This is a genomic window from Allobosea sp. 05T433, assembly GCF_056396065.1.
Genome location: NZ_JBFTKS010000006.1, coordinates 169,868 through 225,784, shown reverse-complemented (window position 1 = coordinate 225,784; position 55,917 = coordinate 169,868). Strand labels below are relative to the sequence as shown.

Below are 55,917 nucleotides of genomic sequence, written 5' to 3'. Positions count from 1 at the left end.
GTCGGGCGCGAACATGGTGCCTTGCTGGAGACAGTCGCAGAGATCGCGATAGACCGCGGCCAATCGCTCACGTGACGGGCTGGCACCCACTGCATCCTCGATCCGGCGGGCAAGGCTGCCATGCTTCAGGATGGTTGCCCAGATTGGTGTCCAGCGCGCTGGATCAATGCCCGAGCTGTCATCCATGTTCTCCAGAATGTGCCGCCAGAGATCGCCGGCGCGACAGGACTGACCGGAATAGTCGAACAGCCTGAGATAGGCCCCATCATCGATCATGGCGTCCTCGGCGGATATCACGCAGCTGTCGAATATCCGGGCCAGCTCCTCGGTGGCCATGTCGCCGCTGAGGCGCTGGAGATCGCCGTAGAGGCGATGGACTGCTCCAACGACAGCCGCGGCAACTGCGAGATCGGCTTCGGGGCACTCCTGGGTATCGATGACCCGAATTTCGATTGTGTTTCGGTCGAAGCGGGGGATGCAGCCCCTGGCATTGAGCCAGGGGTGCCTGAGGATTCCGCCGGGATCTGCAGACGCCATGACGGCATAGATCGGCTCGAGAATCGTGTCTTCGTACGCGCGTTGACTGGAGACGGTGTCGGGAATGATCAGGCCGTTGATCAGGGGATAGGCCTTCGCATTGGCTCCGTAGGCCCTCATGCGGAAATCGCGGTAGGCGGTGCGCTGGCCGTCGGCAATGGGCGAGCTTGCAGCCAATGCTGGAATGATCGGCAGGACGCGACGGATCGCTTCGTGGAGCCGCGCAAATTGATCGTCGTCGGCAAAGGGGAGATTGAGATGGACGCTCTGCAGATTGGTCCACCCATGCGATCTGGTTTCGAAGATGCGCTGATAGGTGCGGTAGATTCCGTGGGGATCAATCGGCCACGGCTGAGCATCATATCGGGGATCCAGCCACGGATGCATTGCCGTCGGCATCAGGCGCGCTCCGTGGCCCAGAAGGGTCTTGTTCAATGCGATGACCTCGCGTTGCAGGGGCTGGGCGAGGTCTTCCAATCTGGCCGCCGGAGCGAGATTCTTCGCTTCCAGGACATGAAGCACGAACTCGTTGGACCAGCCGATCAAGCCTCGCTCCATAGCTACGGCGCCCGTGCCGGCGGCATGCGCCAGGACGATATCTGCAATGGAGCGGCATTCCAGATCGGCGGTTCCGACGATCGCGTATTCAATCTCGATTCCGAACCCTTCGAACGCATTGAGCGGCCTCATCCCAGGGACTCCGAAGAGCGAGGCGTCATCTGACATGTGCGCGGGGCTTGAACGGGATCGAGTGTGGCAGACAGCATGGGAGGGCCTTCCTGGGAGCGACTCCCGGAGACCCTAGGCTGGCAATCACCAGCAATTGCTTTCGCTGAAGCAGAAAGAGGCGCAGGATCAGGCAGTGGCATTCCGTCCACGGGAGATCAAAGGACGAGCCGGGATTTCGAGAACGGCTGCTGCCGCTCGCACGAAGGAACTGGCGAACGCGATCGCAACAACGAGACGCCGGCGCCCCTGCGGTCCTTGAAGGCCAGCTCTCCAGACGATGAACCCAGCGCAGGCGAGCCGCTCGCTCAAAGTCTATGAGAGTAGACGCTGAGTCCACCATTGCCAATCTACAGGTCGGGCGTCCACATCCGCATATCCAGCGCATCGACGTTGGAGAAACGACATGAACCCGATATCTGAACCGATCCTCACCTCCGGCTTTCCGCTCGGCAGTTCCGCAGGGCTGGTGACCGCCTTCGAATGGCTCGGCCAGCCCTATCGCCTCACCAGGGTGGATATGCTGGGAGAAATGCGCACCGACGCCTACAAGCGCCTGAACGGCCGCGTGGAGACGCCCGTGCTGATCACCGGCGAAGGCCGTGTCCTCACCGAGACGATGGCGATCGCCCTGTGGCTGGAGGCGCGCGACCTTGACCGCCGCATCAGCTTCGAACCCGGCACGCCGGAGGCCGACCGGCTGCATCAATACGTCGCCTTCCTCAATACCGGCTTCACCGGTGCGTTCGTCCCGATGTGGGTGGCGCTGGAAGCGGAAGGTGTACCGGAGGAGTATCGCGAAACGCTGCGCAAGTTCGGCCGCAGCTTTGTCGCCGAGCGCCATGAACAACTCGAGGCGATGATCGGCGCCAGCGACTACCTGCTCGGCGACAGACCGACGCTGGCCGATGCGGTGTTTGCCGGCGTTGCGCGCTGGGTGGACTTCCACAAGGCCGTCGACCCACGCGACTATCCCCGCATCCTGGCGCTGCGCAAGCGCATCGAAGCCGATCCCGCGTTTCGCTTCGCGGTAGCCATCGAGGACGGCAAACAGGCGGCAGGCAGTGGCGCGATGAAGGGTCTCGTTCCGCTCGCCGATGTCCTGCGCAACGCAGACGGCGTACTCGCGGCCTGAGACGCATGAGAACTGACTGCGCGCCATGGGTGGTGGCGCGCAATCCCCCTCTCCGCTCAGGGCGTGCGGGGGCTTTCGTTGAAGGCCCGGACTGCTGCAGCGGCGAGGTCGCCGACCGATCTGGAAGGATCTGACATCAAACGAGCCACGATCCCTCCAAGCCTCGCCTTCGCAGCTTCGGCCTCATCTCCGGCAAGATCTGGGTCGCTTCTTACAGTTTCCCATGCTCGGGCGTGGATGGCCTCTGCGATAAGCATCTCTTTTGAATTCAAGACGCCGGGAACACGGAAATCGAGGGGCAGCATAGAAAGGGTCTCGGTGAACCCGCGCTAGATAGTCCTCGCATTCCGAACGGCAAGGGCTCCGCCCTCCGTCGCCGGGGCAGGGCTCGACTGGATTCCGGCTGTCTGCCGCGACGAGCGCGGTGAGAGTGCGAGAAGCACGTCAATCGCACACAAGGGCGAGCCTGACCGGCCCCGAATGTGCATGATGCGGACTAATGCTTTGACAGCACCGGGCGCGACGCGCTCAATCCCGCGGCAACCGGAAACCCTGCCATGCCTCGCCTTGCCTTGACGTCGACTGCTCTCGCCACAGCGCTGCTGCTCGCGCTACCGGCGTCAGCCAAGACGCTGAAGCCCGTCCGCAATGTCGAAGCGACCGAGGATTTTGCTGGCAAGAAGCCCGACAAGGCAGCCAAGGATGTCAGCGGCCTGGCCTGCCTGCCGGCGAATGGCGAGGAGCGGCGCTGCCTCCTGGCGAATGACGAGAACCGCTCGGCCCAGTTCGCTATCCTGACCAAGGGGCGCATCAAGCCTGCCGGCGTGGTCGAGCTGATCGGGGACAGCCCCTCCCCGACCGCGCTCGGCGCGATCCCCGCGTCTCCTTGTCCGACGATCGGCGGTTATGGCGAGTTCGACGGCGAGGCGGTCGCCTACGCCGCGCCCTATTTCTACATCGCCGGTTCGCATGGCTGCTCGCGCAGCAGCAGCGAGTTTCGCCTCTCGTCGTTCCAGCTCGCGCGGGTCAAGGTCGATACGGCCGGCACCCCCATCGGCCAGGTTGAACTGACCTACCGCCTGAGTGATCTGTTGCGTCGTGCCGGCGAGGTTGCGCCCTCTTTCGGCAAGCCCCTGACGGATGGCAACGGCCTAAACATCGAAGGCATAGCGACCGCTCATGACAGGCTCTGGATCGGGCTGCGGGCGCCGTCGCAGAACGGTCGCGCCTTCCTGCTAGAAACAAATCCGGACGAGCTCTTCGCGCCCGGCAATGAACCCGCCCAGGGCACTCCGACTGTGATCGCTTTCCCGGCTGGCCCGAATCGCGGCGTGCGCGACCTTGCTGCACTGCGGGACGGACGCCTGCTGGTCCTGGTCGGCCCTGCGCAGGAACAGGACGTTCCCTATGGCCTGCTGCTGCTTGACCCTGCCGCGCCCCAGTCACCGAGGGATCTCGGCACACTTGCACCGCCCAAGGATGCCAAGGCGGAGGTCGTGACCATTCTCGAGGAAAGGCCTGGTCGCCTGCGCTTCCTGATCGGTTATGACGGCATCAAGAATGGTCGATTCCAGGAATACGAGCTGCAACTGCCATGACTATTTCCTTCCGGTCTCGCCTTGAGGGCGTAGTGACGCGCTATCGCGCCGAGGTCGCCTCGCGGCGTGAGCATCTGTCGCTGTTGCGCTGGCAGATTGCCGCAGGCCATGCGCTCGACGAGCGCGACACCTTTCCGGGCCATGTCACGACCAGTGCGATCGTCCTGTCGCCGGATCACGCCCAGGTACTGCTGATCGACCATGTCGTCATCGGTCGCTGGCTGCAGCCTGGCGGCCATTACGAAGAGGCCGAAGCATTCAACCTTTCCGCTGCGCGCGAGGCCATCGAAGAGACCGGCGTCAGCAGGCTTGCCCTGCATCCCTGGCATCGCGGCGACGATCTGCCCTTCGTCATCGACAGCCATGACGTCCCCGGAAAACCCTCGCGCGGAGAGCCGGACCATATCCATCACGATCTGCAATATCTCTTCGTCGCCGATCCCGCGGTGCCGCTCGTCGCGCAGCTCGAGGAAGTTCACGCCGCAGCCTGGAAGCCTGCCGCCGAACTCGCCGGCATTGCGCCGCTCGTTGCGGCCCGCCTCGCTTCGGTTGCGGTGCGATAGCAGTGTCGCTGCAAAGATGTAACTTTATTATATTTTGGGAAGCCGGCGCGGTCTCGCCATTCCCGACCAATTTCGCGAGGATTCTCCCCGCAACGATTCTGGCGGCCAGTTAACGCTCTTGCAAATCATTTGCATCTGATCGATCTTGGGGCATCGATACCCGAGGACTGACCGATGCTGCCGAAGATTGCCGCCGCTGCCCTTGCCCTGAGCGCTCTTTCCGCCAACGCCTTGGCAACCGACCTGCCTACCCGCAAGAGCGTGCCTGCCGCCCAGCCGACGCTCTCAGCCTGCGCCGAGAGCGAAGGCATCCCGACCGACGCTTTCGGCTTCACAACCGGTTCGGACGTGGCGGAGCTCGGTTCGTTCGGGCCGAGCCTGACCTATGGCGGCGCCTTCGGCGCGCGCAGTGGCCGGTCGAACGCCCACGGCGCGCAGCTCCAGGGCTCCTATGGGCTCTTCTCCTGCTTCGAGATCGGCCCCTATCTGCTCGGTGGCTACACCAATGCTTCGGCCGGGGGGATCAGTGCTAATTCAAGCAATAATGGTGCCGGCGTCGAGATGAAATACCGCCTGCTCGGCCGTGACTTGCACGGCATCGGCCTGACGGTGGTGCTCGATCCGAGCGTCAATCGCACTGATCCCGACGGCGCCGGCCGCTTCACCACTTTCAATACCGGCATCCGTCTCTTCGCCGACACGGCGCTGGTGCCAGGCAAGCTCTATGCCGCGCTCAATCTCTCCCAGGACATGACCTGGACCGGCCCCGACCCCTATGGGCGCTCCTCGACCTTTACGGCCTCAGGATCACTGGCCTGGCAGGTCGTCGACGGCCTCTATGTCAGCGGCGAGGTCCGCCATCTGCGGCGCTACAACGATCTCGGCTTCGGCAACGAAGCGGGCTACGCCACATTCGCCGGCCCCGGCATCTACTGGCAGGCGACGAAACAGCTCGCGCTCTCGGCCGCCTACAACATGCAGGTCGCCGGCAAGGCCAAGGGTGAACCCCGTAATCTGGACCTCACCAATTTCAGCCAGCATCCCGTCAAGGTGAAAGCCGCCTACAGCTTCTGATCAGCCTGCATTGGTCAGCGCAGCAGCGAGCGGCCGGTCATCTCGTCCGGCTGTTTTAGCCCCATCAATGCCAGCAGCGTCGGCGCGACATCAGCGAGCCTGCCATCGGCCAACGCCTTCGCATCGCCACCGATCAGCATCACGGGCACCGGAAACGTCGTGTGGGCGGTATGCGGCTTGCCGGTCACCGGATCGACCATCAGCTCGCTGTTGCCGTGATCGGCCGTGACGAGCAGGGCACCCCCCATCTGCTCGATTGCCTTGGCAATCCGGCCCAGGCCCGCATCGACGGTTTCGACCGCCTTGATCGCCGCCGAAAGCACTCCGGTATGCCCAACCATGTCGGGATTGGCAAAGTTCAGCACGACAAGATCATATCGCCCCGAAGTGATCKCCGCGACGGCGCGGTCCGTCAGCTCCGGCGCCGACATTTCGGGCTGCAGATCGTAGGTCGCGACCTTGGGAGACGGCACCATCACCCGGTCCTCGCCGGGATAGAGGCGCTCTTCGCCACCATTGAAGAAATAGGTCACATGCGGATATTTCTCGGTCTCTGCCATGCGGACCTGCATCCGCCCTGCCTTGGCGACGGTCTCTCCGAGACCGTTCGAGAGCGTCTGCGGCGGAAACAGCGCCGGCATGATCTTGTCGAGTTCGGCGCTGTAGGAGGTCATGCTGACCGCCCTGGAAAGCTTCGGCACGCGAGCCCGAGTAAAGCCCGTGAAATCCGGGTCGAGTACCGCGGCCAGAATCTCGCGAATCCGGTCCGAGCGAAAATTGAAGCTGAGCAACCCGTCGCCGTCCCGCATGCCGGCATATCCAGCGATCACGGTTGGAACGATGAACTCGTCATTGACGCCCTCCGCATAGGCGCCGGCGACCGCCTCCCCGGCCGTCGCGAAGGCCTTGCCCTCGCCCAGCACCATGGCGCGCCAGGCCTGCTCGACGCGCTCCCAGCGATTGTCGCGATCCATCGCGAAATAACGGCCCGACAGGCTGCCGATCACAGCCTCCTTCGGCAGGGCCGCGGCGAAATCGCGTACATACTCTGCCGCCGATTGCGGTGGGGTGTCTCGTCCATCCGTGAAGACATGGATGCAGACCGGGATACCCTGCCCGGTCAGAATCCGGGCCAGCGCCACGGCGTGATCCTGATGGGCGTGCACCCCCCCGGGCGAGACGAGGCCTAGCAGGTGGCAGGTGCCCCCTGTATCCCTGAGTTTCGCGACAAGCCCGGTCGCGTCCAGCGCCTGCGCGATCGACTTGTCCTGGATCGCCTGGTTGATCCGCGGCAGGTCCTGCATGACGACGCGCCCGGCGCCGAGATTGAGATGGCCGACCTCGGAATTACCCATCTGGCCTTCCGGCAAGCCGACATCGAGCCCCGAAGTCTTCAGGAAAGCGCGCGGCGCACTGGCCCAATAGCGATCGAAATTCGGCGTGTTCGCCAGCTTCACCGCATTACTGGTTTCATCCTCGCGCCAGCCCCAGCCATCGAGGACCATCAGCATCACGGGGCGGTTCGACATGCGGCAACCTGTGGGCATCAAGGAAAAACTGCTTGTGCGGATATCACGCACCGCGCCGCCAACGCGAGTGCTAAGAAGAAGCACCGATCCCCGATCCCGCGGCAAGGGAACCGCCCATGGCGCTCAAAGCCCTCGTTTTCGACGCCTATGGCACCTTGTTCGACGTCCAATCCGTTGCCGGCGTCACTGACGAGGCGTTTCCCGGCCATGGCGAAACGATCACCCAGATCTGGCGGCTGAAGCAGCTCGAGTACACCTGGCTCAGGGCGCTGATGGGCCGCTATGAGGATTTCTGGACGGTCACGCGCGACTCGCTCGACTTCACGTTGGCGACACTCGGGCTGGTGGCGACGCCCGATCTGATCGCCAGAATTGCGGCAGCCTATGACGCGCTCGCGCTCTACCCGGAGGCAAGGCAGGCACTCGAGGAGCTTGCGGGCTTCCGCCTCGCCATTTTCTCGAATGGCAGCCCGGCCATGTTGAAGCGCCTCGTCGCCCAGGCCGGAATCGACAAGTTGCTGGAAACCGTGATCAGCGTCGACGAGATCGGCGTCTACAAGCCGGACCCCCGCGGCTATGAGCTGGTAGAGAAGCGACTGGGCCTTGCTCGCGAGGAGATCCTCTTCGTTTCCTCCAACGGTTTCGATATCGCCGGCGCCAAAGCCTACGGCTTCACCGTCGCGCGCATCGAGCGCATTCCCGCATCGGCCTTGCGCGCCGAGCTGGCGGCCCCCGGCGGGATCGGCCCCACGGCACTGTTCAAGGCTCTGCGCATGCAACCGGAACGGCTCGGGGCGGGCGCCGACCTTACTATCGCCAGGCTGACGGATCTTGCAGCTTACGCGACGAAACAGCGGTAAGACCCGCTCGATCACCCTGCGCCAGGAGACCCAATCGATGATCAAGTTCTACTATCATCCGTCGCCGAACCCCGCGAAGATCGCGCTCTTCCTTGAGGAAGCCGGGCTGCCCTACGAGATGGTGCCGGTCGATACCCGGCGTGGCGACCAGTTCAAGCCCGAGTTCCTGGCGATCAATCCCAATGCCAAGACGCCAGCCCTGACTGATGGCGACGTCACGATCTTCGATAGCAACGCGATCCTGCTTTATCTCGCGGAGAAGACCGGCAAGTTCCTCCCCGAGAGCACACCGGCGGCACGAGGCCAGATGCTCTCCTGGTTGATGTTCGTCGCCACCGGCATCGGCCCCTATTGTGGACAGGCCGTGCATTTCACCCGTTTTGCGCCTGAGAAGATCCCCTACGCAATCAACCGCTACTCGCGCGAGGCCGAACGACATTGGGGCATCATCAACGACCAGCTCGGCAAGCATCGTTACATGCTGGGAGACAGCTACACGCTGATCGACATGTCGGTCTGGGGCTGGTCGACGCGCGCGGCCTTCGCGCTCGGTGAAGAGGCCTTCGGCAAGCTGACCAACGTCAAGCGCCATCTCGATGAGATTTCCGCTCGCCCCGCCGCTCAGCGCGCGGTGGCATTGAAGGATCAGTTCGCCTTCAAGACGGAATTCGACGAGGAAGCGCGCAAGTTCCTGTTCCCGCAGAACGCCCATCTCGTCGCGTGAGCCAAAGCCCGAGCGGGCCGGCTCACGCCGGTTCGCTCAGGCCGCGATCACGAAATCGAACCGGCCGAGACGCCCACCTTCGGCAGCGCGGATATCCATCAGCAGCGCGCGATCGAAGATACCGTCGCGCGCATTGCCGGGCTCGCTCGGGAAATAGAGCTGGGTCGTCAGGACCGGCCCCTGTCCCGCCCGAACCTTCACATGAAAATGTCGTGTCCGGCCGGGATAGAGGCCGGGCATGCGGGTGATGAACTGGTACCGGCCCTGCGCGTCGGTGAACTGGTGGCCTCGGAAGAGAAAGCCCGCATTGTCATAGTCGCCGCTCGCATTGGCATGCCAGAGATCGACCAGGGCTCCGCCGACCGGGCGGCATTGCGGCGTCAGCACGAAACCGGACAGCACCAGCATCTCGCCTGGCCCATCTCCGCGCAGATCCCGCTTGAGCGGGGAGGACGCCGTGAAATACGGCCCCTCGGTCTGGCGCCTGGTAACCGCCGCCCTACCCTCACAGGCAGGCGTCATCGGAAGTTCCGCTCCTTGGGCCCGGGCAGGTTCGGGACGAGACAGCGCCGCGAGCCCGGCCGCAGCGAGCGCGGAAGCGACGAGATCACGGCGGTTGAACCCAATTTGCGGCATCGCGCACTCCCATCCCGGATCCCAGTTTGGTGCCCCTCCCCTTGGGGTGAAGACCGGAGCCGTGCCAAAATATGGACGCAGCGTTCCGGGAAAGCAGTGGCAGAATGGCCCGTTTCACGGCACTGTGACCGCCGATTCCGCGTGCTCCGGTCTGGGTCGCGACGCGGCGAAGGAAACCGTATGCCGACCGATATCGAAATTGCCCGCGCAACCGAACTCACGCCCATCGCCAGCATCGCCGAAAGGGTCGGGATTCCCGAAGAGGCCCTTCATCCCTACGGCAAGTACATCGCAAAGATCGATGGCGCCGCGATCCCGGATTTCGAGCAGCGTCCAAATGGAAAGCTGATCCTCGTCACGGCGATCAGCCCGACGCCCGCCGGCGAGGGCAAGACCACCACGACGGTTGGCCTCGGCGACGGCCTGTCTCGCCTCGGCAAGCGTACCATGATCGCGCTGCGCGAACCGTCGCTCGGTCCCTGCTTTGGCATGAAGGGCGGGGCCGCCGGCGGCGGCTATGCGCAGGTCGTGCCGATGGAACAGATCAATCTGCATTTCACCGGCGACTTCCACGCCATCACCAGCGCCCACAACCTGCTCGCTGCGCTGGTCGACAATCATATCTATTGGGGCAATGCGCTCGACTTCGATGCCCGCAATGTTGCGCTGCGCCGCGTCATGGACATGAATGATCGCGCCTTGCGGCAGATCGTGTCGTCGCTGGGCGGCAATGGCAACGGCTATCCACGCGAGGACGGCTTCGACATCACTGTCGCCTCGGAAGTCATGGCGATCTTCTGCCTCGCTCGCGACCATGCCGATCTCGAGGACCGGCTCGGCCGCATCGTGGTCGGCCGCAGCCGCGACAAGCGCGCGATCACTGCCGCCGAGCTGAAGGCGACCGGCGCGATGAGCGTCCTCCTCAAGGATGCGCTCATGCCGAACCTCGTGCAGAGCCTGGAAGGAACGCCCGCCTTCGTCCATGGCGGCCCCTTCGCCAATATCGCCCATGGCTGCAACTCGGTGATCGCCACGCGCGCCGCACTGAAGCTCGCCGATTATGTCGTGACCGAAGCCGGCTTCGGAGCCGATCTCGGCGCGGAAAAGTTCTTCGACATCAAATGCCGCAAGGCCGGCCTCAAGCCGGCCGCGGCTGTCGTGGTCGCGACCGTCCGCGCGCTGAAGATGCATGGCGGCGCAGCCAAGGATGCGCTCGGCCAGGAGAACCTGAAGGCGCTCGAAGCCGGGCTCTCCAATCTGACGCGCCATGTCGTCAACATCCGGAAATTCGGCGTTCCGCCGATCGTCGCGATCAACAATTTCGACAGCGACACCCATGCCGAGCATGAGCTGATCCGCCATTATTGCCGCAACCATCTTGGCGTCGAAGCCGTGATCTGCCGGCACTGGGCCGAAGGCGGCGCGGGCGCAGAGGAGCTGGCGCGCAAGGTCGCCGCACTGGCCGACGATGACGAGGCGGATTTCGCGCCGCTCTATCCAGATGCCATGCCGTTGCGCGACAAGCTGCAGACCATTGCCGAAGAGATCTATGGCGCGGCTGGCATCTCCCACGACGCCAAGGTGGGCGCGCGCTTCGCGGAACTCGAAGCTGCCGGGCATGGACACCTTCCCGTCTGCGTGGCCAAGACCCAATACTCCTTCTCGGCCGATCCCACGTTGCGCGGCGCTCCCTCGGGCCACATCGTTCCGGTCCGTGAACTTCGCCTCTCGGCCGGGGCCGGATTCGTCGTCGCGATCTGCGGGGACATCATGACCATGCCCGGTCTGCCCCGGGAGCCCGCCGCAGAACGCATCCATATCGATGCGGAAGGACAGATCGAAGGCCTCTTCTAAGCTTTTGCGGCTGGATTGGACACTGGCACGGGTGATTTCTAGCTTCACCCGTGCAAGCATCGTGACAGAAACAGGCCGAATCAAACGCGTCGAATCACGACATCCAGTTAGGTTCGGCGGACGCTGTCGGGGCACTGCTCGGGATGAGGGCGAATATCGCGCGGCCGGCCTTCACCTCGGAGTTGAGGGGCCGGGTTCTCGTCTTGACCCTGGCCGCCCTGCTTGCGGTCGCCATCCCCTCGACCGCAGCTCTTCTCTGGATCGTCAACGCGACGGTCGAGAAACTCGGGACGCTCTTCGCCGAGAAGCAGATCCTGTTCGATCGCTATCGCGGGCTGGAATCCCTGATGCGGGAGGTCTCGCTGGCCGAAACGGTGGCGCGCTCCCCAGCCATTCTTGCCTGGGCGGCAGATGAGAACGATCCCGAGAAATCCGAGCGCGGGCTCGCTGAACTTGAGCATTACCGGCTCTCGTTCAAGGATCGCAGCTATTTCGTCGTGCTCGACGGCTCCGGAAACTACTACTTCAACGACAAGCAGAACACTTACGAGACCGCCCGCAGGCGCTACACCCTCTCACGCGAGAACCCGCGCGACGGCTGGTACTACAAGACGGCGGCGCTCGGCTCCGGCTGCCACCTCAATGTCGACCACGACGACAATCTCAAAGTCACCAAGGTCTGGATCAACTGCATCATCAGCAAGGGTGACAAGCAGCTCGGCATCATCGGGACCGGCGTCGATCTCAGCCAGTTCATTCGCGAAGTCGTCGATATCCCGCAGGTCGGCGTGCAGAGCATCTTCGTCGACCGCAACGGCGCGGTGCAGGCGCATCGCGATCCGCGCCTTGTCGACTTTCATAGTCTGACAAAGGACCTCAAGGCCAAGAAGACGATCTTTGCCCTTGTCGACGAAGAAGCCGACCGTGCGGCGCTGACCGGCATGATGGCTGAGGTCGCGCGGGGTGAAGCCCCCGTCCGCTCACGCTTCATGACCGTCAGCGGCCGCGAAACGCTCGTCGGAGTGGGCTATCTCGACCGCCTGGGCTGGTTCAACATCAGCCTGATGGATGTCGACCAGATCATCGATCGAAGGCTGTTTCTTCCGATCGCATTGCTGCTGGCCACCATCCTGATGACTGCCGCCACACTGATGACCTTGCTGTTCAAACGCAGCGTTCTCGACAGGCTGGCGCGGATGGAAGCCTCCGTGATGCGCGTCCGCGCCGGCTCGTTCACACCTTCCGACACTGACGCCGGCCATGATGAGATCGGCCGCCTGTCGCGCGCCCTCGAGGAGATGGCACGCGCGGTTAGCGACAATACCGACCGACTCGAGGCAATGGTACGGGAGCGCACCGAGACGCTCGAGCATCTCGCCCATCACGACCCGCTTACCTCGGTGCTGAATCGACGTGGCTTTGAAGGGGCCTTTGCCCAGGAGCAGAACCGGGCCCTTCGCACCGGGCGCCCGACGGCGCTCGCCCTGGTCGATCTCGATGACTTCAAGACGATCAACGATACCTATGGCCACCAGGCCGGTGACCGGGTGATCATCGAGGTCGTACACCGCATGTCCGCCGTGCTGCGCAACTATGATATTTGCGCCCGCTGGGGCGGCGACGAGTTCATCCTGCTGATCGCCGACAGTTCGCTCGCCTCGCTTTCGGCGATTGCCGCCAAGATCGTCAGCGAGATCAGGGCAGCCCCGATCGAGCTTAATGGGGCGCAGGCGATCACCGCGACCGTGAGCATCGGCGCCTGCATCGTCGGCCCGCTGGAAACCCTGTCGAGCGCGGCCGCCCATGCCGATGCCGCGCTCTATGCCGCCAAGCATGGCGGCCGCGACACCTTCGTCGTCTACGACCCCGCGCTGCACGGCCAGACGGGCCATCCGACGCTGCGGCTCGGCTGATCAGGCGAAGGCGAGCTGCACCTTCATCGCCCGCGACTTGTCGCCAGCCAGCTCGAAGGCCTCGACGGCCCGCTCGACCGGGATCGACGCCGTCAGCAGCGGAGAGAGATCGACGCTGCCCGAGCCGATCATCGCCACGGCCCAGTCGAACTCCTCATGGAAGCGGAATGAGCCCCGCAGATCGAACTCCTTGGCGACCAGCACGTTCATCGGCAGGGTGAAATTGCCGCCGACGCCGATCTGCACAATGACCCCGCCGGGCCGCACCACGTCGAACGCACCCGTCAGCGCATGCTGGTTACCCGAGGCCTCGAACATCACGTCGAAGGTTCCCTTCTCCGCGCCGTACTCCGCCTTGAGCCGCTCCGGCTCCACCATGACGTTGATCGCGCCCGTCGCGCCCATCTTCAATGCCGTCGGCAGCGGACCGTCGACAACGTCGGTCGCGACGATCTCGGAGGCTCCCGCCGCCCTGGCAGCGACCACGGTGAGCACGCCGATCGGCCCGGAGCCGGTCACCAGGACCCGCTTGCCGAGGAGGGGGCCAGCGCGCTTGGCGGCATGGAGGCAAACCGAAAGCGGCTCGGCGAAGGCGGCCTGCGCCGCCGGCACATGCGCAGGCAGCTTCACCGCCTGCCGCTCCTCGACGACGAGCACATCGCGAAACCCGCCCTGGACATGGGGGAAGCGCATGGCGCTGCCATAGAACAGCATGTCGGTGCAGTGTTGCTGCTGGCCTGCCTGGCAGTAGCGGCAACGCCCGCAAGCCCGGCTCGGATTGACGGCGACACGGTCCCCCGACCTGACCCGCGAGACCTCGCCGCCGACCGCCTCGACCGTCCCGGCGATCTCGTGGCCGAGGATCATCGGCTCGCGCACGCGGATCGTACCGAAGCCACCATGCTGGTAGTAGTGCAGGTCCGAGCCGCAGATCCCGCCCGCCTCGATCCGCACACGCACATCCAGCGGTCCGAGTTCCGGCACGGGCCTTTCCTCGACCCGCAGGTCCTTCGCGGCGTGGATGACGACTGCGCGCATGGCGGTTCTCCCAGGGAAGGCCTTGCCGGATTCGGCCGATCTGCAATTGTCTAATCGATTGAAAGATGCTTACCCAAGCTATGCGGGCCCGCGCAAATCGAATTTCTTCGGCCATACCTGCGCCATCGAGGATCCGCCATGTCGCTTTCGCTGTTCAGCCTTGAAGGCAAGATCGCACTCATCACCGGTTCGGGCCAGGGCATCGGCCTCGCCATGGCCGAAGGTCTGAGCGAAGCTGGGGCACATGTCGTGCTCAACGGCCGCGACAAGGGCAAGCTCGAGACCGCACGCGCCGCGATCGCCAATTCCGGCCGCAAGGTCTCGATCTCTGCCTTCGACGTCACCGAGCAGCAGGCCGTCGAGGCGGCCATTGCCACGATCGAGGCCGAGGTCGGGCCGATCGACATCCTGATCAACAATGCCGGCACGCAGAAGCGGGCGCCCTTCACCGAGTTCCCCGCCGAGGACTGGCATTACCTGATCAATACCAATCTCCATTCGGTCTTCTATGTCACGCAGGCCGTGACGAAGCGGATGGTGCCGCGCGGCCGGGGCAAGATCGTCAATATCGGCTCGGTGATGAGTGAGCTCGGCCGGCCCACCATCGTGCCCTACACCGCCACCAAAGGCGCCGTGAAGATGATGACACGCGGTCTCGCCGCCGAGCTCGGCAAACATAACATCCAGACCAACGCGATCGGCCCCGGCTACATCGTCACCGAGCTCAACAAGGCGCTGATCGCCGACGAAACTTTCTCAGGCTGGGTCAAGAGCCGGACGCCCGCCGGGCGCTGGGGCGAGACTAAGGAACTGGTCGGCGCCGCGATCTTCCTCTCATCGGCAGCATCCGACTATGTCAACGGCCATCTGCTGATGGTCGATGGCGGCCTGACATCGGTGGTCTGACCTCCGGTTCAGCCCGCAGCATTAGCCTCGCTCTGCCGCATCCGGCTCGGCGGCAGACTATGGAAGCGCCCCCAGGCCCGCCGCAATTGCCGAGGTGAAGCAAAGCCGGCGCGTTCAGCGACCGCCTCGATGTCGAGGCGGGAACCGGTCAGCAACTCTCGCGCAACGGCAACCCGCATCCGATTGACATATTCGGTGACGCTCATGCCCGCATGTTCGTTGAACAGGCGCGAGAGATTGCGCGGGCTCGTTGCGGCGGCATCGGCAAGCGTACTCACCGACCAGTCGCGCACCGGGTCGGCCGCCACCGCATCCTGTGCCCGGTGCACGGAAGGGTGGATGTGGTTGCGGCCTTCGAGCCAGGGCGAAAGCTGCGGATCGGCGCCGGCACGCCTGAGATAGACGACGAGATAGCGTGCAACTGCAAGCGCGCAGGCATGCCCCGCCATCCCCGCCACGACATGCAGCATCAGATCGATACCGGCTGTAATCCCGGCACTGGTCAGGCGCTCGCCATCCTCGACATAGAGCCGGTTCTCAAGGATTCGGGCCGCCGGCGCAGCCTCGGCGAGTTCGCTGAGGCAGTCATAATGCGTGGTGCAATCATACCCGTCGAGAAGCCCGGCGCGGCCCGCGAGCAGGGCTCCGGAGCAGATCGAGATGAAGCGGATGCCCGGACGAACCGCCCGCCGCAGCCACTCGACGATCTGCCCCTCCTGGACCGCATCCTCCTCCCGGCTCGAGCCCTGATGGCCAAGAGGCGCATCGGCACTGCCGGGCAGGACAAGCAGCGAGCCGTCTGGCAGGGAGGCTGGTAAGGGACCGATGGCTGTCATGCCAAGGCCGATCGAACTCCAGACATCAGGCAGCGGCCCGGCATAGGTCACGGTGAAGCGCAAGGCGTCCTGTTCCAGATTGGCCCGGCGCAGCACCTCGATCGGTCCGGCGACATCGAGCAGCAGCACGCGCGGTGGTACGAGCACATAGACCGGCACCTCGACGGGCTGCTGCTCGCGCGTCATGCTGCCAGCTTCTTGCTGCGCTGAGTGAGAGCGTCCTCGACGGTGGCGATGCGCGCAAAGCGATCGGCCAGAACAAGCTCCGTCCGCGCCCGTATTTCGGCTGCGCTCCACTGACGGCCGGCGGCATCGGTCATCGGGAAGGTCAGGGTCGCCTCGCCGACATAATCGACCTCATAGCCGAGGTCCGACGCGTGGCGCGTCGTGGTCTCGCAGCACTGCTCGGTGCGGATGCCGGAGACGATCACGCGGCGAATGCCATTCTCGGTCAGCCAGACATCAAGCCCACTGCCAACGAGCGCGCTGTGCCGCCCCTTGCGAAAGACGGCATCTGGTTCGAGCGTGAGCGGCGCGAGGGTCTTCACGTAGCCGGAACTCTCGGCGAAGGGACCGGTCGGGTCGACGTGGAAAATCTGGACGACAGGGATGCCAGCTTCCTTGGCTCCGTCGACGAGCGCCTGAAGCCGCGTGATGAAGGGCGACACATAGGTCTCTTCAAAATAGGCACGCTGCCGGAAGGATTCCTGGACATCGATCACGAGCAAGGCGGTATCAGAGGACATTTTGCATCTCCCACTTGAGGTATGGGCTTATGCTAAAGCTCTGAGTAATTGGCGAAATACCAGATCGAGACGAATGGCGGACAAATCACGCCATGACGATAGACGATGCCTCGCTCTCCCGGCAAGCCGGAGCTAGTCACCGTTTTTCTCCCTCGCCTTCCTCGCCAGCCTCTCGAACTCCGCGCGCATCGCCTCGAGCTTCTCCTCGTCGAGTTCCTCAAGGTCGAGCAGCTCCTCCCGAGCCCCCTCAAGCCGAAGAATAAGCTCGTCGAGCTTGATCTGCATCGCTGCGGTGTCGCGGTTCTGGCTGTTCTGGATGATGAAGACCATCAGGAAGGTGACAATCGTGGTCGAGGTGTTGATCACGAGTTGCCAGGTGTCATTGAAGCCGAAGAAGGGCCCCGACGCTGCCCAGACGATGATGATCGCTAGCGCCAGGAAGAAGGTCTGGGGCTTGCCGGCCAAATGGGCCGTGCTCTGGGAAAGGCGCGTGAAGAAGGAGCGTTCCGCGATCGCAGAGCGGCTCGATGGCATGATTGCTTCCCCCGCATGCGGAACGGTTACGTTCATCAACACGGGGCGGGCCAGTCCGTTCCCGGCGCCTGGGAACGGCTGCGATCCACGTCAGGGGGTCAGGCGCTGGGCGTGCCAGGAGATGTGCTGCGCCATGAAAGTGGAGACGAAATTGTAGGAATGGTCGTAGCCATCCCGCATGTGGAGCTCGAGCGGAATACCTGCGCTGACGCAGGCCACTTCGAGCAGCCACGGCCGCAACCCCTCCTGCAGGAAGCCGTCGGCCGTGCCCTGGTCAACCAGGAGGTCCTTGACCCGGTGGCCGTCCGCGATCAGCGCAGTACTATCGTAACGCCGCCAGCCCGCCTCATCGGAGCCGAGATATTTTTCAAAGGCCGGCCGCGACCAACCCGCCGTCGAAGGCTGCGTGATCGGTGCGAAGGCCGAGACCGAATGAAAGCGATCGGGATTTTTCAGCGCGAGGGTGATCGCGCCGTGCCCCCCCATGGAATGGCCAAAGATGCCCTGCCTGCTCATGTCGACGGGAAAGTTGTGAGCGACGATCTCGCTCAGCTCTGTGAGGAGATAGCTCTCCATCCGGTAGTTTCGGGCATAGGGCTCCTGGGTCGCATCGAGATAGAAGCCCGCACCGGAGCCGAACTGCCAGTTGTCGGGCTCGTCCGGCACGCCGTCGCCGCGTGGCGACGTGTCCGGGCATATGATCGCGATGCCGTTCGCGGCCGCGGCAGCGCGGTACTCGCCCTTGTCCATGACGTTCTGGTGCGAACAGGTCAGCCCCGACAGATACCAGAGCACCGGAACCGGGCCATCTTCGATCTGTGGCGGCAGGAAGATCGCGAAGGTCATCGGACAGGCGCAGACCGCGCTCTCGTGTCGGAAAACGCGCTGCGAGCCGCCGAAAGCCTTGGAGTTCGAGAGGAGTTCCATGATGTCCCTTTCGGTCGTTCGCGACGCGCAGTCCAAGCCTGATCCACATCATCATCCCTGCCGCGGTGAAGCGGAGATCAGGGATGATGACGGGTTTCCATGGAGGGTCGATGCGGCGGAAGAGCGGCCGGCTCAGTACACGACGACCGAGCGAATCGACTTGCCCTCATGCATCAGGTCGAATCCGTGATTGATCTCGTCGAGGCTGAGCTTGTGGGTGATCAGATCATCGATGTTGATCTTGCCCTCCATGTACCAGTCGACGATCTTCGGCACATCGGTGCGCCCACGGGCGCCACCGAAGGCTGTGCCTTTCCAGACCCGCCCGGTGACGAGCTGGAACGGCCGGGTCGCGATTTCCTTGCCGGCTTCGGCAACCCCGATGACGATCGATTCACCCCAGCCGCGATGGCAGCATTCCAGCGCCTGGCGCATCACGTTGGTATTGCCGGTCGCGTCGAAGGAAAAGTCGGCGCCGCCGCCGGTCAGATCGACGATCGCCTGCACCACCTTGTCGTTGCCGATCTCGGCCGGATTGATGAAGTCGGTCATGCCGAATTTCTCGGCCATGGCGCGCTTGCCGGGATTGATGTCGACACCGATGATCTTGTCGGCACCGACCATGCGGGCACCCTGGATGACGTTGAGGCCGATGCCGCCGAGCCCGAAGACCACGACATTGGCGCCGGGCCAGACCTTGGCGGTGTAGATCACCGCGCCGATCCCCGTCGTCACGCCGCAGCCGATATAGCAGATCTTGTCGAAGGGCGCGTCCTCACGAACCTTCGCCAGCGCGATCTCGGGCAGCACCGTGAAATTCGCGAAGGTCGAGCAGCCCATATAGTGGAAGACCTCGCCGCCATCGCAGGAGAAGCGCGATGTGCCGTCCGGCATCACGCCCTGGCCTTGTGTCGAGCGGATCGCGGTGCAGAGATTGGTGCGGCGCGACAGGCAGCTTTTGCAGCTGCGGCATTCCGGCGTGTAGAGCGGAATGACGTGGTCGCCTGGCTTCAGCGTCGTGACCCCGGCGCCGACCTCGCGCACGATGCCGGCGCCCTCATGGCCGAGGATCGCCGGGAACTTGCCCTCTGAATCGAGCCCGGAAAGCGTGTAGGCGTCGGTGTGGCAGATGCCGGTCGCCATCACCTCGACCAGGACCTCGCCCGCCTTCGGGCCGCCGATCTCGATGGTTTCGATGGTCAGCGGTTTTCCGGCCTCCCAGGCAACGGCGGCGCGTGTCTTCATGATCATATCCTTGCAGAGGGCCAGCGCGAACGGCGATGGCGCGTGGGCTGGAAGCCTGGTCAGTGGAGGCGTGTCCCGACTGCGAACGCCTCGGCCAAGCACAAATAGGGCGAAGGGATGGAGGCTTTGTCAACGCGGCCCGACTTGGAGCCTCACAGTCTTGCGGAGTTGCGAAATGCAAACGGCGCGGATCGATGATCCGCGCCGTTCCTTACGAAACTGGAAAGCCAGCTGGTCAGTACTTGCGCACGACGGGCGCCTGGTAGGCGACCGGAGCCGGAGCCGCGCAGCAATCGGGATCGCCGAAATTCCAGCGCATGCCGATGCGGATGTCGTGGCTCTGGATGTCCTTGGCCTTCAGCGGCCCATAGGATTCCGTCAGGAATGCATTTTGAATGCGCCCAGACTGGGCATCGCCCAGATTGAGGTAGCGATACCCAACTTCAAGGGTCAGGTTCTTGTTCACCTCATAGCCGAGCCCCGCCATGAGCGCCCAGGCGACGCCGGAACGGGTGCCGTTGCTCGCGGTGCCCAGCGTCGGGGAAACCGGACCGAAAGGCTCATTGGCAAACACGATGCCCTGTTCGGTCAACCCGGAGATGCGGTTCTGCGCATAACCGATACCGGCGCCGATATAGGGCGTCAGGCAGTTCCAGGTGCCGAGATCGACATAGGCGTTGAACAGGGCCACCATCGAGGAGAGGTTGCCCTTGTAGGTATTTGTCTGGGTGCCATTGGCGAAGGAGTTGAAGAGCTTATCATTGACCCCAATCGTCCCTCCGCCGCGATACTCCCATGTACCATCGATGCGGAACCAATTGTTGAAGCGGTAGCCCACGCCGACGCCACCGAAAAAGGCCGTTTGATCGGTTTTATTGAAAAGCACGCCGCCGACAGCCGCAAGGTCGTCCTGCTGGTACTTGCMGACGGTCTGCAAACCGACACCTACATCACCGCGCAAATACCAACCGGACCCAATCGTCCCGCGCAGGGCAACAGGCTCAGGCGGTGGAGGCAGCAGAGGGGCGAGGTCGGCAGCAGAGGCCACTGCGGAGCCTCCGAAGGCCATGGCGCCCGCCAGCGCGAGAATTTTCAGGCTGCCCATGGCAGAGTCCCTCGAGTTTGCGCGACGCGATACTCAGCTCGCGCGTGTTACCGACGGGAAGGACCCTGGCACGAATTCCTTAAACGACGCTTAACCTTACCGCTTAACCACGAAATCTCGTGCAAACGAGCAAACTCTGTGCATTCTCAAGGTGGAATGCACAGGGACCTGCCCTAGCTTCAGGATGATCCTTGACCGAAAACGCAGCCCGCCGGCTACGTCAGGCTGCGGCCTTGGTCACCGCATCGACGATGTCATCGACAGCGCGCATCACCAGGTCGCGGTCATCGCCTTCGGCCATCACCCTGATCACCGGCTCAGTGCCTGACGGACGAATGACGAGACGCCCGCTATCCCCGAGCATTTGCCTGGCGGCCTCGATCGCGTTGACGACCGGCTTCTCCGTCAGGGGCTGGCCCTGCTTGTAGCGCACGTTCTTGAGGATCTGCGGCAGCGGCTCGAAGCAGTGGCAGACTTCCGAGACCGGCTTGTCCATCCGCTTCACCACCGCGAGCAGCTGCAGCGCCGCCACGAGCCCGTCTCCGGTCGTCGCATAGTCGGAGAGGATGATATGGCCGGATTGCTCGCCGCCAAGGTTGAAGCCGTTCGCCCGCATATGCTCGAGCACATAACGGTCGCCCACAGCGGTGCGCTCAAGACTCAGGCCGAGTCCTGCGAGATAACGCTCCAGCCCGAGATTCGACATCACGGTCGCGACGATGCCAGGCGCCGAGAGACGACCGTCCTCCTGCCAGCTGCGCGCAATTACGGCCATCAGCTGGTCGCCATCGACGGCATGTCCCTGCTCGTCGATGATCAGCACGCGATCAGCGTCGCCATCAAGGGCGATGCCGATATCGGCGCGCAGCTCGCGCACCTTCTGAGCCAAGGCATCCGGCTTGGTCGAACCGACATCCTTGTTGATGTTAAAGCCGTCCGGCTCGACCCCGATGGCGATGACCTCGGCCCCGAGCTCCCAGAGCGCCTCGGGCGCAACCTTGTAGGCGGCGCCGTTGGCGCAATCGACGACGATGCGCAGCCCGTCGAGATTCATGTTGCGCGGCAAGGTGCGTTTGGCGAATTCGATATAGCGCGCATGGGCGCTGTCGATGCGCTTGGCACGGCCAAGCATCGCAGCCTCCGAAAGCTGCGCTCCGAGATCGGAATCGATCAGGGCGGCGATCTCGCTCTCGACCTCGTCATTGAGCTTGTAGCCGTCGGGACCGAACAGCTTGATGCCGTTATCCTCATAGGGATTGTGCGACGCCGAGATCATCACGCCGAGATCCGCGCGCATCGAGCGCGTCAGCATCGCGACCGCCGGCGTCGGCATCGGACCGAGCTGCAGCACATCCATGCCGACCGAGGTGAAGCCGGCGATCAGCGCCGTCTCGATCATGTAGCCCGAGAGCCGCGTATCCTTGCCGATCACCACGCGGTGGCGGTACTCGCCGCGCCGAAACGCGATACCGGTTGCCTGGCCGACCCTGAGCGCCAGATCGGGCGTGATCACGCCATTGGCGCGGCCGCGGATGCCGTCGGTTCCAAAATATTTGCGCGTCATATCCAGTCGATCCAGATGGCGGCCATGATGGGAGCTTCGCGGACAACCGGGGCGCGGTTGCAACCAGCCCGCTCCCGGCCCTGTTGAGTTCTTCTATAGCGGGACATGCGTTCCGCCTTGTCACGTTTTATGACGAATTTTATCATGGGCAACGCCGCCGGAACGAAGACGGGAACGACCGCGCGGGTCTCGTCCCCAACTCGGTCACACGCAACAGCCCCACCTAACCATTGATCGAAGGCAAAGAAAAAGGCGGCCAATATGGCCGCCTTCATGTGTCAGGTCCGACCGAGGCCGTTCAGACCAGCGGCTGCGGCTCCAGACCAGCGTCAGGCTCGTCGCGCTTACGGCCGCGGCCGGCACTCGGCACCGCCGAGCCGCGCGGCGCCGACGGCGTATCGTCAGCATCGCGGGTCGGGCGCTTGCCGGCGATCAGATCGCGGATCTCGTCGCCGGTCAGCGTCTCGAACTCGAGCAGCGCCTCGGCCACGTGGACGAATTCCTCATGGTGTTCGTTGAGGATCTTCTTGGCGTCCAGATAGCCCTGGTGGACGAGCTTGCGCACTTCGCTATCGATCTTCTGCGCGGTCGCTTCCGACACGCTCTGGGTCCGGCCCATCGACATGCCCAAGAAAACCTCTTCCTGGTTGTCGCCATAGGCGACCAGGCCGAGTTCATCGGAATAGCCCATCTGCGTTACCATGGCCTTGGCCATCTTGGTCGCCTGCTGGATGTCGCCGGTGGCGCCCGAGGTGATGTTCTCCTTGCCGAAGGTGATCTCCTCCGCAACGCGACCGCCCATGGCCACCGCGAGCTGCGAGGTGAACTCCTTGAACTTCATCGAATAGCGATCACCCTCCGGCAGGAACTTCACCATGCCGAGCGCGCGACCGCGCGGGATGATCGTCGCCTTGTGGACCGGGATGCCGGCGGGGACATACAAGCCCACGATGGCGTGGCCGGCCTCATGATAGGCGGTCAGCTTCTTCTCTTCCTCGGACATCGCCATGGATTTGCGCTCGGCGCCCATCATGACCTTGTCCTTGGCATCCTCGAACTCGGCATGGGTGACCATGCGCTTGCCGCGGCGAGCCGCCAGCAGCGCCGCCTCGTTGACGAGGTTCATCAGATCGGCGCCCGAGAAGCCAGGTGTTCCGCGCGCCAGGATCTTGAGATCGACATCGGGAGCCATCGGCACCTTGCGGACGTGCACGCGCAGGATCTTCTCGCGGCCGGCGACGTCGGGATTCGGCACGACGATCTGGCGATCGAAGCGACCGGGGCGCAACAGCGCCGGATCGAGCACGTCCGGGCGGTTCGTGGCGGCGATGATGATCACACCCTCATTCGCCTCGAAGCCGTCCATCTCGACGAGCAGCTGGTTCAGGGTCTGCTCGCGCTCGTCATTGCCGCCGCCGAGACCGGCGCCGCGGTGACGACCGACCGCATCGATTTCGTCGATGAAGATGATGCAGGGCGCGTTCTTCTTGGCCTGCTCGAACATGTCGCGCACGCGGCTCGCGCCGACGCCGACGAACATCTCGACGAAATCAGAACCCGAGATCGTGAAGAACGGCACATTGGCTTCGCCGGCGACGGCACGCGCCGTCAGCGTCTTGCCGGTGCCGGGAGGACCGACGAGCAGCACGCCGCGCGGGATGCGCCCACCGAGCCGCTGGAACTTCTGGGGATCGCGCAGGAATTCGACGATCTCCTGCAGATCCTCCTTAGCCTCGTCGATGCCCGCGACATCCTCGAAGGTGACGCGACCATGCGCCTCGGTCAGCAGCTTGGCCTTGGACTTGCCGAAGCCCATGGCGCGACCAGCACCATTCTGCATCTGCCGGGACATGAAGATCCACAGGCCGATGAAGATGACGAAGGGCAATGAATTGACGAGCAGCGCCATGAACCAGGGCGTGCCCTCCGACGGAGCACGCGCCGAGACCTGGACCCCCTTCTGCGCCAGCGTCTTCAGCAGAGCCGGGTCGCCATAGGGAGCGTAGGTGACGAAGCTGCGGCCGTCCGAAAACGTGCCCGAAATCTCCTGGCCTGCGACCACGACATTGGAAATCCGCCCGGCTTCGCTCTCGTTGATGAGCTGGCTATAGGGGATTTCATTGGTGCTGGTGCGTTGGCTCGGGCTCTGGAACAGCGTCACGAGCGCCAGAACCAGCAGGAAAATCACCACCCAGAGGGCAAAATTACGGAAGTTCGGATTCATTCTCTGTCCGATCGGGCCGCCCGGTCCAACCGGAAAGGGCCAAGGGTTTCAGGCGTTAATCTAGGAGCGGCAAAGCCCCTTGCCAAGGGAAACAGCAGATTTGAACCAGGCTCATCGCGACGCAGGGTGAACGCCCCGTCTGCGCGCCGGTTCCGGCGCCAGCGTCAGGACACCGTCCCGATCGAGCGCGAGTACACACCCCGATAGTGTCCGCGTCATGGCCGTGCCCCGCCGTGCCGCCTCCAGAAGCGTGAACACGCAGCCTTCCAGCCGCTCGAGCCGCGATAGTTCTGCATTCGATCCAGGCACCAGGGCGAGCGCCGCGGCCATAACCCGCAGGGCAATTTCCTCGGGAAGATCGACCAACGCGCCGAAGCGCAGCCGCGTCACCCCGGTCCCCTCCCCTGCGAATATGAGCGACGGCAGCAGAAGGGCGACGTGGTGCTCTATCGCCGCATCCATGCGCGCCAGCCTCGCAGCCAGGACCGCCAGACGTTCGGCTGTGAGCCCCTCGTCGGCCAGCATCGGCATCAGGATCCGCCAACGCGCGCGCTCGAACCGCGGATCGGCATTGCTCGGGTCACGAATGTAGGAAAGCCCCCTCGCCTCAGCGGTCGCGATGAGACGCGCTTTCGGTACGGCAAGCAGCGGACGTGCCAGCACCGTGCCACCCTTGCGCACCCTGGCCCGCATACCGGCGAGCCCGCTCGGCCCGGAACCGCGCGCCATCCGCATCAGCAGCGTCTCGGCCTGGTCGTCGAGCGTGTGCGCCGTGACCAGCACTGCACCACCGAGAGCCTCCGCATGTGCCGCCAGCAGGGCATAGCGCGCCTCTCGTGCCCGCTGCTGGATGCCCGTCGCAGGTTTCGGCCCTGCCCAACGCAGGATCACATGGGGAACCCTCAGCCCGGAGCAGAGCGCGCCGACGGCTTCAGCTTCGCTCGAGGACGTCTCGCGCAGGCCGTGATCGACCGTCGCGGCATGAAGCGCGGGCCTAGCGGGCTGCTGCGACCAATCGTGCAACAGGGAAAGCAGGGCAACGGAATCTGGGCCGCCCGAGACCGCAATCAGCAGGCGCGTTTCACCCGCGAGCCCGGCGAAGAGCGCAGCCGCCTCGCCGGCTGAAACCGGAAGATGCTCAGGATCGCTGGAAGCCAGCGCGCTCAAGCGCAGCGAGCGCGGCGCCGTTCGCGCTCGACACCCTGCCGCACGGCATTGGAAGCGGAAGGATAGTCGACGCCGACCTTGGCATAGGTTGCGCAGGCCTGGTCGCGCGCGCCAAGCCCATTCAGCGACATGCCGAGCTTGAGCAGGCTGTCGGCGCCCTTGCCGGCGCGCGGATAGTCACGCGAGATCTTGAGGAATTGCTCGGCAGCCTCGCGATAGCGCTGGCGCTGGAAATAGCTCTCGCCGAGCCAGAAGGTGGCGTCGGCGGCGAGCCGATCGCGCGGATAGCTCTGCAGGAACTGACGAAAGCCCATTTCGGCCTGCTCGTATTCCTTGCGCAGGACATAGGCATAGGCCGTGTCATAGCTGTCCTTGGGGCTCGGCGCCGCGCCCGTCGCCGCGACGCTCGGTCCGCCACGCGGTCCGCCCTGCGGCAGCGCACCCTGCGGGACCTGTCGGCCGACGCCCTGAAGGTCGAGCGGTCCCTGGCCACCACCGCCCGCCCCGGCGAATTCGTCCTCGATAATGCCTTCCATGCTGCCGAGCTGACGCGGCGCCCCCGAGCCACCCGGGTGCGTTGAGGGGTCGAAGGCATCATTCCGACGCGGACGACCCGGCTGCGTCGCCGGCGGCTGGGCAACCGGCCCTGGCGCGGCGCCACTCGGGCGAGCGCCACCGCTGCCGCCGCGCTCGTTCAGGCGGAAATCGACATCCTCCTGGAACTTGCGGAGCTGCTCGGTGAGCCGGCGGTTCTCGAACTGCAACTGCTCGATCTGGCCAGACAGCGCTCGGACCTGGTTTTCCAGTCGCCCGGTGCGCACGGTCAGCTCGGCTGCATCCTGCGCTGCAGCCGGCAACGCAGCCCATGCAATGGCCCCGAAGGCGACAGCAGCCAGCAGTCGCGCCCGGCTGGGTAGAAAGGCAAATTCTCGAACCATCATGAAGACCGGACTGTTTCTCTCAAGTGACGGGTTATCACACGCTGTCACCGCGGCCAAAATATGAAAAGGCCGGCACTTCCGCAGGGAAAGTGCCGGCCTCGATAGATTTCAGAAAGCCGGATGCTCAGACGCCGCCGGCGCCATCGAGCACGGTCACGGAACGGCGATTCTGCGACCAGCAGGAAATGTCGTTGCAGACTGCCACCGGGCGCTCCTTGCCGTAGGAGATCGTACGCATCCGATTGGCCTGGATGCCGCGCGAGGTCAGATAGTCGCGCACCGTCTGGGCGCGGCGAGCGCCAAGCGAATAGTTGTATTCGCGGGTGCCGCGCTCGTCGGCATGGCCCTCGACGGTGAATGTGTAGCGCGGGTAGCGCTGCAGCCAGGAGGACTGCTTGTCGAGGGTCGAAACGGCCGTCGGCGTCAGGTCGGTCGAGTCGGTCTCGAAGAAGACGCGGTCACCGACATTCACGACGAAGTCCTGGGCGCTGCCCGGGGTGGCCGCGCCGCCGGCTCCAAAGCCGGCTTCGGCGTTCTGGTCCTTGGCGCAGGCGCCCAGTGCGAGCGTGGCGGCGATGGCAGCGGCGAAACGGGCAGTGCGCGGGCTGGCGAGCGAGGCAAGCAGCATGTTGATTCTCCAGGCGGGTCTAGGTTCCGCAATCAGAAAGTCTGAAACTCAGACACATCAATGATGTGTCAACCTAAACGAGACCTTGCCAAATCAAGGCGAAGTGGCGGCATTGCGGCGTATGGTTAACCAATTGCAGCGAAATGCAGCATTCTCCGAGCTGTTGCGCGACAGCAACAGATTGCCGCCTCAGCGCGCCGTCGTCAGCAGCGGAGACCAGCTCGGATCCGAGGCGAAAGCCGGTGTCGGCACCGGCACTTCGACCCGGCCCGTGATATCGACCATGTAGAGCTTGCCGCCGGATTGCCCGCCTGGATCACGGAAGAACATGATGTACTGACCGTTCGGCGCCCAGTTCGGTGCTTCGTTGTGGAAGCCTTCGGTCAGGATACGCTCGCCCGAGCCGTCCGGCCGCATCACGCCGATGGCGAAGCCGCCACCACCCTGGCGCGTGAAGGCGATCAGGTCGCCGCGCGGCGACCATGACGGCTGCGAATAGGAGCCCTGGCCGAAGGAGATGCGTTTGCCCTCCCCGCCGCCGAGCGCCATCACATAAAGCTGCTGCGAACCGCCGCGGTCGCTCTCGAACACCATCTGGGTGCCGTCAGGCGAGAAGGAGGGCGAGGTGTCGATTGCGCCCGTCGAAGTCAGCCGCGTCGTCGTGCGCGAGCCGATATCGATCATGTAGAGATTTGCGTTGCCGCCCTGCTGCAGGCTGAGCGCGATCTTCGCGCCATTCGGCGAGAAGCGCGGGCTCGAGGTCATGTCGGGGAAATTCCCGACGACCTGACGCTGTCCGGTTTCGATATTCAGCACATGCACGCGCGGCTGCTCGCCGGTGCGCTGTGCCATATAGGCGACTTCCTGCGCCACAGGCGAGTAGCGCGGGGTCACGACCGAGACCTCGCCATTGGTCAGGTAGCGGACATTGGCGCCGTCCTGATCCATGATGGCGAGCCGCTTGCGCCGGTTTTCCTTCGTCCCGGATTCGTCGACGAAGACGACGCGGGTATCGAAGAAGCCGCCGACGCCCGTGACCTTCGTGAAGATCGCGTCCGAGATGATATGGCCGACCCGCCGGCTGTTGTTCGGGTCGGTGAAATATTGCTGCCCGTCGATCTGCTCACCGGTGACGACGTCCCAGAGCCGGAATTCCGCACGAAGCCGGCCACCGTCGCGCGAGACGCGGCCCGTCACCAGCCCCTGCACGCCGGCGGCCTTCCAGGCCTCGAACTGCGGTACCGCATCGAAGGCCGGGTTCTTGTCGGGGTGGCGCGACTTGTCGATCGGCTGGAAATAGCCGGAACGCTTGAGATTGTTGGTGATCACGCCGGACACCATCACGCCGGCCTCGCCGCCGAAATCGGCGATCGCGATCGGCATGGGCTGGAAAGTACCCTTGCGCAGGTCGATCACCAGTTCCGCGCGCGCAGCCGCCGGCACCAGCAGCGGCAAGGACATGGCCGATCCGGCAAGGGTCAGCGCGTGGCGGCGCGTCAGCCCGGAACGGGTCTGACCGGCGCCCTTGATCATGGAGTTGCGAAACATGGGGGTCACAGCACGTCCCTAGCGTCGAAATTGACGACGACATCACGCCAGTCGTCATAGTAAGCGGCAAATTGAGCAGGAATGCGCAGGGGCGCGCAACGGCGTGTCGCCGTCAGGGCCGAATCGGCCGCGACCCGGAACAGCGGATCGGACGAGGTGTTGATCACGCCCGGCTGGCCCGCGAGCGAGCCGTCGGTATTCAGCTTCATCCGCACCGAAGGCACGACTGCGCCCTTCGCATTCGCGAGCCCGATCGGCACGTTCCAGCATTTCAGGAGCTGGTCCTGAATGATCCCGACAAGCTGCGCGCGCAACGAAGGGCTGAGCTTTTGCGACGAGCCGCGCTCGGTGCCGAGCGACGCGGTGCGGTTCACCTGCGGCGCGGACGAGCCTGAGGACTGAGCCGGCTCCTTCGATTGCAGAAGCTTGGAGATATCGGTCGGGTTGAAGTTCTTGGCGATCTCCGCCTCACGCTTGGCCTTGGCCTCGGCTTCGGCCTTTGCCTTGGCGGCGGCGGCGATCTTGGCCTTGGCCTCCGCTTCGGCCTTCGCCCTGGCTTCCGCCTCAGCCTTTTCCTTGGCCGCCTCGGCAGCGGCCGCCTTGACCTGCGCTTCCGCCTTGGCCTTGGCAGCAGCGTCGGCCCTGGCCTGCGCCTCGGCTTCGGCCTTCGCCTTGGCAGCGGCCTTGGCATCCTCCTCGGCCTGCTTCGCCTTGGAGGCCAGTTCAGCTTCCTCGGCGAGCTTGGCGAGCTCCTCGCGGCGCAGATCCGGCTTTGGCTCAGCCGCAGCCTCTGCCTTCTGCGGCGGCTGCTTCGCCGGCTCCGGCGGCTTGGGCTCCGGCTTCGGGGGCAGCAGCGCAGGGCGGGCTGGCGGCATTGGCGCCGAAGCGTTGTCGTCCGCGGTCTTCAATTCAGCGGGCCGCGTCGGTGGCGCAGGGGTGTCCTGCTTGGCCTCACCGGCTTCCTTGCGCTCGACCGTCTCCGACTGGCGCTCGGCGCGCTGGACCGGCTGTTCCTGCACCTTCTCAGCCTTGCGTTCGCCACGCGTGACCTGATTCAGTGCACTCGGATCGACCATCTCGACGGCGATCGCCTCTTCGTTCTCCGGCAGGGGATTCGGCGACGAGAACGCCAGCAGCCCCGCGACGAGAAACGTCACGTGGCCGAGAGCGGAGAGCGCGATTCCCGGTTCGGAGGTGGAGAGCTTCACGGCTGGAAATACCTCGCCTTCACGTCGTCAGCGCGTTGCGGGCTCGGTGACGAGTGCCACACGCTTGAACCCGGCCGACGTGATCGTCGACATCACCGATGCGACGCGCCCGTAATCGACCTGACGGTCGCCGCGCACATAGATGCGCTCGTCGAAGCCCTGCTTGGCGAGGCCATGCAGCTTCGTCACCAGGTCGGGCTCCAGCGTCGGCTGGTCCTGGAGGAAGATCTGGCCCTTGCTGTCGATGGCAATGGTGATCGGCTTCTGGTCGACATTGATCGGCTTCGCCCCGGTCTGCGGCAGATCGAGCGGAACGCCGGTCGCGATCAGGGGCGCGGCCACCATGAAGATGATCAGCAACACCAGCATGACGTCGATGAACGGCGTCATGTTGATCTCGGCGATCGCGCTGTGGCGGCGGCCACGCCGGCCCCGCCTGCCTCCGGCCTTGGCGCCGGTCGCTGCTGACATGCCCATCGTGCAGCCCCCTACGCCGCCAGCCGCTCGTCGATCTGCCGCGACAGGATCGCGGAGAACTCGTCGGCAAAGGCTTCGAGGCGGTTCTGGGCCTTGGCCACTTCGGCCTGCAGCTTGTTATAGGCCATCAGCGCCGGAATCGCGGCAAACAGGCCGATCGCGGTGGCGAAGAGCGCCTCGGCGATACCGGGCGCCACCACGGCAAGGGAGGAATTCTTGGAGACCGCAATGGCGGTGAAGGAATTCATGATGCCCCAGACCGTGCCGAACAGGCCGATGAAGGGAGCGGCCGAGGCAATGGTCGAGAGCACGAGCAGCTTCGATTCCAGCCGCTCGGTTTCGCGCTGAATGGTAACGTCGAGAACCTTGTCGATACGTGCCGAAAGGCTGGCGACGGAGCGGCCGCCATTCTCGAAGGAGCGCTTCCACTCCCGCATCGCCGCGACGAAGACCGCCGCCATATCATTGACCGGCTTGCTCGCCAGATCGCGATACAACTCTTCCAGCGACCGACCGGACCAGAACACCTCCTCGAAGGCATCCATATCGCGGCGGGTGCGGCGATAGAGCAGCGTCTTGTCGATGATGATCGACCAGCACCACACAGAGGCGCCGAGCAGGCCCATCATGACCAGCTTGACGACGATATGGGCGTGCCAGAACAACGTCCAGAACGACATGTCGATCTGTGGCGCAGCCTGCGCAACCTCGGCGGGGTTCATTCTGTCATCCTTTCAGACGGTCAGCGCGATCGAGCGCTGCTGATCCAATCTCCCGCCGACCAAATCGATGACCGAGGCCACGAATACCTCGCGCCACCACCGAATTTGCGAACTGGGGAACATGCCGTTCCTGTCAATTGCCTTTGAATCCGGCGAAAGATGGGCGCATCCGGGGTTTTCTTCATCAGCGACTCGTGCTGGTCGAGTTAAGCACCCAGCAAGGTTAATGCCGGGTTGACAGCGAAACGAATCGAACGGCGCGCCGCTGCTGCAGGCTCTGGGGCGGCGCGAGCGGATGCGCTGAGCCCCCCTGCGCGCGGAGTCTCCTCAAAGCAAAATGGCCCGCCTCGTTGCCGAGGCGGGCCATCTCTGGCGTCAGGTTTCAGGCGGACGCGTCAGGCCGCGTCCTGGTCCGGTTGGCTGCCGGGCCGACGATCGGCCATGAACTGGTCGAACTCGGCCTTGTCCTTGGCCATGCGCAGACGCCCCAGGAAGTCCTGGAACTCGCGCTGCTCGTCCTCGAGCCTGCGCAGGGTTTCTGCGCGGTACTCGTCGAAGGCATGGTTGCCGCTGGACGGCGGACCGCCCCATCGACCCCAGCCGCCGCCAGGGCCGCCGCGTTCACCCATGCGTTCCCGCATGCGATCCATCTTCTCCTGAAGACGGCTCATCCGGTGCTCGAACCGGTTTCCACCGGCATATCCGCAAGACATGCGTCCACTCCCCCACATGAAGGCCAGGGTCGCAAGACCAAGCGGCCACCACACGATGAAGCCCAGTACCGCAAAGGCGAACCAGGCCCCTCTTCCATATTCATCAAGCCTCGCAACGATCGGCATCGATCCCTCGCGATATCAGTGAGTGTGTATGTTAGTCACATACACATTATGGGAACGCCCCCGATCCCTGTCAAGCGGCGGAGGCCGGTTTCAATTCGCTGGCGCCGAGAGGCCGAGCCCTTGCAGATAGATCAGCATATTGGCTTCCAGCAGTTCGGCCGCCGACATCGGCAACGAGCGACGGCCCGCATCGGCCCGCCCGAACAAGGCTGCCACGCCATGCGACATCGCCCAGACATGCAGCGCCATCATCAGCGCCGGCGGCCGGCGCCCCGCCGGAAGGGTCGCGATCAGGGCCTCACAGGCCGCGCGCAGCATCTGGAAGGAACGATCCGCCGCGAGACGCAATTCCGGGCTGGCATCGAGCGGTACGCCAGCCTCGAACATTGCGGAATAATAGGCCGGCTGCTCATGAGCAAAGGCGATATAGGTCTGTCCCAACTGCTGGAAGGCAGTCCATGCATTGGGTCTGCCCTCGTTCCAGGCGCGCGACTGTGCCGCCTCGAAGGCCTGGAAGCCCCGCGTGGCGACATCGGCCATCAGTTCGACCTTGTCGCGATAATGCCGATAGGGCGCCGTCGGGCTGACCCCCGCCAGCCGTGCGGCTTCGGCAACGGTGAAGCCGTTCGCCCCCTTCTCTGTGATCAACTCGAGCGCCGCCTTCACCAGCTCCTCCTTGAGGTTGCCGTGGTGATAGCCGCGTCGCTCCGAATCCGGCCGCCGTCCGATCATGTAAGGAGCGCTAACATAGCAGGCGAATGGCGTCGACGGTGTTCGCCGCCCATCATGCCTCGAGCCCCAGCCGGTGGCGCAGTGTGTCGGGAATACGCCGAGCCCGACCGCCGCCGACGCAGGCGACCTTGACCTCGGCGGTGATCAGCACCTCCTCGCCACGCAGCACGCGCTGGGCAATATCCATCGTCGCGCCGCGTGCAGCCGTCGCAACGGTCTCAACGGTCAGCATGTCGTCCATCACGGCGGGCTTGAGGAAATCGATCGTCATGCGGCGCACCGCGAACCCCAACGCCGCGCCCCCGTCGAACAGCTCGCGCTGTTCAACGCCGAGCGCGCGGATCAACTCGGTCCGGCCGCGCTCCATGAAACGCAGATAGGAGGCGTGATAGACGACGCCGGAGAAATCGGTGTCTTCATAATAGACCCGGACGGGAAGCTGGTGGACGGCGCTCATGTCGCTGCGGGATTTCCGTGATGACGTTTCCCGACCTTTAGACCGGGCATGGCAGCCGGAACAACCGCGCACGTGCATGATCGACGCGACGCTACCCGGAACCTCGCGCCCTCGCTAAGGTTGCTTCACCGACAGCCTAGCAAGGAGAAACGGCATGGCCCAATCGACCAAGGCAATCCAGCGTCTTCTCGACAAGTCGGAATACGAGCTCTTTACCCGGACCCAGCGCCGAACCATCGGCGGCGCGACCGATGCCGAGTTGAAGGAGCTTTCGGTCCAGTTGCGCGAACGCCGCGACCGGGCTCGCTCGATCGCCCGCCAGCAGCGGCGCGAGATGCGCCGCAAATCCGAGCCGCAGGGCGCGCGCCCTGCCTCCGACAACAGCGGCACCAAGGCGAAGGCCGACATGCTGACCTCGGCGCTGAAGCGGGTCGGTGCCGAGCGGACGCGCCGCACGGAGAAGCTGCACACTCCGAGCCAGCGCAGCCTTGCCCGCAAGGCGCTGGCGCTGAAGCAGCGCCAGGAGGCCGCCAAGACGCAGCCTGCGAGCCGGCACGCCGGTAAAGGCATGAAGTCCGTCCCAAGCAGCAAGGCAGGGAAATCCGGCGCGCTCGACCATGCGGGCCAACGCTCGGCGATGCACCGGTCGAAATTCGCGCGATAGCAGCGGGCCTCAGCGCGTGCAGGGCTTCTTCATGAAGGAGCCGCACTCATACGGTTGCGACAGCGCCTCCCGGATGCCGTCGCTCCCATCGCCGATATCGTCGATACGCCAGGCGCCGGCTTCCCAGATCATCCGGAACGGCACCGTCACCGTCTTTCCGAGGTTCTGGAAGCTGGCTGTGACAAGCGCCTGCCCGGCCGCCGGCTTCCCTGTCACCGCAACACGCAGATTCTTCACCTCGCCGTCCTGACCGTTGAGGAAGGGATCTGCACCGATATTGCCCATCTCGCCGCTCTCATCCTGATAGAGATCGTCGCGGGCGAAGAGCGCGGCGAGGCCTTTGCTCAAGAGCCTGTCGCGATGCGGCGGTCGCCATGCCGGTGGCGGGGCTTTGGGGCCGGAGCCGGCAAGGCTACGGATTGTCGCGGCATAAGCCTGTTTGACCGTCGCTTCGGGCGTGGACTCGGCCGGCGCAGCCCATTGCGCGGCGAGCCCCGCAGTCAACGTGACGAAGACGGCGATCAAAAGGTTCCGGAGTATTTTCAGCATCACTCGTCCTCGGCCTCGTCCCCGAACAACCCGAATTGCGCGGCCTCGCGGTTCGGCTCCGGCATGCCGAGATGCCGGAAGGCATGCGGCGTCAGCAGGCGCCCGCGCGGCGTGCGCTGGATGAAGCCCTGCTGCAGCAGGAACGGCTCGATGATTTCCTCGATCGCATCGCGCGGCTCGGAGAGCGAGGCGGCGATGGTCTCGATCCCGACCGGGCCGCCGCCGAAATTGATCGCGACGGTGGTGAGATAGCGCCGGTCCATCTGATCGAGGCCGATGCCGTCCACATCGAGCAGGTGCAGCGCCTTGTCGGCGACCGAGCGCGTGATCACCGGATCGCCGTCGACGATGGCGAAGTCCCGCACGCGCCGGAGCAGCCGGCCGGCGATGCGCGGTGTCCCGCGGGACCGGCGGGCGACCTCGTTGGCACCGTCATCCGACATGCCGATGCCGAGCACGCGAGCGCCGCGCGAGACGATGCCCTGCAATTCCTCGACCGTGTAGAATTGCAGGCGGATCGGAATGCCGAAACGGTCGCGCAGCGGCGTCGTGAGCAAGCCGGCGCGCGTGGTCGCGCCGACCAGCGTGAACTTGGGCAGGTCGATCTTGACCGAGCGCGCCGCCGGGCCCTCCCCGATGATCAGGTCGAGTTGGTAATCCTCCATCGCCGGATAAAGGATTTCCTCGACCGCCGGGTTGAGCCGGTGAATCTCGTCGATGAAGAGCACGTCGCGCTCTTCGAGATTGGTCAGTTGCGCCGCGAGGTCGCCGGCCTTGGCAATGACCGGCCCCGAGGTCGAGCGGAAATTGACGCCGAGTTCACGCGCCACGATCTGCGCCAGCGTCGTCTTGCCGAGGCCCGGCGGGCCGACGAAGAGCACATGGTCGAGCGCATCACCGCGCGCGCGCGCCGCATTGATGAAGACCTGGAGATTGGCGCGCGCCGCCGCCTGGCCGGTGAAATCGGACAGCGACAGCGGCCGCAGCGAGGTTTCGCTGTCGTCGTCGCGACGGTCGGCCGTCACGAGGCGGCGGGGTTCACTCACAGTTCAATCTCCAGCTCCAGCGCGTCATGCACCGGGATGTCCCTGTAGCCGGTCTTGATAATCGTCGGAATCACGGAGCGATAATGATCGATCGCCTCGGGATAGAGGCCGGACAGGCGAAAGCCCTGGCGCTGATAGAAGGTCAGCCCGGGCATGTTGTCATTGGTCAGCATCGCCTTGAGCTTCTTGGCACCTGCGGCCCGGGCAGCGGCCTTGACCGCAGCGAGCATCTGGACCGCCACGCCCTCTCCCGGCCGCAGCGAATGCAGGGCGCAGAGATAGGCGGTCTCGTCGTGTCGCGTCCAGCTTGCCAGCGCCGCCGTCTGCCCCGTAGCCGTGAACAGGCCGAGCGCATCGATCTCGGCGACGTCGTAGGTGTGCAGGTCGATCATCATCTTATGCGAGCCCCAGACCGCCAGCATCAGTTGCAGCAGCTCGCTCTTATCCTCGACGGCGCGGACGATCAGGGCGTCGGCATTGCTCACTTCGCCAGTTCCTTGAGACCCAGCTTGATCAGCTGTGCCGTCCCGGCCCCCTCGCCGGCCGCTTTCGAGGCCGCGGCCACCGCCGCCACGGCCTGGGCCTGCGGATAGCCGAGATTGGACAGGGCAGAGATCGCGTCCGCCACCGCTTGCGGTAGTTTCCTGTCCTCCAGTGCGCCCGCGAGCTGCACCACGCCGGGATCGATATGGCCGAAGGCGGGCGCCTTGTCCTTGAGCTCGGCGCAGAGCCGCTGCGCCAGCTTTGGACCGACCCCGGGGGAACGCGCCACGGCCGCCTTGTCGTTGGTCGCGATCGCCGTCGCCAGCGCGCCGGGCTCCAGCGTCGAGAGAATGGCGAGCGCCACCTTGGCGCCGACGCCCTGTACCACCTGCATCAGCCGGAACCAGTCGCGTTCGACGTCGGACAGGAAGCCATAGAGACGGATCGCGTCCTCGCGGACATGGGTCTCGATCGCCAGCGCCGCTGCCTCGCCGGGTTTTGGCAAACGCTGCAAGGTGCGCGACGAGCATTGCACGACATAGCCGACACCCTGCACGTCGAGGATCACGAAATCCTCGCCATAGGAATCGATCAGCCCCTTGAGCTTGCCGATCATCAGAGGCTCCGTCGCATGTGCATGTCCAAGCTGTAGCGCCTCACGAGGCCGCGCGCATCTGCGCAACCAGCGCCCTCATGCCGCGATGCTGCGAATGGCAGATCGCCACCGCGAGCGCGTCCGCAGCATCCGCCGATTTTGTCTCGGCCTTCGGAAGCAGCACCCGGATCATCGCCTGGACCTGCTTCTTGTCGGCATGGCCGACGCCGACCACCGTCTTCTTGACGAGATTGGCCGCGTATTCGGCAACGCTGAGACCGGCGATCGCCGGCACCACCAGCGCGATGCCGCGCGCCTGGCCGAGCTTCAGCGCCGATTGCGGATCGCGGTTCACGAACGTCTCCTCGACCGCGACCTCGTCGGGGTCGAACGAGCCGATCACCCGCGCGATACCGTCATGAAGTTGTCTCAACCGCTCCGAAAGCGGGCTCGCTCCGTCGCTTTCGACGCAGCCGCAGGCAACGAAGGAGAGCTTGGTGCCCTCGCTGGTGATGATGCCCCAGCCGGTCTTCCTGAGACCGGGATCAAGGCCGAGAATCCGAATCGCTTGTGCCATGTCCGCACACTAGTCTGGACACGGTTTGTACTCCATTACCGAGGCTCCACTGAGGAGCGCTGCCGGAATGCCAGGGCATGCGGCACAGCATGGCGTGGCCTCTATACGCTGCGCGCGGCTTGCCCCTATGCTTCGTCGATCGCGGTCATTCCGCGAGAAATCCGGACGTTTTTCGTCATCGAGACGATGTCAGCGCAGGAATCCAGGGGAATACGTCATGAGAACGTCGCTCTTCGTCTCTCTCGCGGCCTCGCTCGCCCTGTTGCTGCCACCTCTGGCGCTGACGGCACGCGCACAATCTCCTACCCCTGCCGAAGCCCGCGCCATCGCCAAGGAAGCCACGATCTATGGCTTCCCGCTCGTCGACAATTACCGCATCCAGCATTCCTATTTCGTCGATCGCAACAGCCCGGAGTTCAAGGCTCCCTGGAACACGCTCGTCAACAACGCACGTGTCTATACGCCTGACGACAAGGCGATCCAGACGCCCAACTCGGACACGCCCTATTCCTATGTCGGTGCCGACCTGCGCGCCGAGCCGCTCGTCTTCACGGTGCCCGCGGTCGAGAAGGGCCGCTATTACTCCCTTCAGTTCATCGACCAGTACACCTTCGATTTCGCCTATGTCGGCAGCCGCGCCACCGGGAACGGCGCTGGTAGCTATCTGCTGGCGGGTCCGAAATGGAGGGGCGAGAAGCCGGCCGGCATCAAGCAGGTGATCCGCTCCGAGACCGATTTCGCCTTCGTGCTGTACCGAACCCAGCTCCTCGACCCCGGGGACATCGACAAGGTCAAGGCGGTCCAGGCCGGCTACAAGGTCCAGCCCCTCTCGCAGTTTCTGGGAAGGCCAGCACCAGCACCGGCGCCGACGGTCGATTTCATCAAGCCGCTGACGCCCGAGCAGGAGCGCAGCTCGCTCGAGACCTTCAACGTCCTGAATTTCGTTCTGCAATTTGCCCCGACGCATCCGTCCGAAAGGGCGCTGATGGCGCGTTTCTCGAAGATCGGCGTCGGCGGCGGAAAGAGCTTCGACGCGAATGCGCTCTCGCCTGAACTACGCCAGGCCCTGCAGGACGGCATGGCCGATGGCTGGGCCGCATTCAAACTGTACAAGGAAACAGAGGTCGATACCGGCAAGAGTTCGAGTGCGGACGGGTTTGGTACGCGAGCCTTCCTGAAGAACAATTACATGCTGCGAATGGCAAGCGCTGTCCTCGGCATCTACGGCAATGCGAAGCAGGAGGCGCTCTATCCCGCCTATTTCATCGACTCCGCCAAGCAGACGCTGAACGGGGCGAAGCGCTACACCCTGCGCTTTGCACCGGGGCAGTTGCCACCGGTCAACGCCTTCTGGTCGCTGACCATGTACGAGCTGCCGGCGAGCCTGCTCTATGCCAACCCGATCAACCGTTACCTGATCAATTCGCCGATGCTGCCGGGCCTGAAGCGCGATGCGGATGGCGGGATCACGGTCCATGTGCAAAACGAGTCCCCCGGCAAGGAGCGCGAAGCCAACTGGCTGCCCGCGCCGACGGGGCCGTTCTTCGCGGTCATGCGGCTGTACTGGCCGAAGCCGGCGGCGCTGAACGGCAAATGGAAATCCCCACCGCTGCAGCCACAGAACTGACCCAGAGGGCCGAGATGCACACCAAGCTCACGATTTACGCGTTTGCCGCTACGCTGGCGGTTACGGGCGGCGCGGTCGCGCAGGCGCCGTCGGATCCTGCAGCCCCAGTCGGAGTGGACAATTTCATCCGCGCCGAATCGGACCTCTACATGAGCAACATGGTCAAGGACGGCAGCCTCGGTAAATTCGTGCACCGGCGTGAGCCGGCCGCGATCGACAACCAGACCGTTATCCGCCTCAACCGCGATACGCTCTATTCGGCGGCCGTCTTCGATCTCGACGCAGGCCCGGTCACGATCACGCTGCCGACGGCAGGCAAGCGCTTCATGTCGATGCAGGTGATCAACGAGGACCACTATACCCCGATGGTGGCCTATGGCGCCGGCTCCTACACCCTCGACAGGCAAAGGGTCGGCACGCGCTATGCGGCGGTTGCCATCCGCACCCTGGTCGACCCTGTGGATCCAAAGGACGTGCAGCAGGTTCACGCCCTGCAGGATGCCATCAAGGTCAGCCAGAAGCGCGCGGGTAAGTTCGACGTGCCGAACTGGGATCAGGCCAGCCAGAAGAAAGTCCGTGACGCATTACTGGTGCTGGGCTCGACGATACCCGATTTCAAGAAGGCCTTCGGCACGAAGAAGGAAGTCGATCCCATTCGGCACCTGATCGGGACCGCGACAGGCTGGGGCGGCAACCCCGACAAGGACGCCACTTATCTCAACGTCACGCCGGCGAGGAATGACGGAACCACCGTCTACAAGCTCAACGTCAAGGATGTGCCGGTCAACGGCTTCTGGTCGGTGAGCCTCTACAATGCCGAGGGCTACTACGAAAAGAATCCTTACGGCGCCTACTCATTGAACAACATCACCGCTAGGAAGAATGGCGACGGCTCGATCTCGATCCAGTTCGGCGGCTGCGACGGCAAGATCCCGAACTGCCTGCCGATCATGAAGGGCTGGAATTACACGGTTCGCCTCTATCGCCCACGCGCTGAGATCCTGAACGGCAAATGGAAATTCCCGGAACCCGTGGCCGCAAGCTGAGCAAGGCGGGCATGCGCGGACGCGCAGTTGATCAGGCGCGCATGACCGCGCGCGATCCTCATGGCATCGATGACGTGCACATATCGATGCCATCACAAGGAAAGAGTTGATCCCGCCGGGACTTGGGTGATGGTGGGCTGCCCCGACTGCCTGACCTCCCTGGACCGATGACCGACCTGCTTTCCGCGCTGTTCCCCAGCCTCACCCTCTCGGGGATAACCACCCTTCTCGGCGCGACGCTGCTCGGCGGACTGGTGCGCGGGTTCACCGGCTTCGGCTTCGCCATGGTCTTCATGCCGCTGGCAAGCCTGGTGCTCGGCCCCGTCGCAGCGCTCGGCCTGATCTGGGTGATCGATCTGCCTTTCGCGCTGCCGATCGCCGCCCGCTCGGCCAAGCGTGCCGAATGGAGCGAGGTCATCCCCTTGCTGATCKCCGCGACGCTGACGCTGCCATTCGGACTCTGGCTGCTGACCTGGCTGGAGCCGAGGACGATGCGCTGGATCGTCGCCGTGCTCGTTCTCGCCGCGGTGACGCTGATGGCCTCGGGCTGGCGCTATCACGGCAAGCCGGGCATCCCGCTCTCGCTGGGTGTCGGTTCGCTGTCCGGCCTGTTCAACGGCCTCTCCAGTATCGGCGGCATGCCGCTGGCCGTATTCTGGCTCGGCGCCCAGCGCAACGACCGGCACAAAGCGCGTGCCAACCTCCAGACCTATTTCGGCCTGTCGACCGTGGTCAGCGGTGTCCTGCTCTGGCTGAAGAGCATCATCACGGCCGCATCGCTCGCGATGGCGCTGCCGTTGTTTGCGATCTACGGCGCCGGTCTCTGGGTCGGCACGCATGCCTTCCGGATCGCCTCCGAGGAGACGTTCCGGCGCATCGCCTATCTCGTGATCTTCCTCAGCGCGCTGGTCAGCCTGCCGCTATGGGATGGCATGCTGGGGCGTTGAACCGCCGCGTTCGCCTTCGCAGGCAAGTAGTCGCGCCTTGCCGCACGCGATGAAGGAGCAGGCGTCGTGGCCGGGACAAGCCCGACCATGATTGGCAGGGCTGCTTACGAGCCGAGCTTCGCCATGATCTCGTCGGCGATCTCGAAATTCGCGAAGACGTTCTGCACGTCGTCGTCATTGTCGAGCGCCTCCATCAGCCGCATCATCGATGCGGCCTTCTCCTCGTCGAGCGGCGCGGTCGTCGTCGGGCGCCAGACGGGCTTGGCCGAAGCCGGCGCGCCGAGCGAGGCTTCGAGCGCCTTGGAGACTTCGTTCAGCGCATCGAAGCCGCACAGGATCGTGTGGCCGTTCTCGTCGCTGACGACGTCGTCGGCGCCAGCTTCGATCGCCGCTTCCATGACCTTGTCGGCATCGCCGGCCTCCGGCGGGTAGGTGACCTCGCCGACGCGGTTGAACATGAAGGAGACGGAGTTGCTTTCGCCAAGAGCCCCACCGGCCTTGGTGAAGTAGGATCGGACGGCCGAAGCGGTGCGATTGCGGTTATCGGTCAGCGCCTCGACGATGACGGCGGCACCGCCCGGGCCATAGCCCTCGTAGCGCACCTCGTCATAGTTCTCGCCTTCATTGCCGGCCGCCTTCTTGATGGCGCGCTCGATATTGTCCTTCGGCATGTTTTCGGCACGCGCGGCGAGCACCGCCATGCGCAGGCGCGGATTCATGTTGGGGTCGGGCATGCCCATCTTGGCCGCGACGGTGATTTCGCGCCCGAGCCGCGAGAACAGCTTGGACCGCACCGCGTCCTGCTTGCCCTTGCGGTGCATGATGTTCTTGAATTGGGAATGCCCGGCCATCGAGGTCAGCCTCTTTTGTCACTGTGGACCTGCCAAGGCGGACCAAACTGGGCCCGGCGAGGCAATCCGCGCCTTATAAGCGGGGCTTTTGCCGGCAGGCAAGCCGCCGGGCCGCCCTGAATGACGATGCTCCTACTGCGTTTCCACGGCAGAAGCGCGGCAAGAGCAGCGTTAAGCCAATCTTTGCCGAACTGGGTCAGGGTCACTTCAGATCAGTCCCTCCTGCCAGATTGCAGCTCTCCCGACCTCATGAAATCTGTGTCCAGCATAGCCATCGCAGAACAGGACGTGCGCTTCCGCGCGTTCCAGATCGGCGCCGACGATCTCGCCCTTCTGCGCCTGCAATCCGCCTTCGCCAAGGAGAGACTGCCGGGGTTGCTGCAGGAACTGCACGTCGAATTCGATCCCTGGCCGGAAACCAGCCGCGCATTGAAAACCCCCGAGGTTCATGAACTCAGGCTGGCGCACTGGATCAGGCTGGCCTCGGGCGAACTCGGGGATGGCTACCTCCACTCCGCCCGCAACCTCGCCGCAGCCTTCTATCGTCACGGTGTTCCGGTCTATGCGGTCGCGATCTGCCACACGATCGTCTCCAACGCGATCGGCGCCGAGCTTGGTGTCGACCGCGACGGCCTCCAGAAGTTGAATGGCTTCTGGCAGCACAAGCGCTTCGTCCGGGGCATTGCCATGAGGGCTGCGCTCAACAAGGCCGTGCAACTGGACCTCGAATTGCTGCTCGAGACCTATGCGGAAGTCCAGCGTGAAAGCCGCGAGCGCACCCGCGCCGAGATAGAGGCCTTCGAGGTCACGGTTCGCGGTGTGGTCGACACGGTCAACACCGGTGCCACCCGCGTCGAGACCATGGCACGCGCCGTCAGCAACGTCGTGCAGGATACCGGCACGCAGGCCATCGTCGCCGCGCAGGCCTCCGATGAAGCCTCGGCAAACGTCCAGAACGTCGCCAGCGCGGCCGAAGAGCTCTCGATCTCGTTGAACGATGTCTCGTCCGAAATCTCGCGCGCGGCGAACATGGCGCATGACGCCAATGCGGCCGCGATGAAGACCGACATCATCGTGAAGAGCCTCGCGCATTCGGCCGAAACCATCGGCGCGGTGGTCGAGATGATCAAGACCATCGCCGCCCAGACCAACATGCTCGCGCTCAACGCCACGATCGAGGCTGCGCGTGCCGGCGAAAGCGGGCGCGGCTTTGCCGTGGTCGCCAATGAGGTCAAGCAGCTTTCGGCGCGCACGGCCCAGGCAACCGACGAGATCGCGGCTCAGGTGCCGGCGATGCAGGCGGCGACGCGCGAGGCAGTCGCGGCAATCGAGAGCATCGTCGCCTTCGTCACGCAGATGGAGCAGACGACGGTGACGATCGCGGGCTCGATCGACGAGCAACGCGCCGCAACGCAGGAAATTGCCCGCAGCGTCAACCTGGCCGCGCTCGGAACGCAGGAAGTCGCGCAGGCCGCCAGCGGGGTCAGCGAGATGGCGCAGACAGCCGGCGCCAATGTCTCGGACGTCCTGAGCGTCGCGGAAAACCTGGCGAAGCAAGCCTCGTCGCTCACCTCCGCCTTCGAGAACCTCGCCCGTCAGGGCCGCACCGTCTAAACGGTTCAGGGTGGGATGATCAGCCCCGCTCCCAGGCCTCCGGTGTGGCCTCGCTCAGATGCGGCCCCAGCCTGACGGCCCAGACCGCCCGGGCCAGCCCCGTCGCGTCGTCGATATCGACCGCCACGCCAGACAGTGTTCCAGGTCCGGTCGCAGGCTCCAGCCTCGCGCCCGGCACCTTCTGCAGGAAGCGGCGAACCGGCTCCTCCCGGTGCATGCCCAGAACGGAATCATAGTCGCCACACATGCCGGCATCGGACTGGTAGGCGGTGCCGCCAGGCAGGATGCGCGTATCGGCGGTCGGGGCGTGGGTATGGGTGCCGACCACGAGACTGGCGCGGCCATCGACGAAATAGGCCATGGCCTGCTTCTCGCTGGTCGCCTCGGCATGGACATCGATGATGACGGCGTCGGCGACCTCGCGCAGCGGACAGGCTGCGAGTTCGCGTTCGACCGCGGCGAAGGGGTCATCGAGCGGATCCATGAACAGCCGCCCCATCACATTGACGACCAGCACGCGCGCGCCGTTGCGCGCCTCGATCACGGTCGCGCCGCGGCCGGGCGTTCCGGGCGGATAATTGGCGGGGCGGACCAATGCGGGCTGGCGCTCGATGAAGACCAGCGCCTCGCGCTGGTCCCAGGAATGGTTGCCGAGCGTCACGGCATCGGCCCCCGCGGCCAGAAACTCGTCGCAGATCGCCTCGGTGATGCCGAAGCCACCGGCCGAGTTCTCGCCATTGATCACGACACAGTCGAGCTTCCAGCGCTCACGCAGGCCAGGCAGGCGCTCCTGAACCGCAATGCGACCGGGGCGACCGACGACGTCGCCGAGGAAAAGAAAACGCATGACGGGAACCCTGAACGAAGAAGGAGCGCTTCACTGACGCGAACGCGCACGCGAATCAACCGCAGCGGATGGTTTCGCGCTCGGTCACGATCCAGTCGAGCTTGCGGTCATGGGGCTCATCGGGAACAGCCGCGATCTCCTGCGCACCATAGGCGAGGCCGATCGTAGTGACCGCTCCGAGCTCGGTGAGCGTGCGGTCGTAATAGCCTTTGCCGTAGCCGATGCGGTAGCCGCGGCGGTCGAAGGCCGCAAGCGGCACAAGCAGGATGCTCGGCCTTGCCTGCGGCTGTTGCGGCTCGGGCACCAGCGTACCGAAGCCACCGGGCACGATCGGCTCCCATGGCGCCCAGCTCCGGAAAATCATCGCGCCATTGACGATAGCCGGCAGGCAGAGCGGAACGCCCCGCGCGTGCAGGGCTTCCAGAACCGGGCGGGGGTCGGCCTCGGAGCGCATCGGCCAATAGGCCGAGACGGTTCCGCCTCCAGCCAGCGCCGGCAGCGCCAGGACGCCGGCGACGATGGCCTGATCCCATTCGAGCCGGTCATCGATCTCAAGCGCGTCACGGCGCGCGAGCGCCTCGATCCGCAACTCGCTCTTGCCGCGGAGCGGCGTCGTTTGAAGGTCAGTATGCATGGAGAAAGCGCGGAGCCACCTTGGCCGTGGAGTTTTCGATCCCGGGACACCTACTAAGTAGGTGGGCGCCATATGTCTGGGTCCAGGGACCCAGTCAGGGACAGCTCCCGAGGAGATCGTATGGGCCCGGGAATACATACTCTCACGCACCGGGCAGCCCCGCCAGAACTATGTAGGACGCTCGCCGGCAAAGCGCCAGTGGCGAGTTGCAGCCGGCGCACAGGATGCTGGCTCACGCCGAGAAGAACTCTCGCACGTCCCGGGTGAGCTGCTGCAACGTCGCCTCGAACGGCAGCAGGTCGGTGTCGATGATCAGATCGCTGAAGGGACGTTCCGCATAACCTTCATGCAGCATGACGCGGATGCGCTCATGCTCGTCCTCGTCGAATGCACGGCCGCGTGCCGCCGATGTGATACCCGCATAGGAGGCGCGCAGGCTGATGAAGAGCGGGCGAACGCCAGCATCCGTGAAATGACGCCGGTAGAAGATCCAGGTGCTACACCCCAGCGGATAGGCGATCACGACAACTGGCTGAACCGCGAGGATTGTCAGGCCAGTCCTGACCACGGATCGGCTCGTCCGCAGGATTGAGCGATACCAGGGCAGATCCGGATCCGAATGGTCGTCACCGTCGATGAAGCCGCCACCGAGTTCCGTGGCCAGCGCCTTGCCGAGTGTCGTCTTGCCGGCGCCGATCGGGCCGCTCAGGAAAATCGCATAGGGCTGCATCGCCGCTGTTTCACCCAGAGAACGCCTCGGGGCAATCGTCGCCCCCGCAGGGCACTGCCAGGCCGCCCGCACCAGTCCGTGCTGGATCACGCCGTCGATCGGATCGGGATAGGCGATGCCGTGCCTCGAGGCTTCAGCCGACTGGGCTTGGGATCAGGCTGCGCGCTACGCTTTCGATACGCTCTGCCGCAGTGACCAGCGCTTCGGCGGCGCGCTCCTCGACCTCGCCCAGGCGCTGATCGGCAGAGCCGGCGTCGCCGCGCACAGCCGCGAGCATGTTCTCCAGCGTCGCGACGCGTTCCTTGAGCTCCGACACCTCGTCGGCAACCATCAGCGCGGCCATCACATGCAGACGCATGTCGCCGATCTCGCCAAAAGCCTGGCGCATTTCATCGATCTTGCCGTCATAGAGATTGGCGAGCCCTTCGAGATGGGCTTCCTCGCCGTCGCCGCAGGCCATGCGATAGGCCTTGCCCGCGATCGTGACATTCACCTGCGGCATCACGCCCTCCGTATTCAGTGCTCGCGCGCCTCGGCGCGGGCGATCACGTCACCCACCGCGCCCAACGCCTTCTCCAACCTGCGTTCGACGTCGCCCGCCGCGGTTTCGACCTGGCCGACGCGCGCGATCGCGCCATCGAGCTCCGCTGCGAGCCGGGCCCTGTCATCCTGCATCAAGGTCAGCTCGGTTTCGAGGTTGGCCCGTCCGCGCTCCGCCTCGATGCGTCGGCGCGCAGCCGCCTCGAGTTGCGCGAGTGCGCTATCGAGTCGCGCAAGCGCATTGTCCAGCATCAGGCTCGCCACGGTCGTCTCCTCCCTTTCAGTTCGAAGCCGGCTCCATGATTCGCGAGCCTAAAGCAGGATATGAGCAAGTGGGAAACGCTTTCGGGCAGATATTCGCAGCTCTCAACTGTGATAGCAGCCCCCTGATGAATTGACTCCGGGAGAGCGGGCATCCTATCGAGCACCCGCACGAAAACGATGCCCCGAAAGCCTACCGGACCGTCGCCCTCATGCCCTTCCGGCATGGTTCGGACGCGGGACGCGCCCTTCCGCCCGCCGGAGCCAATGACACCATGACCACGATCGACCGCGCCCAGCACGACAAGCTCGCCAACGCCATTCGCGCCCTGGCAATGGATGGCGTCGAGCAGGCGAAGTCCGGCCACCCCGGCCTGCCGATGGGTGCAGCCGACGTCGCAACCGTGCTGTTTACCCGCGTCATGAACTATGACGCCGCCGATCCGCGCTGGCCGGATCGCGACCGCTTCATTCTCTCGGCCGGTCACGGCTCGATGCTGCTCTACGCCCTGCTCTATCTCACGGGCACGCCGGGCATGGAGCTCGACGACCTCAAGAAGTTCCGCCAGCTCGAGTCGAAGACCCCGGGGCATCCCGAGAACTTCATGACTGTCGGCGTCGAGACCACCACTGGCCCGCTCGGCCAGGGTCTCGCCACCGCAGTCGGCATGGCCATGGCCGAGCGCATGCTCGCCGCCGAGTTCGGCAAGAAGGTCGTCGACCACAAGACCTATGTCCTGGCCTCCGACGGCGACCTGATGGAAGGCATCAGCCAGGAAGCGATCGCGCTTGCCGGCCACCACAAGCTCAACAAGCTGATCGTGCTTTGGGACGATAACGGCATCTCGATCGATGGCCCGCTCTCGATCTCCGACTCGGTCGACCAGGTCGCGCGTTTCAAGGCCTGTGGCTGGCGCTCCGAGCGCGTCGACGGCCATGACCCCGACGCGATCGAGGCCGCGATCCGCCGCGCCCAGAAGTCGAACAAGCCGACCATGATCGCCTGCAAGACCGTGATCGGCTTCGGCGCACCGAAAAAGGCCGGCACCTCCAAGGCTCATGGCGAGCCGCTCGGCGCCGAGGAACTCGCAGCCGCGAAGGCCAAGCTCGGCATCACCGGCGCGGCCTTCGAGATTGCCCCCGACATCCTCAAGAGCTGGCGCGCCTTCGGCTCTGCCGGCCACCTCGCCCACAAGGACTGGCTCGCCCGGTTCGAGGCGCTGTCGCCACGCAAGCGCGCCGAGTTCGAGCGCCGCCTCGCCCACACGATTCCGGGCAAGCTCGACAAGGTGATCGTCGCCCACAAGAAGGCCCTTGCCGCCAACCCGGTCACCGTCGCGACCCGCAAGGCCTCCGAGCTCGCCCTCGACGTCATCGTGCCGGTGATGCCGGAGCTGGTTTCCGGCTCGGCCGACCTGACGCCATCGAACAACACCAAGGCGAAGGGGCTGGAAGACTTCACGCTCAAGACCCCGAAGGGGCGCTACATCCGTTACGGCATCCGCGAGCACGGCATGGCTGCCGCGATGAACGGCATCACCCTGCATGGCGGCTTCCGCACCGCCGGGGGCACCTTCCTGGTCTTCGCCGACTACGCCCGCCCCTCGATGCGTCTGGCGGCCCTGATGGGCCTGCCGGTCGTCTATGTCATGACCCATGACTCGATCGGCCTGGGCGAGGACGGCCCAACCCACCAGCCGGTCGAGCATCTCGCCTCGCTTCGCTCGATGCCGAACATGCGCGTGCTGCGCCCAGCCGACGCGATCGAGACGGCGGAAGCCTGGCAGATCGCGCTTGAGCGGACCGGAGGGCCGACCGTGCTGGCGCTCTCGCGCCAGAATCTCGCGCCGCTCCGCACGGATGGCACCGCGACCAACCGCTCGGCCAAGGGCGCCTATGAATTGCAGGCGGCCGAGGGCGGCAAGGCGCAGGTCTCGCTCTTCGCGTCCGGCTCGGAACTCGAGATCGCCGTTGCGGCCCGCAAGCTTCTGGCCGAGAAGGGCGTTCGCGCCCGTGTCGTCTCTGTACCCTCGCTCGAACTGCTGCTCGCTCAGGACGAGGCGACGCAGAACCAGATCATCGGCGAGGCCCCGGTCAAGATCGCGATCGAGGCCGCCGTCCGCTTCGGCTGGGATGCGGTGATCGGCCATGACGGCATCTTCGTCGGCATGGCCTCCTTCGGCGCCAGCGGCCCCTACAAGGACGTCTACAAGCATTTCGGCATTACGCCCGACGCAGTGGTCGAAGCCGCATTGAAGCGGCATAACGGCTGAGTTTTACCCGGACACTTGCGTTTGGCCATGCTTTGGCCGATTTGCCCGCGTGAATAACGGCCAACCCGCCGTGAATCGGCGAAGGAGAGGATTGAGATGACGGTCAAGGTGGCGATCAACGGCTTCGGCCGCATCGGGCGCAATGTTCTGCGCGCGATCATTGAGTCGAAGCGCAAGGATATCGAGGTCGTGGCGATCAACGATCTCGGCCCGGTCGAGACCAACGCCCATCTCTTCCGCTTCGACTCCGTCCACGGCCGCTTCCCCGGTACCGTGACAGTCTCCGGCGACACGATCGATGTCGGCCGTGGACCGATCAAGGTCACGGCGATCCGCGATCCCAAGGACCTGCCGCACAAGGCGCTCGGCGTGGACATCGCGCTGGAATGCACCGGCATCTTCACGACCCGCGACAAGGCGGCCGCCCATCTCGCCGCCGGCGCCAAGCGCGTGCTGGTTTCGGCGCCCTGCGATGGCGCCGACCTGACCGTGGTTTTCGGCGTCAACAACAACGCCCTGGCCACGGACCATCTCGTCGTCTCGAACGCCTCCTGCACGACGAACTGCCTCGCGCCAGTCGTGCGCGTGCTGCAGGACGCGGTCGGCATCGACAAAGGCTTCATGACCACGATCCACGCCTATACCGGCGACCAGCCGACGCTCGATACGATGCACAAGGATCTCTATCGCGGCCGTGCTGCCGCGTTGTCGATGATCCCGACTTCGACCGGCGCCGCCAAGGCGATCGGCCTCGTCATTCCCGAGCTGAAGGGCCGTCTCGACGGGACCTCGATCCGCGTGCCGACCCCGAACGTCTCGGTCGTCGACTTCAAGTTCATCTCGAAGCGCAAGACCACGGTCGAGAAGATCAACGAAGCCATCATCAAGGCCTCGAAGCGCGGTCCGCTCAAGGGCATCCTCGCGGTCACCGACCAGCCGAACGTCTCGATCGACTTCAACCACGACCCGGCTTCGTCGACCTTCGCGCTCGACCAGACCAAGGTTTTGGACGACAAGTTCGTTCGCATCCTGGCTTGGTACGACAACGAGTGGGGCTTCTCGAACCGCATGAGCGACACTGCCGTCGCGATGGCGAAGCTCATCTGACGCAACGGCCGGCGGGACCCCGCGCGCTGCCGGGCCCCGCCTGACCCTTCTCGAACGAACGGAACGCGCATGACCAAGATCGAGCCGACCGTCGCCGCGCCGGCGAGCCTCTCCGAACCCTCCATCGCTGCGCCCGGCGCATCGGGAGCAACGGTGACGGCTCTCTCCGCAGCCAGCCGGACCGAAGAGGTGGCGCCGACCGCGGAGCCGCGCAAGCTCGACCAACTCTCTCGCATCGAAGACAAGGCGGCGCGCATCGAGGAGAAGTTTGCCCGCTACGAGGCCGTCTTCACCCGAGCCGAAGCCTCGCTGGAGCGCAGTGCGGCCAAGGTCGAGACCGCGACCGGCGCCATGGACTTCGCGGGAATCCGCCAGGAGGTTGCGGCGCTGCGCGAACGCGTCGACGCGACTCCTCGTTCGGCGACCCTGTTCACGACCGCCCTCGTCACTGCCGTTCTCACCGTGCTGCTCACCATCCTGGTGCTGAAGTTCGGCGTGCCGGGCCTGTTTCCGGGACTTCTGCCACGATGAGCTTCCGCACGCTCGACGACGCCGATCTCGCCGGCAAGCGCGTGCTTGTCCGCGTCGACCTGAACGTGCCGATGGACGCCGGCAAGGTCACCGACACGACACGCATCGACCGTGTCCTGCCCACCATTCGCGAGATCTCGCAGAAAGGTGGCAAGGTCATCCTGCTCGCGCATTTCGGCCGGCCGAAGGGTCGCGATCCCAAGGATTCGCTGAAGCCGGTCGCCATGGCGCTTGCCCATCAGCTTGGCCAGCCGGTGATCTTCGTCGATGACTGCATCGGCGAGGACGCCGCCAAGGCCGTCGCCGCGGCCAAGAGTGGCGAAGTCCTGCTGCTGGAGAACACCCGCTTTCATGCGGGCGACGAGAAGAACGACGCCGCCTTCGTCCGGGCGCTCGCCGCCAATGGCGACATCTTCGTCAATGACGCCTTCTCCGCTGCCCACCGTGCCCATGCTTCGACCGAGGGCCTCGCCCATGTGCTGCCGGCCTATGCCGGTCGCACCATGCAGGCCGAGCTGGAAGCGCTGAGCGCCGGGCTCGACAATCCCGCCCGCCCGGTCATGGCGATCGTCGGCGGCGCCAAGGTCTCCACCAAGCTCGAGCTGCTCGGCAACCTGGTGAAGAAGGTCGACGTCCTCGCCATCGGCGGCGGCATGGCCAATACCTTTCTGGCCGCGCGCGGCGTCGATGTCGGCAAGTCGCTCTGCGAGCATGATCTCCTCGCTACCGCCCGCGAGATCGACGAGAAGGCCAGGATTGCGGGCTGCGAGATCATGCTGCCGGTCGATGCGCTGGTCGCCCGTGAGTTCAAGGCCAATCCCGGACACCGCGTCGTGCCGATCACCGAGGTCGCTGCCGACGAGATGATCCTCGATGCTGGCCCGCTCAGCGTCGCCGAGGTCGTGCTCAAGCTCGACACCGTCAGGACGCTGGTGTGGAACGGCCCCTTCGGCGCCTTCGAGCTGCATCCTTTCGACACGGCGACGGTCACAGTCGCCAAGGCTGCGGCCGAGCGCGTCAAGGCCGGCCGGCTCGTGGCCGTTGCCGGCGGCGGCGACACCGTTGCAGCAATGAACCATGCTGGCGTCGCCGACGACCTGTCCTATGTCTCGACGGCGGGCGGTGCCTTCCTCGAGTKGATGGAAGGCAAGGCCCTGCCGGGGGTCGAGGCGCTGCGGACGCGGTAAGCCGCAACGCCTTCATCTTCCTGTTCCACGTCTGCACAGCAGGTCTGGCAGGGCTCCAATCGAACAATCGACGTGCCTGCCGACTTCGTCGGCTGGCCGGGGCCGCGCTGGTTGCCGATCGGCATCACCGGCCTTCTGGCTGCGGGCCCGGTGACTGAACCTCAGTCATCCTTGGACATATGCTCGGCTATGCGCTCCCCGGAAGAGCTCGTCCAAAAGCAGGGACATGACCCTGCAGGCCTGGTCACGATGGCCGAGACCATACCGGCGACTTTGCCGAGCAGGCGCGCCTCATTGGAGCGCGCGGCCACGAACTGCATTCACGCTGCGGCCGCTTTCGCTTTGCCATGACGGGTCATCCGCACTAAATCCTCCCCGAACGCTCTAAGCCCAAAGGGAGGACCATCGTGGCCCGCATCACGCTTCGCCAACTGCTCGACCATGCCGCCGAGAACGATTACGGCGTGCCCGCCTTCAACATCAACAACATGGAACAGGCACTGGCGATCATGGCCGCAGCGGACGCGACCGATGCGCCCGTCATCATCCAGGCCTCGCGCGGCGCCCGCTCCTACGCCAACGACATCATGCTCAAGCACATGATGGACGCCGTCACCGAGATCTATCCGCATATCCCAGTCTGCGTTCACCTCGACCACGGCAACGAGCCGGCGACCTGCATGACCGCGATCCAGGCCGGCTTCACCTCGGTGATGATGGACGGCTCGCTCAAGGCCGACGGCAAGACCCCGGGGGACTGGGACTACAATGTCGGTGTGACCAAGACGGTGACCGAGATGGCTCATCTCGGCGGCATCTCGGTCGAGGGCGAGCTCGGTGTGCTCGGCTCACTGGAAAGCGGCGAAGGCGAGAAGGAGGACGGCCATGGCTTCGAGGGCAAGCTCTCCCACGACCAGCTCCTGACCAATCCAGAGGAGGCCGTGAAATTCGTCGCCGAGACCAAGGTCGATGCGCTCGCCATCGCCATGGGCACCTCGCACGGCGCCTACAAGTTCACGCGCAAGCCCGACGGCGCGATCCTCGCCATGCATGTCATCGAGGAGATCCACAAGAAGCTGCCGAACATGCATCTCGTGATGCACGGCTCCTCCTCCGTGCCGCAGGACCTGCAGGACATCATCAACCAGTATGGCGGCAAGATGCCCCAGACCTGGGGCGTACCGGTCGAGGAGATCCAGCGCGGCATCAAGCACGGCGTGCGCAAGATCAACATCGACACCGACAATCGCATGGCCATGACTGGCCAGATCCGGAAGATCCTCTCCGAGCATCCCGGCGAATTCGACCCGCGCAAATATCTGAAGCCCGCCATGGAGGCAATGACCAAGCTCTGCACGCTGCGCCTGCAGGAGTTCAACACCGCCGGACAGGCCTCGAAGATCAAGCGCGTCGCCACCACCGCCGAGATGGCCAAGCGTTACGCCAAGGGCGAGCTCGACCCGACCTTTGCGGGCAGGGCCGCGTAAGTCACACCGCTCGGACGGACGGACGGACGGATCGGCGCGGCGCGGCGCAGAGTCGCGACCCAGGCCTGAACCCACCGAACAGAAACGCCCGGCCTTTCGCCGGGCGTTTCACTTTGAAAAGGGAGCCGTGGCAGCTCCGCGACAGGCGCCGCGGACATGAGCCGGTTTCGTCCCTGCCCTTCCGGGCGCCGTGCTTTTCTGGTTCAAGGAAAGGCCCGTCTGGCCGCGCACTCCCTGCGCGGCTTACCTTACTGCCGCGGTAGTGCCCGATGTCGATCGTCTTTTCCGCGCTGGTCGCGGTCTTTGTCGGCTTTGCCGCCTCCGTCGCGGTCGTGCTTGCCGCGGCGCAAGCCATTGGGGCGACACAGGCACAGACGGTGTCCTGGATCGTCGGGCTCGCCATCGCCAAGGGGCTCGCCAGCATCTGGCTGTCCTGGCGCCATCGGATGCCGATCATTTGCGCCTGGTCGACACCCGGCGCCGCTCTGATCGCGGCCGCAAGCGGCTTTGATCTCGCAGCCGCGATCGGCGGTTTCCTCGCCGCTGCGGCGCTGATGATGCTGACCGCCACTTTCCGGCCGCTCGGCGCGCTGATCGAGCGGATTCCGATGACCATCGCCTCGGCCATGCTCGCCGGCGTCATCTTCCGCTTTGTCGTCGCCGTCTTCGACGAGATGAAGCTGCAACCCGCCCTTGTCCTGACGCTGCTCGCCGTCTTCCTGGTCGCGCGCCTGATCAACCCGTTTCTTGGCGTCATCGCCGCGCTCGCTGCCGGCCTGGCGCTGAGCTTTGGAACCGGACTCGCAACCCTGCCCGGCGGCGACATTGCGCTGACCGAACTCGTCCTGACCTGGCCGCGCTTCGACCTGACCGCGATCATCGGCATCGGCATCCCGCTCTATCTCGTCACCATGGCCGCGCAGAACCTGCCGGGCTTCGCCGTGCTGCGCGCCGCCGGCTATCATCCGCCGACTGCGCCCAGTCTGTTCGTCACCGGGCTGATGTCCTTCATCACGGCGCCGACCGGCGCGCATATGGTCAATCTCGCAGCGATCAGCGCCTCGATCTGCACGGGCGCCGACACTCATCCCGACCCCAAGCAACGCTGGAAGGCCGGCATCGCCTACGGCCTGTTCTGGCTAGGCATCGCCGCGACGGCCGGGCTGCTGCTCGCGCTCATCATCGCCATGCCCAAGGCGCTGATCGTCGCGGTCGCGGGGCTCGGCCTCATCGGCTCGCTGACAGGCGCGCTCGGCCAGTCCATGGCCAAGGATTCCGAGCGCTTCGCCGCCGTCATCACCTTCGCCGTTGCGGCGTCGAGCCTCTCGCTTTTCGGTGTCGGCTCCGCCTTCTGGAGTCTGGTCGCCGGGCTTGCGGTCTTGACATTGGACGCTCTCGCAGGCCGTTTGCGCGCAAGATCATGACCATGACAACCTCACAGACCCGCCTCATGCTCGTCACTCCGCCCGTCGCGGATGCCGAGGCCATGTCATTCCGCCTGATGCAGGCCTTCGCCGGCGGCGACGTCGCCGCCGTGCTGCTCCGCCTCACCGAGGGCGACGACCGCAGCCGGATCGAGCGCGTCAAGCGCATCGCCGGGCCCGTTCAGTCGAACAGCGTTGCGCTCGTCGTCGAAGGTTCCGCGCTGATTGCGACACGCGGTGGCGCCGATGGCGTGCACCTGGTCGACGGCCCGGAGGCGATCCGCGAGGCTCGCTCCAGCCTGCGCGACGAACGCATCATCGGCGCCGGCGGCCTGCGCGCGCGCCACGACGCCATGGATGTCGGCGAGGCTGGCGTCGACTACGTGGTGTTCGGCGAACCGCGGCCTGACGGCTCGATGCCGCCTTTGCCGGCGGTCGTCGAGCGCGCCACCTGGTGGGCGGAGATCTTCGAGACGCCATGCGTCGCCTATGCGCCTGACGCGGCATCCGTGCCGGCACTTGTCGAAACCGGCGCCGAATTCATCGCGCTCGGCGAATGGGCCTTTGGCGAAGATCAGGACATCCGCGCCCTTGTCGAGGCCGCCAATGCAGCGATTGCCGCCTGCGCAACCCGGAAGGCCGGCCGGTGAGACGCCTTCGGCGCAACCTGCTGCTCGTCGGGCTGGCGCTCGCGCCGGCCGGGCTTGCGTCGGCCGCCGATATCGACCTTGCCTATGGCGCCCTTCAGGCTGGCCATTATCGCAGGGCTCAGGAGGAGGCGCTGAAGCGCGTCGAGGCCGATAACACTGACGCTGCTGCCATGACACTGCTCGGCGAAATCTATCGCCAGGGTCTCGGCGTCCCGGAGAACACCACGGCCGCCACCGAATGGTACGAGCGCGCAGCCGAGCGTGGCGACATCAACGCCGTCTATGCGCTCGCAATCGCGTTGCTCGACCAGCGCAGCAGCAAGCGCGACCCCGCCAAGGCCGGCCAGCTGCTGGAACGTGCCGCCGCAGCCGGGCATCCGGCCGCCAACTACAACCTGGCCCTGGCGCTGCTCGCGACAGGCCAGGAGGCCGACGACAAGCGGGCTATTGCCGCTCTCGAAATCGCCGCGAAAGCCGATATCGGCGATGCCGAACACGCACTGGGCGTGCTCTACAAGCAGGGCCGCGGCGTGCCGCAGGACAATGCGAAGGCCGCCGAATGGATGGCGAAGGCGGCACAGAGCGGCAATGTCGCGGGCGAGATCGAATATGCGATCATGCTGTTCAATGGCGAGGGCGTCGCCACCGACGAAACAGCTGCCGCCAGGCTCTTCCTGCGCGCCGCCTACAAGGGCAATGCGATAGCGCAGAACCGCATCGCCCGTCTCTATCTGGCTGGCCGCGGCATCGCTCCCGACAGTGCCGAGGCCGCTGCCTGGCATCTCGCCGCCAGGGCCCAGGGCCTCGACGATCCCATGCTCGACCAGTTGCTTGATCGCATGACACCTGAGCAGATGAACCGGATCGCACGCGTCGCCGCCGACCGGATCGAGGGCACGGCCTTGACTACGCCGAGCCAGCCGAGCAAGTGACGGCAGAATTTCCAGGCCGGAGCGATGGCGCTGCCGGCCTTCTCGCGTTCAAGGCGCGCATGAGGTTTTAGATGATCCGCTCTCCCCTGATGACCGTGATGACCGACGCCGTGATGAAGGCGTCCCGTTCGCTGAAGCGCGACTTCGGCGAAATCGAGAACCTGCAGGTGCTCGCCAAGGGCCCGGGTGATTTCGTCTCGAAGGCCGACCACAAGGCCGAGAGCATCCTGCGCGAATCGCTGGAGAAGGCCAGGCCAGGCTACGGCTTTGTCATGGAGGAGAGCGGCGTCGTCCACGGCACCGACGAGAGCAACCGCTGGCA

At 64.9% G+C, this 55,917-nt stretch carries 57 protein-coding genes and 1 other RNA gene (2 of these 58 only partly in view); 23 read left to right on the top strand and 35 right to left on the bottom strand.

Going from position 1 to position 55,917, the window contains the following annotated elements; genetic code table 11:
- Nucleotides 1–1,227: the 5' portion of a carboxylate-amine ligase gene (locus tag AC1DGP_RS10800; RefSeq protein ID WP_476832088.1), read on the bottom strand. 12 nt of this gene lie to the left of the window's left edge; 1,227 of the gene's 1,239 nt are visible here — the first part of the coding sequence; its start codon is at nt 1,225–1,227; the stop codon falls past the left edge of the window.
- 442 nt (nt 1,228–1,669) lie between these two features.
- On the opposite strand from AC1DGP_RS10800, the gene AC1DGP_RS10795 reads away from it, so the two are divergent.
- From AC1DGP_RS10795 to AC1DGP_RS10780, 4 genes are all read left to right on the top strand, one after another.
- Entirely contained in the window at nt 1,670–2,398 is a 729-nt protein-coding gene (locus AC1DGP_RS10795; RefSeq protein WP_441507021.1) for a glutathione S-transferase family protein, read from the top strand.
- 557 nt (nt 2,399–2,955) lie between these two features.
- On the top strand, nt 2,956–3,996 hold the full coding sequence (locus AC1DGP_RS10790; RefSeq protein WP_476776066.1) for a DUF3616 domain-containing protein: 1,041 nt from the start codon (nt 2,956–2,958) through the stop codon (nt 3,994–3,996).
- Complete coding sequence (locus AC1DGP_RS10785; protein ID WP_476768929.1) at nt 3,993–4,559, top strand: NUDIX hydrolase; 567 nt, start codon at nt 3,993–3,995, stop codon at nt 4,557–4,559. Before AC1DGP_RS10790 ends, AC1DGP_RS10785 begins: the two co-directional genes overlap by 4 nt.
- A gap of 174 nt (nt 4,560–4,733) precedes the next feature.
- Complete coding sequence (locus AC1DGP_RS10780; protein WP_476825522.1) at nt 4,734–5,633, top strand: hypothetical protein; 900 nt, start codon at nt 4,734–4,736, stop codon at nt 5,631–5,633.
- A gap of 14 nt (nt 5,634–5,647) precedes the next feature.
- Here the strand turns inward: AC1DGP_RS10780 and gpmI are convergent, their stop codons facing one another.
- Nucleotides 5,648–7,162, bottom strand: coding sequence for a 2,3-bisphosphoglycerate-independent phosphoglycerate mutase (gene gpmI / locus AC1DGP_RS10775; protein WP_476832087.1), 1,515 nt, complete (start codon nt 7,160–7,162; stop codon nt 5,648–5,650).
- Nucleotides 7,163–7,278: 116 nt separating this feature from the next.
- On the opposite strand from gpmI, the gene AC1DGP_RS10770 reads away from it, so the two are divergent.
- Together AC1DGP_RS10770 and AC1DGP_RS10765 are read left to right on the top strand one after the other, a co-directional pair.
- A complete protein-coding gene (locus tag AC1DGP_RS10770) occupies nt 7,279–8,022 on the top strand; it encodes a haloacid dehalogenase type II (protein WP_476776069.1) in 744 nt (247 codons plus the stop codon).
- 37 nt (nt 8,023–8,059) lie between these two features.
- Entirely contained in the window at nt 8,060–8,746 is a 687-nt protein-coding gene (locus AC1DGP_RS10765; RefSeq protein WP_441488240.1) for a glutathione S-transferase family protein, read from the top strand.
- 36 nt (nt 8,747–8,782) lie between these two features.
- Here AC1DGP_RS10765 and AC1DGP_RS10760 read toward each other — a convergent pair whose 3' ends face one another.
- A complete protein-coding gene (locus AC1DGP_RS10760; protein WP_476776070.1) occupies nt 8,783–9,382 on the bottom strand; it encodes a dioxygenase family protein in 600 nt (199 codons plus the stop codon).
- A 180-nt stretch (nt 9,383–9,562) separates the two neighbouring features.
- On the opposite strand from AC1DGP_RS10760, the gene AC1DGP_RS10755 reads away from it, so the two are divergent.
- Complete coding sequence (locus AC1DGP_RS10755) at nt 9,563–11,236, top strand: formate--tetrahydrofolate ligase (RefSeq protein WP_441507015.1); 1,674 nt, start codon at nt 9,563–9,565, stop codon at nt 11,234–11,236.
- 143 nt (nt 11,237–11,379) lie between these two features.
- Nucleotides 11,380–13,149, top strand: a complete 1,770-nt coding sequence (locus AC1DGP_RS10750; protein WP_476832086.1) for a sensor domain-containing diguanylate cyclase — start codon at nt 11,380–11,382, stop codon at nt 13,147–13,149.
- On the opposite strand, the gene AC1DGP_RS10745 is transcribed toward AC1DGP_RS10750, so the two are convergent.
- Nucleotides 13,150–14,187 carry an L-idonate 5-dehydrogenase gene (locus tag AC1DGP_RS10745; RefSeq protein WP_441507013.1) on the bottom strand — a complete coding sequence of 346 codons (1,038 nt, stop codon included), beginning with the start codon at nt 14,185–14,187 and terminating at the stop codon, nt 13,150–13,152. It lies immediately after the preceding gene.
- A gap of 138 nt (nt 14,188–14,325) precedes the next feature.
- On the opposite strand from AC1DGP_RS10745, the gene AC1DGP_RS10740 reads away from it, so the two are divergent.
- On the top strand, nt 14,326–15,093 hold the full coding sequence (locus AC1DGP_RS10740; RefSeq protein WP_476776073.1) for an SDR family oxidoreductase: 768 nt from the start codon (nt 14,326–14,328) through the stop codon (nt 15,091–15,093).
- A gap of 8 nt (nt 15,094–15,101) precedes the next feature.
- On the opposite strand, the gene AC1DGP_RS10735 is transcribed toward AC1DGP_RS10740, so the two are convergent.
- The 19 genes from AC1DGP_RS10735 to ybgC form a co-directional block, all read right to left on the bottom strand.
- Entirely contained in the window at nt 15,102–16,115 is a 1,014-nt protein-coding gene (locus AC1DGP_RS10735) for a GlxA family transcriptional regulator (protein WP_476776074.1), read from the bottom strand.
- Nucleotides 16,112–16,675 carry an isochorismatase family protein gene (locus AC1DGP_RS10730; protein ID WP_441488233.1) on the bottom strand — a complete coding sequence of 188 codons (564 nt, stop codon included), beginning with the start codon at nt 16,673–16,675 and terminating at the stop codon, nt 16,112–16,114. The genes AC1DGP_RS10735 and AC1DGP_RS10730 overlap by 4 nt, the downstream gene beginning before the upstream one ends.
- A gap of 132 nt (nt 16,676–16,807) precedes the next feature.
- Entirely contained in the window at nt 16,808–17,209 is a 402-nt protein-coding gene (locus tag AC1DGP_RS10725; protein WP_441488232.1) for a low affinity iron permease family protein, read from the bottom strand.
- A 90-nt stretch (nt 17,210–17,299) separates the two neighbouring features.
- Complete coding sequence (gene fghA / locus AC1DGP_RS10720) at nt 17,300–18,136, bottom strand: S-formylglutathione hydrolase (RefSeq protein WP_441488231.1); 837 nt, start codon at nt 18,134–18,136, stop codon at nt 17,300–17,302.
- Between the two features lie 132 nt (nt 18,137–18,268).
- Nucleotides 18,269–19,381 (bottom strand): S-(hydroxymethyl)glutathione dehydrogenase/class III alcohol dehydrogenase, encoded by a 1,113-nt coding sequence (locus AC1DGP_RS10715; protein ID WP_441507009.1) that lies wholly within the window; start codon nt 19,379–19,381, stop codon nt 18,269–18,271.
- Nucleotides 19,382–19,616: 235 nt separating this feature from the next.
- Nucleotides 19,617–20,486 carry an outer membrane protein gene (locus AC1DGP_RS10710; protein ID WP_476832085.1) on the bottom strand — a complete coding sequence of 290 codons (870 nt, stop codon included), beginning with the start codon at nt 20,484–20,486 and terminating at the stop codon, nt 19,617–19,619.
- A 220-nt stretch (nt 20,487–20,706) separates the two neighbouring features.
- Nucleotides 20,707–22,050 (bottom strand): phosphoglucosamine mutase, encoded by a 1,344-nt coding sequence (gene glmM, locus AC1DGP_RS10705; protein WP_113513340.1) that lies wholly within the window; start codon nt 22,048–22,050, stop codon nt 20,707–20,709.
- The gene (locus AC1DGP_RS10700) at nt 22,047–22,325 is read right to left on the bottom strand and encodes a hypothetical protein (RefSeq protein ID WP_476832084.1); all 279 of its coding nucleotides are present in this window, start codon (nt 22,323–22,325) and stop codon (nt 22,047–22,049) included. Before AC1DGP_RS10700 ends, glmM begins: the two co-directional genes overlap by 4 nt.
- A gap of 23 nt (nt 22,326–22,348) precedes the next feature.
- Complete coding sequence (gene ftsH / locus AC1DGP_RS10695; RefSeq protein ID WP_113513338.1) at nt 22,349–24,274, bottom strand: ATP-dependent zinc metalloprotease FtsH; 1,926 nt, start codon at nt 24,272–24,274, stop codon at nt 22,349–22,351.
- A gap of 111 nt (nt 24,275–24,385) precedes the next feature.
- A complete protein-coding gene (gene tilS / locus AC1DGP_RS10690; protein ID WP_476832083.1) occupies nt 24,386–25,441 on the bottom strand; it encodes a tRNA lysidine(34) synthetase TilS in 1,056 nt (351 codons plus the stop codon).
- On the bottom strand, nt 25,438–26,382 hold the full coding sequence (ybgF, locus tag AC1DGP_RS10685) for a tol-pal system protein YbgF (RefSeq protein ID WP_476832082.1): 945 nt from the start codon (nt 26,380–26,382) through the stop codon (nt 25,438–25,440). The genes tilS and ybgF overlap by 4 nt, the downstream gene beginning before the upstream one ends.
- Nucleotides 26,383–26,506: 124 nt before the next feature.
- The gene (pal, locus tag AC1DGP_RS10680) at nt 26,507–27,010 is read right to left on the bottom strand and encodes a peptidoglycan-associated lipoprotein Pal (protein WP_069879425.1); all 504 of its coding nucleotides are present in this window, start codon (nt 27,008–27,010) and stop codon (nt 26,507–26,509) included.
- Nucleotides 27,011–27,199: 189 nt separating this feature from the next.
- Nucleotides 27,200–28,543 carry a Tol-Pal system beta propeller repeat protein TolB gene (gene tolB, locus AC1DGP_RS10675; RefSeq protein ID WP_441488350.1) on the bottom strand — a complete coding sequence of 448 codons (1,344 nt, stop codon included), beginning with the start codon at nt 28,541–28,543 and terminating at the stop codon, nt 27,200–27,202.
- A gap of 20 nt (nt 28,544–28,563) precedes the next feature.
- A complete protein-coding gene (gene tolA, locus AC1DGP_RS10670; protein WP_476832081.1) occupies nt 28,564–29,766 on the bottom strand; it encodes a cell envelope integrity protein TolA in 1,203 nt (400 codons plus the stop codon).
- A gap of 27 nt (nt 29,767–29,793) precedes the next feature.
- Nucleotides 29,794–30,243 (bottom strand): protein TolR, encoded by a 450-nt coding sequence (gene tolR / locus AC1DGP_RS10665; protein ID WP_069879422.1) that lies wholly within the window; start codon nt 30,241–30,243, stop codon nt 29,794–29,796.
- 11 nt (nt 30,244–30,254) lie between these two features.
- Nucleotides 30,255–30,965 carry a protein TolQ gene (tolQ, locus tag AC1DGP_RS10660; protein ID WP_043238377.1) on the bottom strand — a complete coding sequence of 237 codons (711 nt, stop codon included), beginning with the start codon at nt 30,963–30,965 and terminating at the stop codon, nt 30,255–30,257.
- Nucleotides 30,966–31,360: 395 nt separating this feature from the next.
- Complete coding sequence (locus AC1DGP_RS10655) at nt 31,361–31,804, bottom strand: DUF2852 domain-containing protein (RefSeq protein WP_113513332.1); 444 nt, start codon at nt 31,802–31,804, stop codon at nt 31,361–31,363.
- 90 nt (nt 31,805–31,894) lie between these two features.
- Nucleotides 31,895–32,536, bottom strand: coding sequence for a TetR/AcrR family transcriptional regulator (locus AC1DGP_RS10650; protein WP_476776079.1), 642 nt, complete (start codon nt 32,534–32,536; stop codon nt 31,895–31,897).
- 52 nt (nt 32,537–32,588) lie between these two features.
- Nucleotides 32,589–32,993, bottom strand: a complete 405-nt coding sequence (gene ybgC / locus AC1DGP_RS10645; protein WP_476776080.1) for a tol-pal system-associated acyl-CoA thioesterase — start codon at nt 32,991–32,993, stop codon at nt 32,589–32,591.
- A gap of 154 nt (nt 32,994–33,147) precedes the next feature.
- Between ybgC and AC1DGP_RS10640 the strand changes: the two genes are divergently transcribed.
- Nucleotides 33,148–33,657, top strand: coding sequence for a hypothetical protein (locus AC1DGP_RS10640; protein WP_476824058.1), 510 nt, complete (start codon nt 33,148–33,150; stop codon nt 33,655–33,657).
- 9 nt (nt 33,658–33,666) lie between these two features.
- On the opposite strand, the gene AC1DGP_RS10635 is transcribed toward AC1DGP_RS10640, so the two are convergent.
- Genes AC1DGP_RS10635 through ruvC form a run of 5 tightly spaced genes read right to left on the bottom strand, consistent with a single transcriptional unit; the run spans nt 33,667 to nt 36,907 of the window.
- Entirely contained in the window at nt 33,667–34,206 is a 540-nt protein-coding gene (locus AC1DGP_RS10635; RefSeq protein ID WP_476832080.1) for a DUF3828 domain-containing protein, read from the bottom strand.
- The gene (gene ruvB, locus AC1DGP_RS10630; protein WP_476776083.1) at nt 34,206–35,252 is read right to left on the bottom strand and encodes a Holliday junction branch migration DNA helicase RuvB; all 1,047 of its coding nucleotides are present in this window, start codon (nt 35,250–35,252) and stop codon (nt 34,206–34,208) included. Before ruvB ends, AC1DGP_RS10635 begins: the two co-directional genes overlap by 1 nt.
- A complete protein-coding gene (locus AC1DGP_RS10625; RefSeq protein WP_476770811.1) occupies nt 35,249–35,737 on the bottom strand; it encodes a hypothetical protein in 489 nt (162 codons plus the stop codon). The genes ruvB and AC1DGP_RS10625 overlap by 4 nt, the downstream gene beginning before the upstream one ends.
- Nucleotides 35,734–36,351, bottom strand: a complete 618-nt coding sequence (gene ruvA / locus AC1DGP_RS10620; protein ID WP_069879414.1) for a Holliday junction branch migration protein RuvA — start codon at nt 36,349–36,351, stop codon at nt 35,734–35,736. The genes AC1DGP_RS10625 and ruvA overlap by 4 nt, the downstream gene beginning before the upstream one ends.
- A 40-nt stretch (nt 36,352–36,391) precedes the next feature.
- Nucleotides 36,392–36,907, bottom strand: coding sequence for a crossover junction endodeoxyribonuclease RuvC (gene ruvC / locus AC1DGP_RS10615; RefSeq protein WP_441488214.1), 516 nt, complete (start codon nt 36,905–36,907; stop codon nt 36,392–36,394).
- A gap of 217 nt (nt 36,908–37,124) precedes the next feature.
- Between ruvC and AC1DGP_RS10610 the strand changes: the two genes are divergently transcribed.
- The 3 genes from AC1DGP_RS10610 to AC1DGP_RS10600 all read left to right on the top strand — a co-directional run bounded on the left by AC1DGP_RS10610 (nt 37,125) and on the right by AC1DGP_RS10600 (nt 40,527).
- On the top strand, nt 37,125–38,534 hold the full coding sequence (locus AC1DGP_RS10610; protein WP_476832079.1) for a DUF1254 domain-containing protein: 1,410 nt from the start codon (nt 37,125–37,127) through the stop codon (nt 38,532–38,534).
- A 14-nt stretch (nt 38,535–38,548) separates the two neighbouring features.
- Nucleotides 38,549–39,580 carry a DUF1254 domain-containing protein gene (locus AC1DGP_RS10605; RefSeq protein WP_476832146.1) on the top strand — a complete coding sequence of 344 codons (1,032 nt, stop codon included), beginning with the start codon at nt 38,549–38,551 and terminating at the stop codon, nt 39,578–39,580.
- 167 nt (nt 39,581–39,747) lie between these two features.
- Nucleotides 39,748–40,527: a sulfite exporter TauE/SafE family protein gene (locus AC1DGP_RS10600; protein WP_476832078.1), complete on the top strand. Its 780-nt coding sequence runs from the start codon at nt 39,748–39,750 to the stop codon at nt 40,525–40,527.
- A gap of 104 nt (nt 40,528–40,631) precedes the next feature.
- On the opposite strand, the gene AC1DGP_RS10595 is transcribed toward AC1DGP_RS10600, so the two are convergent.
- Nucleotides 40,632–41,378, bottom strand: a complete 747-nt coding sequence (locus tag AC1DGP_RS10595; RefSeq protein WP_069879409.1) for a YebC/PmpR family DNA-binding transcriptional regulator — start codon at nt 41,376–41,378, stop codon at nt 40,632–40,634.
- Nucleotides 41,379–41,636: 258 nt separating this feature from the next.
- Here AC1DGP_RS10595 and AC1DGP_RS10590 point away from each other — a divergent pair, with 258 nt between their 5' ends.
- Nucleotides 41,637–42,992, top strand: coding sequence for a methyl-accepting chemotaxis protein (locus AC1DGP_RS10590; protein WP_476832077.1), 1,356 nt, complete (start codon nt 41,637–41,639; stop codon nt 42,990–42,992).
- A gap of 19 nt (nt 42,993–43,011) precedes the next feature.
- Here AC1DGP_RS10590 and AC1DGP_RS10585 read toward each other — a convergent pair whose 3' ends face one another.
- The 6 genes from AC1DGP_RS10585 to AC1DGP_RS10560 form a co-directional block, all read right to left on the bottom strand.
- Nucleotides 43,012–43,839, bottom strand: coding sequence for a TIGR00282 family metallophosphoesterase (locus tag AC1DGP_RS10585; RefSeq protein ID WP_441488209.1), 828 nt, complete (start codon nt 43,837–43,839; stop codon nt 43,012–43,014).
- Nucleotides 43,840–43,894: 55 nt separating this feature from the next.
- Nucleotides 43,895–44,473: a 5-formyltetrahydrofolate cyclo-ligase gene (locus AC1DGP_RS10580; RefSeq protein WP_441506995.1), complete on the bottom strand. Its 579-nt coding sequence runs from the start codon at nt 44,471–44,473 to the stop codon at nt 43,895–43,897.
- Nucleotides 44,474–44,481: 8 nt separating this feature from the next.
- Nucleotides 44,482–44,636, bottom strand: a non-coding RNA gene (ssrS, locus tag AC1DGP_RS10575) — 6S RNA.
- A 69-nt stretch (nt 44,637–44,705) separates the two neighbouring features.
- Complete coding sequence (locus AC1DGP_RS10570; protein WP_476832076.1) at nt 44,706–45,203, bottom strand: hypothetical protein; 498 nt, start codon at nt 45,201–45,203, stop codon at nt 44,706–44,708.
- A gap of 133 nt (nt 45,204–45,336) precedes the next feature.
- Entirely contained in the window at nt 45,337–45,705 is a 369-nt protein-coding gene (locus AC1DGP_RS10565; RefSeq protein WP_069879404.1) for a cell division protein ZapA, read from the bottom strand.
- Nucleotides 45,706–45,719: 14 nt separating this feature from the next.
- Nucleotides 45,720–46,007: a DUF4164 family protein gene (locus AC1DGP_RS10560; protein WP_371331978.1), complete on the bottom strand. Its 288-nt coding sequence runs from the start codon at nt 46,005–46,007 to the stop codon at nt 45,720–45,722.
- Nucleotides 46,008–46,279: 272 nt separating this feature from the next.
- Here AC1DGP_RS10560 and tkt point away from each other — a divergent pair, with 272 nt between their 5' ends.
- The 9 genes from tkt to AC1DGP_RS10515 all read left to right on the top strand — a co-directional run.
- The gene (gene tkt, locus AC1DGP_RS10555) at nt 46,280–48,277 is read left to right on the top strand and encodes a transketolase (RefSeq protein ID WP_476776087.1); all 1,998 of its coding nucleotides are present in this window, start codon (nt 46,280–46,282) and stop codon (nt 48,275–48,277) included.
- Between the two features lie 96 nt (nt 48,278–48,373).
- Nucleotides 48,374–49,384 (top strand): type I glyceraldehyde-3-phosphate dehydrogenase, encoded by a 1,011-nt coding sequence (gap, locus tag AC1DGP_RS10550; RefSeq protein ID WP_441488205.1) that lies wholly within the window; start codon nt 48,374–48,376, stop codon nt 49,382–49,384.
- 69 nt (nt 49,385–49,453) lie between these two features.
- Nucleotides 49,454–49,915: a hypothetical protein gene (locus AC1DGP_RS10545; RefSeq protein WP_441488204.1), complete on the top strand. Its 462-nt coding sequence runs from the start codon at nt 49,454–49,456 to the stop codon at nt 49,913–49,915.
- Entirely contained in the window at nt 49,912–51,102 is a 1,191-nt protein-coding gene (locus tag AC1DGP_RS10540) for a phosphoglycerate kinase (protein ID WP_476832075.1), read from the top strand. The genes AC1DGP_RS10545 and AC1DGP_RS10540 overlap by 4 nt, the downstream gene beginning before the upstream one ends.
- Nucleotides 51,103–51,509: 407 nt before the next feature.
- Complete coding sequence (gene fba, locus AC1DGP_RS10535; RefSeq protein ID WP_441488201.1) at nt 51,510–52,589, top strand: class II fructose-bisphosphate aldolase; 1,080 nt, start codon at nt 51,510–51,512, stop codon at nt 52,587–52,589.
- 269 nt (nt 52,590–52,858) lie between these two features.
- Nucleotides 52,859–54,013 (top strand): benzoate/H(+) symporter BenE family transporter, encoded by a 1,155-nt coding sequence (locus AC1DGP_RS10530; RefSeq protein ID WP_441488200.1) that lies wholly within the window; start codon nt 52,859–52,861, stop codon nt 54,011–54,013.
- A 2-nt stretch (nt 54,014–54,015) separates the two neighbouring features.
- The gene (locus AC1DGP_RS10525; RefSeq protein WP_476832074.1) at nt 54,016–54,663 is read left to right on the top strand and encodes a thiamine phosphate synthase; all 648 of its coding nucleotides are present in this window, start codon (nt 54,016–54,018) and stop codon (nt 54,661–54,663) included.
- Complete coding sequence (locus AC1DGP_RS10520) at nt 54,660–55,595, top strand: tetratricopeptide repeat protein (protein WP_441488198.1); 936 nt, start codon at nt 54,660–54,662, stop codon at nt 55,593–55,595. The genes AC1DGP_RS10525 and AC1DGP_RS10520 overlap by 4 nt, the downstream gene beginning before the upstream one ends.
- 71 nt (nt 55,596–55,666) lie before the next feature.
- Nucleotides 55,667–55,917 carry the 5' end (the start) of an inositol monophosphatase family protein gene (locus AC1DGP_RS10515; RefSeq protein ID WP_043238440.1) on the top strand. Its footprint extends 538 nt past the window's final position, so the window shows 251 of its 789 coding nt (coding positions 1–251); the start codon lies at nt 55,667–55,669; the stop codon falls past the right edge of the window.

Coding starts and splice junctions, on each gene's coding strand:
- AC1DGP_RS10795 (WP_441507021.1), top strand. CDS start 1,670: ATGAACCCGATATCTGAACCGATCCTCACCTCCGGCTTTCCGCTCGGC.
- AC1DGP_RS10790 (WP_476776066.1), top strand. CDS start 2,956: ATGCCTCGCCTTGCCTTGACGTCGACTGCTCTCGCCACAGCGCTGCTG.
- AC1DGP_RS10785 (WP_476768929.1), top strand. CDS start 3,993: ATGACTATTTCCTTCCGGTCTCGCCTTGAGGGCGTAGTGACGCGCTAT.
- AC1DGP_RS10780 (WP_476825522.1), top strand. CDS start 4,734: ATGCTGCCGAAGATTGCCGCCGCTGCCCTTGCCCTGAGCGCTCTTTCC.
- AC1DGP_RS10770 (WP_476776069.1), top strand. CDS start 7,279: ATGGCGCTCAAAGCCCTCGTTTTCGACGCCTATGGCACCTTGTTCGAC.
- AC1DGP_RS10765 (WP_441488240.1), top strand. CDS start 8,060: ATGATCAAGTTCTACTATCATCCGTCGCCGAACCCCGCGAAGATCGCG.
- AC1DGP_RS10760 (WP_476776070.1), bottom strand. CDS start 9,382: ATGCCGCAAATTGGGTTCAACCGCCGTGATCTCGTCGCTTCCGCGCTC.
- AC1DGP_RS10755 (WP_441507015.1), top strand. CDS start 9,563: ATGCCGACCGATATCGAAATTGCCCGCGCAACCGAACTCACGCCCATC.
- AC1DGP_RS10750 (WP_476832086.1), top strand. CDS start 11,380: ATGAGGGCGAATATCGCGCGGCCGGCCTTCACCTCGGAGTTGAGGGGC.
- AC1DGP_RS10745 (WP_441507013.1), bottom strand. CDS start 14,187: ATGCGCGCAGTCGTCATCCACGCCGCGAAGGACCTGCGGGTCGAGGAA.
- AC1DGP_RS10740 (WP_476776073.1), top strand. CDS start 14,326: ATGTCGCTTTCGCTGTTCAGCCTTGAAGGCAAGATCGCACTCATCACC.
- AC1DGP_RS10735 (WP_476776074.1), bottom strand. CDS start 16,115: ATGACGCGCGAGCAGCAGCCCGTCGAGGTGCCGGTCTATGTGCTCGTA.
- AC1DGP_RS10730 (WP_441488233.1), bottom strand. CDS start 16,675: ATGTCCTCTGATACCGCCTTGCTCGTGATCGATGTCCAGGAATCCTTC.
- AC1DGP_RS10725 (WP_441488232.1), bottom strand. CDS start 17,209: ATGCCATCGAGCCGCTCTGCGATCGCGGAACGCTCCTTCTTCACGCGC.
- fghA (WP_441488231.1), bottom strand. CDS start 18,136: ATGGAACTCCTCTCGAACTCCAAGGCTTTCGGCGGCTCGCAGCGCGTT.
- AC1DGP_RS10715 (WP_441507009.1), bottom strand. CDS start 19,381: ATGAAGACACGCGCCGCCGTTGCCTGGGAGGCCGGAAAACCGCTGACC.
- glmM (WP_113513340.1), bottom strand. CDS start 22,050: ATGACGCGCAAATATTTTGGAACCGACGGCATCCGCGGCCGCGCCAAT.
- AC1DGP_RS10700 (WP_476832084.1), bottom strand. CDS start 22,325: ATGAAGGCGGCCATATTGGCCGCCTTTTTCTTTGCCTTCGATCAATGG.
- ftsH (WP_113513338.1), bottom strand. CDS start 24,274: ATGAATCCGAACTTCCGTAATTTTGCCCTCTGGGTGGTGATTTTCCTG.
- ybgF (WP_476832082.1), bottom strand. CDS start 26,382: ATGATGGTTCGAGAATTTGCCTTTCTACCCAGCCGGGCGCGACTGCTG.
- pal (WP_069879425.1), bottom strand. CDS start 27,010: ATGCTGCTTGCCTCGCTCGCCAGCCCGCGCACTGCCCGTTTCGCCGCT.
- tolB (WP_441488350.1), bottom strand. CDS start 28,543: ATGATCAAGGGCGCCGGTCAGACCCGTTCCGGGCTGACGCGCCGCCAC.
- tolR (WP_069879422.1), bottom strand. CDS start 30,243: ATGGGCATGTCAGCAGCGACCGGCGCCAAGGCCGGAGGCAGGCGGGGC.
- tolQ (WP_043238377.1), bottom strand. CDS start 30,965: ATGAACCCCGCCGAGGTTGCGCAGGCTGCGCCACAGATCGACATGTCG.
- AC1DGP_RS10655 (WP_113513332.1), bottom strand. CDS start 31,804: ATGCCGATCGTTGCGAGGCTTGATGAATATGGAAGAGGGGCCTGGTTC.
- AC1DGP_RS10650 (WP_476776079.1), bottom strand. CDS start 32,536: ATGATCGGACGGCGGCCGGATTCGGAGCGACGCGGCTATCACCACGGC.
- ybgC (WP_476776080.1), bottom strand. CDS start 32,993: ATGAGCGCCGTCCACCAGCTTCCCGTCCGGGTCTATTATGAAGACACC.
- AC1DGP_RS10640 (WP_476824058.1), top strand. CDS start 33,148: ATGGCCCAATCGACCAAGGCAATCCAGCGTCTTCTCGACAAGTCGGAA.
- AC1DGP_RS10635 (WP_476832080.1), bottom strand. CDS start 34,206: ATGCTGAAAATACTCCGGAACCTTTTGATCGCCGTCTTCGTCACGTTG.
- ruvA (WP_069879414.1), bottom strand. CDS start 36,351: ATGATCGGCAAGCTCAAGGGGCTGATCGATTCCTATGGCGAGGATTTC.
- ruvC (WP_441488214.1), bottom strand. CDS start 36,907: ATGGCACAAGCGATTCGGATTCTCGGCCTTGATCCCGGTCTCAGGAAG.
- AC1DGP_RS10610 (WP_476832079.1), top strand. CDS start 37,125: ATGAGAACGTCGCTCTTCGTCTCTCTCGCGGCCTCGCTCGCCCTGTTG.
- AC1DGP_RS10605 (WP_476832146.1), top strand. CDS start 38,549: ATGCACACCAAGCTCACGATTTACGCGTTTGCCGCTACGCTGGCGGTT.
- AC1DGP_RS10595 (WP_069879409.1), bottom strand. CDS start 41,378: ATGGCCGGGCATTCCCAATTCAAGAACATCATGCACCGCAAGGGCAAG.
- AC1DGP_RS10585 (WP_441488209.1), bottom strand. CDS start 43,839: ATGCGTTTTCTTTTCCTCGGCGACGTCGTCGGTCGCCCCGGTCGCATT.
- AC1DGP_RS10580 (WP_441506995.1), bottom strand. CDS start 44,473: ATGCATACTGACCTTCAAACGACGCCGCTCCGCGGCAAGAGCGAGTTG.
- AC1DGP_RS10570 (WP_476832076.1), bottom strand. CDS start 45,203: ATGCAGCCCTATGCGATTTTCCTGAGCGGCCCGATCGGCGCCGGCAAG.
- AC1DGP_RS10565 (WP_069879404.1), bottom strand. CDS start 45,705: ATGCCGCAGGTGAATGTCACGATCGCGGGCAAGGCCTATCGCATGGCC.
- tkt (WP_476776087.1), top strand. CDS start 46,280: ATGACCACGATCGACCGCGCCCAGCACGACAAGCTCGCCAACGCCATT.
- gap (WP_441488205.1), top strand. CDS start 48,374: ATGACGGTCAAGGTGGCGATCAACGGCTTCGGCCGCATCGGGCGCAAT.
- AC1DGP_RS10545 (WP_441488204.1), top strand. CDS start 49,454: ATGACCAAGATCGAGCCGACCGTCGCCGCGCCGGCGAGCCTCTCCGAA.
- AC1DGP_RS10530 (WP_441488200.1), top strand. CDS start 52,859: ATGTCGATCGTCTTTTCCGCGCTGGTCGCGGTCTTTGTCGGCTTTGCC.
- AC1DGP_RS10525 (WP_476832074.1), top strand. CDS start 54,016: ATGACAACCTCACAGACCCGCCTCATGCTCGTCACTCCGCCCGTCGCG.